General features: G+C 48.1%; 43 protein-coding genes and 2 tRNA genes. 44 read left to right on the top strand and 1 reads right to left on the bottom strand.

Annotated elements, in window-relative coordinates; genetic code table 11:
- The first annotated feature begins 128 nt into the window (after nucleotides 1-128).
- Genes KNQ07_RS14755 through rsmI form a run of 9 tightly spaced genes read left to right on the top strand, consistent with a single transcriptional unit; the run spans nucleotide 129 to nucleotide 6577 of the window.
- A complete protein-coding gene (locus KNQ07_RS14755) occupies nucleotides 129-1538 on the top strand; it encodes an aminotransferase class I/II-fold pyridoxal phosphate-dependent enzyme (protein ID WP_214767563.1) in 1410 nt (469 codons plus the stop codon).
- Nucleotides 1535-2173 carry a dTMP kinase gene (gene tmk, locus KNQ07_RS14750; protein WP_012368936.1) on the top strand — a complete coding sequence of 213 codons (639 nt, stop codon included), beginning with the start codon at nucleotides 1535-1537 and terminating at the stop codon, nucleotides 2171-2173. Before KNQ07_RS14755 ends, tmk begins: the two co-directional genes overlap by 4 nt.
- Complete coding sequence (locus tag KNQ07_RS14745; RefSeq protein ID WP_012368937.1) at nucleotides 2170-2499, top strand: cyclic-di-AMP receptor; 330 nt, start codon at nucleotides 2170-2172, stop codon at nucleotides 2497-2499. Before tmk ends, KNQ07_RS14745 begins: the two co-directional genes overlap by 4 nt.
- Nucleotides 2499-3491, top strand: a complete 993-nt coding sequence (locus tag KNQ07_RS14740; RefSeq protein WP_012368938.1) for a DNA polymerase III subunit delta' — start codon at nucleotides 2499-2501, stop codon at nucleotides 3489-3491. Before KNQ07_RS14745 ends, KNQ07_RS14740 begins: the two co-directional genes overlap by 1 nt.
- A 6-nt stretch (nucleotides 3492-3497) precedes the next feature.
- Nucleotides 3498-4328, top strand: coding sequence for a PSP1 domain-containing protein (locus KNQ07_RS14735; protein ID WP_012368939.1), 831 nt, complete (start codon nucleotides 3498-3500; stop codon nucleotides 4326-4328).
- Nucleotides 4329-4336: 8 nt separating this feature from the next.
- Entirely contained in the window at nucleotides 4337-4687 is a 351-nt protein-coding gene (yabA, locus tag KNQ07_RS14730; RefSeq protein ID WP_114597427.1) for a DNA replication initiation control protein YabA, read from the top strand.
- Nucleotides 4688-4736: 49 nt separating this feature from the next.
- Nucleotides 4737-5474, top strand: a complete 738-nt coding sequence (locus KNQ07_RS14725; RefSeq protein WP_012368941.1) for a tRNA1(Val) (adenine(37)-N6)-methyltransferase — start codon at nucleotides 4737-4739, stop codon at nucleotides 5472-5474.
- A complete protein-coding gene (locus tag KNQ07_RS14720) occupies nucleotides 5467-5745 on the top strand; it encodes a GIY-YIG nuclease family protein (protein ID WP_214767560.1) in 279 nt (92 codons plus the stop codon). Before KNQ07_RS14725 ends, KNQ07_RS14720 begins: the two co-directional genes overlap by 8 nt.
- Complete coding sequence (gene rsmI / locus KNQ07_RS14715) at nucleotides 5723-6577, top strand: 16S rRNA (cytidine(1402)-2'-O)-methyltransferase (protein WP_214767557.1); 855 nt, start codon at nucleotides 5723-5725, stop codon at nucleotides 6575-6577. Before KNQ07_RS14720 ends, rsmI begins: the two co-directional genes overlap by 23 nt.
- 37 nt (nucleotides 6578-6614) lie before the next feature.
- Here rsmI and KNQ07_RS14710 read toward each other — a convergent pair whose 3' ends face one another.
- Nucleotides 6615-6911: a transition state genes transcriptional regulator AbrB gene (locus KNQ07_RS14710; protein WP_012368944.1), complete on the bottom strand. Its 297-nt coding sequence runs from the start codon at nucleotides 6909-6911 to the stop codon at nucleotides 6615-6617.
- A 340-nt stretch (nucleotides 6912-7251) separates the two neighbouring features.
- Here KNQ07_RS14710 and metG point away from each other — a divergent pair, with 340 nt between their 5' ends.
- The 35 genes from metG to lysS all read left to right on the top strand — a co-directional run bounded on the left by metG (nucleotide 7252) and on the right by lysS (nucleotide 41422).
- The gene (gene metG, locus KNQ07_RS14705; protein ID WP_214767554.1) at nucleotides 7252-9207 is read left to right on the top strand and encodes a methionine--tRNA ligase; all 1956 of its coding nucleotides are present in this window, start codon (nucleotides 7252-7254) and stop codon (nucleotides 9205-9207) included.
- A 59-nt stretch (nucleotides 9208-9266) separates the two neighbouring features.
- Complete coding sequence (locus KNQ07_RS14700) at nucleotides 9267-10034, top strand: TatD family hydrolase (RefSeq protein ID WP_214767551.1); 768 nt, start codon at nucleotides 9267-9269, stop codon at nucleotides 10032-10034.
- Complete coding sequence (locus tag KNQ07_RS16285; RefSeq protein WP_214767548.1) at nucleotides 10031-11320, top strand: 3D domain-containing protein; 1290 nt, start codon at nucleotides 10031-10033, stop codon at nucleotides 11318-11320. The genes KNQ07_RS14700 and KNQ07_RS16285 overlap by 4 nt, the downstream gene beginning before the upstream one ends.
- 66 nt (nucleotides 11321-11386) lie before the next feature.
- Nucleotides 11387-11947 carry a ribonuclease M5 gene (gene rnmV, locus KNQ07_RS14690; protein ID WP_214767545.1) on the top strand — a complete coding sequence of 187 codons (561 nt, stop codon included), beginning with the start codon at nucleotides 11387-11389 and terminating at the stop codon, nucleotides 11945-11947.
- The gene (gene rsmA, locus KNQ07_RS14685) at nucleotides 11944-12822 is read left to right on the top strand and encodes a 16S rRNA (adenine(1518)-N(6)/adenine(1519)-N(6))-dimethyltransferase RsmA (RefSeq protein WP_012368949.1); all 879 of its coding nucleotides are present in this window, start codon (nucleotides 11944-11946) and stop codon (nucleotides 12820-12822) included. The genes rnmV and rsmA overlap by 4 nt, the downstream gene beginning before the upstream one ends.
- Before the next feature lie 84 nt (nucleotides 12823-12906).
- On the top strand, nucleotides 12907-13146 hold the full coding sequence (locus KNQ07_RS14680) for a Veg family protein (RefSeq protein ID WP_012368950.1): 240 nt from the start codon (nucleotides 12907-12909) through the stop codon (nucleotides 13144-13146).
- 96 nt (nucleotides 13147-13242) lie between these two features.
- Nucleotides 13243-14103: a 4-(cytidine 5'-diphospho)-2-C-methyl-D-erythritol kinase gene (gene ispE / locus KNQ07_RS14675; protein WP_214767542.1), complete on the top strand. Its 861-nt coding sequence runs from the start codon at nucleotides 13243-13245 to the stop codon at nucleotides 14101-14103.
- A 69-nt stretch (nucleotides 14104-14172) separates the two neighbouring features.
- Entirely contained in the window at nucleotides 14173-15012 is an 840-nt protein-coding gene (gene purR, locus KNQ07_RS14670; protein ID WP_012368952.1) for a pur operon repressor, read from the top strand.
- A gap of 162 nt (nucleotides 15013-15174) precedes the next feature.
- A complete protein-coding gene (gene spoVG / locus KNQ07_RS14665) occupies nucleotides 15175-15486 on the top strand; it encodes a septation regulator SpoVG (RefSeq protein ID WP_012368953.1) in 312 nt (103 codons plus the stop codon).
- 167 nt (nucleotides 15487-15653) lie between these two features.
- Nucleotides 15654-17003: a bifunctional UDP-N-acetylglucosamine diphosphorylase/glucosamine-1-phosphate N-acetyltransferase GlmU gene (gene glmU, locus KNQ07_RS14660; protein WP_012368954.1), complete on the top strand. Its 1350-nt coding sequence runs from the start codon at nucleotides 15654-15656 to the stop codon at nucleotides 17001-17003.
- A 65-nt stretch (nucleotides 17004-17068) separates the two neighbouring features.
- On the top strand, nucleotides 17069-18025 hold the full coding sequence (locus tag KNQ07_RS14655; RefSeq protein WP_012368955.1) for a ribose-phosphate diphosphokinase: 957 nt from the start codon (nucleotides 17069-17071) through the stop codon (nucleotides 18023-18025).
- Nucleotides 18026-18132: 107 nt separating this feature from the next.
- On the top strand, nucleotides 18133-18690 hold the full coding sequence (pth, locus tag KNQ07_RS14650; RefSeq protein WP_012368956.1) for an aminoacyl-tRNA hydrolase: 558 nt from the start codon (nucleotides 18133-18135) through the stop codon (nucleotides 18688-18690).
- Nucleotides 18691-18744: 54 nt separating this feature from the next.
- Nucleotides 18745-22260: a transcription-repair coupling factor gene (gene mfd / locus KNQ07_RS14645; protein ID WP_214767540.1), complete on the top strand. Its 3516-nt coding sequence runs from the start codon at nucleotides 18745-18747 to the stop codon at nucleotides 22258-22260.
- The gene (locus KNQ07_RS14640; RefSeq protein ID WP_012368958.1) at nucleotides 22257-23807 is read left to right on the top strand and encodes a polysaccharide biosynthesis protein; all 1551 of its coding nucleotides are present in this window, start codon (nucleotides 22257-22259) and stop codon (nucleotides 23805-23807) included. Before mfd ends, KNQ07_RS14640 begins: the two co-directional genes overlap by 4 nt.
- Nucleotides 23804-25234 (top strand): bifunctional methyltransferase/pyrophosphohydrolase YabN, encoded by a 1431-nt coding sequence (yabN, locus tag KNQ07_RS14635; RefSeq protein ID WP_214767537.1) that lies wholly within the window; start codon nucleotides 23804-23806, stop codon nucleotides 25232-25234. The genes KNQ07_RS14640 and yabN overlap by 4 nt, the downstream gene beginning before the upstream one ends.
- Nucleotides 25231-25503 (top strand): RNA-binding S4 domain-containing protein, encoded by a 273-nt coding sequence (locus KNQ07_RS14630; RefSeq protein ID WP_012368960.1) that lies wholly within the window; start codon nucleotides 25231-25233, stop codon nucleotides 25501-25503. The genes yabN and KNQ07_RS14630 overlap by 4 nt, the downstream gene beginning before the upstream one ends.
- A gap of 65 nt (nucleotides 25504-25568) precedes the next feature.
- Nucleotides 25569-25949 (top strand): FtsB family cell division protein, encoded by a 381-nt coding sequence (locus KNQ07_RS14625; RefSeq protein ID WP_012368961.1) that lies wholly within the window; start codon nucleotides 25569-25571, stop codon nucleotides 25947-25949.
- Between the two features lie 82 nt (nucleotides 25950-26031).
- The gene (locus tag KNQ07_RS14620) at nucleotides 26032-26562 is read left to right on the top strand and encodes a S1 domain-containing RNA-binding protein (protein WP_012368962.1); all 531 of its coding nucleotides are present in this window, start codon (nucleotides 26032-26034) and stop codon (nucleotides 26560-26562) included.
- A gap of 153 nt (nucleotides 26563-26715) precedes the next feature.
- Nucleotides 26716-26792: transfer RNA gene (locus tag KNQ07_RS14615), tRNA-Met, on the top strand.
- 9 nt (nucleotides 26793-26801) lie between these two features.
- Nucleotides 26802-26873 (top strand) — tRNA-Glu (locus tag KNQ07_RS14610).
- Nucleotides 26874-26954: 81 nt separating this feature from the next.
- A complete protein-coding gene (gene tilS / locus KNQ07_RS14605) occupies nucleotides 26955-28199 on the top strand; it encodes a tRNA lysidine(34) synthetase TilS (protein ID WP_214767534.1) in 1245 nt (414 codons plus the stop codon).
- Nucleotides 28200-28232: 33 nt separating this feature from the next.
- Nucleotides 28233-28778, top strand: a complete 546-nt coding sequence (gene hpt / locus KNQ07_RS14600; protein WP_012368964.1) for a hypoxanthine phosphoribosyltransferase — start codon at nucleotides 28233-28235, stop codon at nucleotides 28776-28778.
- Between the two features lie 120 nt (nucleotides 28779-28898).
- Entirely contained in the window at nucleotides 28899-30905 is a 2007-nt protein-coding gene (gene ftsH, locus KNQ07_RS14595) for an ATP-dependent zinc metalloprotease FtsH (RefSeq protein ID WP_214767531.1), read from the top strand.
- A 213-nt stretch (nucleotides 30906-31118) separates the two neighbouring features.
- A complete protein-coding gene (locus KNQ07_RS14590; RefSeq protein WP_026826988.1) occupies nucleotides 31119-31880 on the top strand; it encodes a type III pantothenate kinase in 762 nt (253 codons plus the stop codon).
- A 10-nt stretch (nucleotides 31881-31890) separates the two neighbouring features.
- Nucleotides 31891-32817, top strand: coding sequence for an Hsp33 family molecular chaperone HslO (hslO, locus tag KNQ07_RS14585; protein WP_012368967.1), 927 nt, complete (start codon nucleotides 31891-31893; stop codon nucleotides 32815-32817).
- A 12-nt stretch (nucleotides 32818-32829) separates the two neighbouring features.
- Complete coding sequence (locus tag KNQ07_RS14580) at nucleotides 32830-33141, top strand: SurA N-terminal domain-containing protein (RefSeq protein ID WP_012368968.1); 312 nt, start codon at nucleotides 32830-32832, stop codon at nucleotides 33139-33141.
- 79 nt (nucleotides 33142-33220) lie between these two features.
- Nucleotides 33221-34168, top strand: coding sequence for a cysteine synthase A (gene cysK, locus KNQ07_RS14575; protein ID WP_214767528.1), 948 nt, complete (start codon nucleotides 33221-33223; stop codon nucleotides 34166-34168).
- A gap of 137 nt (nucleotides 34169-34305) precedes the next feature.
- Nucleotides 34306-35694 carry an anthranilate synthase component I family protein gene (locus KNQ07_RS16360; protein ID WP_012368970.1) on the top strand — a complete coding sequence of 463 codons (1389 nt, stop codon included), beginning with the start codon at nucleotides 34306-34308 and terminating at the stop codon, nucleotides 35692-35694.
- Nucleotides 35691-36272 carry an anthranilate synthase component II gene (locus KNQ07_RS14565; RefSeq protein ID WP_012368971.1) on the top strand — a complete coding sequence of 194 codons (582 nt, stop codon included), beginning with the start codon at nucleotides 35691-35693 and terminating at the stop codon, nucleotides 36270-36272. Before KNQ07_RS16360 ends, KNQ07_RS14565 begins: the two co-directional genes overlap by 4 nt.
- Nucleotides 36256-37095: an aminotransferase class IV gene (locus tag KNQ07_RS14560; protein WP_012368972.1), complete on the top strand. Its 840-nt coding sequence runs from the start codon at nucleotides 36256-36258 to the stop codon at nucleotides 37093-37095. Before KNQ07_RS14565 ends, KNQ07_RS14560 begins: the two co-directional genes overlap by 17 nt.
- Entirely contained in the window at nucleotides 37092-37883 is a 792-nt protein-coding gene (gene folP, locus KNQ07_RS14555; protein WP_012368973.1) for a dihydropteroate synthase, read from the top strand. Before KNQ07_RS14560 ends, folP begins: the two co-directional genes overlap by 4 nt.
- 2 nt (nucleotides 37884-37885) lie before the next feature.
- A complete protein-coding gene (gene folB, locus KNQ07_RS14550; protein ID WP_012368974.1) occupies nucleotides 37886-38257 on the top strand; it encodes a dihydroneopterin aldolase in 372 nt (123 codons plus the stop codon).
- Complete coding sequence (folK, locus tag KNQ07_RS14545) at nucleotides 38254-38745, top strand: 2-amino-4-hydroxy-6-hydroxymethyldihydropteridine diphosphokinase (protein WP_214767525.1); 492 nt, start codon at nucleotides 38254-38256, stop codon at nucleotides 38743-38745. Before folB ends, folK begins: the two co-directional genes overlap by 4 nt.
- A 33-nt stretch (nucleotides 38746-38778) precedes the next feature.
- Nucleotides 38779-39774 (top strand): tRNA dihydrouridine synthase DusB, encoded by a 996-nt coding sequence (gene dusB, locus KNQ07_RS14540; protein ID WP_041261775.1) that lies wholly within the window; start codon nucleotides 38779-38781, stop codon nucleotides 39772-39774.
- Between the two features lie 166 nt (nucleotides 39775-39940).
- On the top strand, nucleotides 39941-41422 hold the full coding sequence (gene lysS, locus KNQ07_RS14535) for a lysine--tRNA ligase (protein WP_147269823.1): 1482 nt from the start codon (nucleotides 39941-39943) through the stop codon (nucleotides 41420-41422).
- Nucleotides 41423-41799: the final 377 nt, after the last annotated feature.

Here is a 41799-nt window from a genome sequence, read left to right as displayed (position 1 = left end):
GAAAGTAGTTGGGGGCTTCCCCCTGTGAGGATAGGACGTTGCCAGGCCAGTAAGAGACCGATCTGCATTTTGCAGGTCGGTCTTTTTGTAGTTTAGATTGGAAAGGACTGTAGGAGATGAAAGGTCGTATGCCGATTATTGAAGCACTTTGTGCTCATGTAGAAAGAAAAGCTACTTCCTGGCATGTTCCAGGACATAAAAATGGAACATTGTTCGAAGGATTACCGTCTTTTTTCGAATGGGATAAAACAGAATTGCGAGGGTTGGATGATTTTCATCATCCGGAAGAGGCCATTTATGAAGCAAAACTCTTATTACGTCAAGTCTATGAAGCACGTGACAGTCATTTCTTGATTAATGGATCGACAGTTGGTAATTGGGCAATGTTAGCTGCGGTCTCACAGCGGGGAGACCGGATATACGTTCAGCGTAATTCCCATAAATCAGTTTTTAATGCGTTGGAATGGCTTGGGTTATCTCCGATTTTATTGGAACCGGAAATAGATCCCTCCACAGGTATCAGCGGAAATGTTTCACGTGAAACATTGGAGGAAGCGTTAACGACTTTTCCGGGAGGCGTTGCGGTCTTTTTAACTTCGCCGACCTATTACGGTGAAACGGCTCGAATCGAGGAGTTGCTTCCATTCACGACAGCATCGGGTATACCATTGTTGATTGACGAAGCCCATGGTGCTCATTTCGGGGAAGCTTTTGGCGTTCGTTCAGCGTTTGAACTGGGAGCCACTGCTGTTGTTCAATCGGCGCACAAGACGTTACCTGCTCTGACAATGGGAGCCTGGATCCATGAACGCTTTACGGATGACGAACGGAGACGGTTAACAAGGGCTCTTCAGGCCTTTCAAACGTCCAGCCCGTCGTATCTGTTGATGGCTTCACTCGATTTTGCTCGTGAGTATCGTGAAAAATGGACGGTTTCCAATATGAAGTCTGTCCGGACCAGTCACGAACACCTTCATCAACAAATCAATCAATTAACAGATATAACGGCGTTTACGTTCGATGATTGGTCACGGATGATTTTGTCCTGTGAGGAATATTCCGGAAGTCAGTTAATCGAGGCGTTGGCGGATCAAGGACTGGATGCTGAGTTTGCTCTCGGACCCCATGTAGTTTGTATATTACCGCTACGAAGTATCGAGCCATTTGAACAGGATACCTGGATTAATCAGATCCAATTAGCAATCGAAACCTTAAAAGCGGAAGGAATTCCGGATAAAAGGTATATGGAACAACCGTTTATGGGTAAAATAAAGGTATCGTCCCTGGCTTGTCCACTCGATCAATTGGAAGACGCTGAGGCGGTCGAACAAACTTTTGAACAGTCAGTCGGATTGGTTTCACTTGAAACAATCATTCCCTATCCGCCCGGGATACCACTAATCCTACGGGGAGAACGGATAACAGCAGAACATATTACAATGATTGAACATTATATAAACACATCAATTCATCTGCAGGGCGGTGAGTTTCTCCATCAGGGGAAATTACGTGTGATACAGGAAGGAATTAGAGAATGACAGGAACATTTATTACAGTCGAAGGACCGGATGGTGCCGGAAAAACGACCCAGTTGCAATTACTTGCAGATCGATTGACGGCTGAAGGGTATGAGATCGTGATGACACGCGAGCCGGGTGGAACACGAATCGGAAATGAAATTCGGTCATTGATTTTAAATCCTGATTTTCAAGAGATGGATGAGATGACTGAAATCCTTTTGTATGCAGCTTCACGGGCACAACATGTCAATGAATTGATTCGTCCGGCTCTTGCTGCTGGAAAAATTGTTTTATGCGATCGGTTCATCGATGCATCGATTGCTTATCAAGGGTATGGACTGGGTTATACAATTGAACAGGTCCGTTCCATTAATCAGCAGGCAACAAACCATTTAACACCGGATCGAACGTATCTGTTTGATTTGACGGTGTCGGAATCGAAGCAACGAATGATGGACCGAGGGGCACTGGACCGAATCGAGCAACGCGATGATGCGTTCCGTCAACGGGTATACGATGGTTTTATGACGTTAGCGGTACAAGAACCGGAGCGTATTCAGTTGGTCGATGCCAATCAATCGATTGAAAGTTTACAAACGGAATTATGTAAGGATGTTTTGACGTATTTAAAAAAAAGGGAGAGATTATCATGAAAATGGTCATTACGATTGTTCAAGATAAAGATAGCCTACGTTTAGCAGAAGCATTGGTCGAACACGATTTTCGGGCAACAAAACTCGCTACGACAGGCGGTTTTCTCAAAGAAGGAAATACCACGTTCATGATTGGTGTCCAAAGTGAACGCTTGGATGATTTGATGCGTTTGATCAAAAAGAACTGTTCAAGTCGGGAACAAATGGTTTCACCGATTTCACCAATGGGTGGTCATGCCGATTCATATATTCCTTATCCGGTTGAAGTACAGGTTGGCGGAGCAACGGTGTTCGTCTTGCCAATCGAAGGGTTTCATCAATTCTAATGCAGACATTTCATGAACTAGAACAAACTCAATCGGTCATTGCGACGATTTTGCGCAACTCGTTACAAACGAATCGTATCAACCACGCTTATATCTTTACGGGAGACTATGAGCCGCTTCTTTTAGAGGCGGCTCAATTGTTCGCCAAAAGCCTGTTTTGTGAACGTCGTGATCAAATCGAACCATGTCAAACGTGCCGGAGCTGCCGTCGGATGGACAGCGGAAACTTGGTCGACTATTATCAAATCGAACCGGACGGTGCGACGATAAAAAAAGAACAGATTCAGGAATTGATGCATGATTTATCCTTACGGGGTCTTGAAGGTGACCGCCAAATCTATGTGGTGACGCAGTCGCATAAAATGACACCCCAGGCGGCAAACAGCCTGCTGAAGTTCTTTGAAGAACCGGGAGCGGGAAAAGTAGCCATTTTGATTACGAATCAACCGCAATTGCTGTTGCCGACGATTCGTTCGCGAGGTCAATTATTAAGTTTTCGTCCAGCGGATCGCCTGTTGATTGGACAAGTCCTGTCCGAAAAAACGGGACGGGATAACGAATTGACTCAGCTGGCGGCCCGAGTCTATCCTAAAATAGAAGATGCAGAACAGGCATTAGTCGAAGACTGGTTTGTAAATGCGCGAGTGTCAGTGTTACAATTGATGGAGGAATTAGCGAATCGTCCGGCGGATTTACCGTTGTTTGTCCAGGAGAAATGGATGAGTCAATTTAAAAATCGGCAAGATGCACGAATTGGTCTGGAACTGGTGACATGTTTCTTTGAAGATGTACTGCATCTTAAATTGAATCCGTCATGGGAAACGATCACATATGCAAACAGCCGGCCATTACTGGAACAGATGGGTGGGAAAAGTCAGACGACGATCACACGGTGGCTGCAGGCAGTACTCGCAGCCGTTAAACGGATCGAAGCAAATGTTAATCCTCAATTAACAGTTGAGCGTCTCATGTTTGACTTACAGAAAGGGTAGAGCGATATGCTAGAAGTAGTAGGCGTTCGCTTTAAAGAAGCGGGCAAAATTTATTATTTTGCACCTGGACAAGAGTCATTATCACGAGGACAATCCGTCATCGTCGAGACAGTACGGGGCATTGAATACGGCGAAGTGGTGATTGCCGATAAACAAATGGACGAAGAAGATGTGGTCTTGCCATTGAAATCCATCCTTCGGGTCGCAGATGATAAAGATGCGATGATCGTTCGTGAAAATAAAATGGCAGCGTTTGATGCGCATGCTGTTTGTGTGGAAAAAATTCGTGAGCACAAACTCGATATGAAATTAGTCGATGTCGAATATACATTTGATCGCAATAAAGTCATTTTTTACTTCACGGCAGAAGGTCGTGTCGATTTCCGGGAACTCGTCAAAGATTTGGCGGCTGTTTTCCGGACACGCATTGAATTACGACAAATCGGTGTCCGTGATGAAGCGAAGTTACTGGGAGGAATCGGTCCATGTGGTCGTGTTCTCTGTTGCTCTTCGTTTTTAGGTGAATTTGAACCGGTCTCGATCAAGATGGCGAAAGATCAAAACCTATCCTTGAACCCGACGAAGATTTCTGGTGTCTGCGGTCGTTTGATGTGTTGCTTAAAATATGAAAATGACACGTATGAAGAAATGCGACGGGATTTGCCGGATTACGGAAAACGTTTGACTGTTCCGGAAGGCGAAGGACGGGTAGTCGGTCTGAATATTCTTGACCAAATCGTTCAAATTGAATTAAAAGACCGTTCGCGGGTCCTGACTTACTCGATGGAGGAACTACTTTCTGTCGGTGCCGTAAAACAAAAACGACCAAAAGAATGACGGGGTGCATGCGCGTGGAGAGAGTCGATAAAAAAGAAATCATTACGCGTGTTGATGCGATCGAGCAACAGATTCACTTGCTGACTGAGCATCTGAGCGTATTGAAAGATCAGCTTGCTTACATGATGGAGGAGAACCAACATCTGTATCTTGAGAATCATCACCTCCGTGAGAAGGTAGAGCGCGATGAACAACAACCGATTACAGAAGAAGCACAGGCGGAAGCCGGTACAGGTGCTGGCTATGATAATCTGGGACGGTTGTATCAAGAAGGATTCCATATTTGTAACCTGCATTATGGTCAAGTCCGTAAAGACGGAGATTGTCTGTTCTGCTTGTCCATGTTAACGAAACATTGAGAGGCTGACTTCCTAGGAGTCAGTCTTTTTTTCAGAAAGGAAGAACGTTATGCCTGAACTATTATCAGATGAGCGACTGGATCATCTGCTTGGAAAAGAAGGACGAATCATTCAAAGTCCAACCGTGTTTTCATACTCTCTGGATGCTGCCTTGCTGGCACAGTTCGCCTGGGTGCCGATCCAACAGGGGAAGTTGGTGGATCTATGCGCCGGTAATGGAGCGATTCCCCTGTTTTTGTCTTACCGGACGAAAGGGACGATCACAGGACTTGAAATTCAGCCCCGTCTCGTTGATATGGCCGAGCGCAGTATTCAGATGAATGAAAAACAAGACCAATTGCAGATGGTCGAAGGTGACGTCAAGGAAGCCGGGAAACAATTGGGATATGGTCTTTATGACGCTGTCACATGTAATCCACCATACTTCCTGGCAAACGAATCGTCGAACCGAAATGCAAGTGAACATTATACGATTGCCCGTCATGAAGTATTATGTACACTCGAGGATTGTATCCGGTCGGCTGCAGATCTGCTGAAGCAAGGCGGAAAAACGGCATTCGTCCATCGTCCGGAGCGCCTGCTCGACATCGTGACATTGATGCGGCAGTACCGGCTTGAACCGAAGCGGATGCAACTCATCTACCCGAAAGAAGGCAAAGAGGCCAACATGTTGTTGATTGAAGGGATTAAAGATGCCAAGCCGGGTCTTAAGGTATTAGCCCCCTTCATCGTCTACGAACAAGACGACACATATACGTTACAGATGCGGAATCAGTTTAATGTCTGAGCATGCCGTCTACATTGTCCGTTGCCGGGACGGCAGTCTCTATACAGGATATGCGATTGATGTCGAAAAACGGTTGGCGACACACAATGCCGGACAAGGTGCCAAGTATACCCGGGCCAGACTGCCGGTCGTGCTCGAGTATACTGAAACATTTCCAACGAAATCGGAAGCCTTAAAGCGTGAGTATGCCATCAAACAATTGACACGTATAAAAAAAGAACGACTTATTCAAGGAGGGAGGTCATCTCATGAAAGCAACAAGCAGTTTTAAAGGACAAACGACCGGATTATACATCGTTCCGACACCAATCGGAAATCTTGAAGACATGACATACCGGGCTGTTCGTATCTTACAGGAGTCCGATCTCGTCGCGGCGGAAGATACGCGACAAACAATGAAGTTATTTAATCATTTTAAAATCGAGACGAAACTTGTCAGCTATCACGAACATAATAAGCAGGTCAGCGGAGCACGTCTGCTAGCTGATCTGCATGCGGGAAAACAGATTGCCTTGGTCTCGGACGCCGGTATGCCGGGAATCTCTGATCCAGGCAGTGATTTAATTCGGGAAGCGATTGCCGAAGACATTCCGGTCATCGTCTTACCGGGGGCAAATGCCGCGCTGACGGCACTTGTTGCCTCGGGTCTTGCGACAGAACGCTTTTTGTACTACGGTTTTTTGCCGCGTAAGAAAAAAGAACGTCGTGAGGCGCTTGAAACCGTCCGGTACGAAAAAGGAAGCCTGATCTTCTACGAGGCACCGCATCGTCTAAAAGAGATGTTAGGTGCGTTACGGGATGTGCTCGGTGACCGTCAATTGACGTTAGCCCGTGAACTGACTAAACGGTATGAAGAGTATATCCGGGGTTCTGTGACAGAAGCGCTCGAGTGGGCGGAAGAAGAGGTCCGGGGCGAGTTTGTCGTCATCGTCGAAGGATCGACCGAAGAACGGCCGGCGGAAGAAGAACAGGAAGCGGATCCGTTGCAACAAATTGAAAGGTATATCGAACAAGGCGAAAAACCGAATGCTGCCTTAAAACGGGTGGCGAAGGAACGGGGACTCGATCGCCAGGAACTGTATTTGCGTTATCATGAATCCTAAAAAAAGAAGCGACTCCGTTTGGAATCGCTTCTTTTGCTTATTCGTTTCCTGCGTAATGACGGTCGAGGAAATCTTTTAACTCAACGAGGACACGTTGTGCGCCGTCTGGAGAGAGAATCAATTTACCATCAGCTAGTTTGAAGTTATCTTCTGATACTTCACCTGTTACTTGGCAAGTCATGTTTGGTTTGTATTTTTTAAGGATGATTTGCTCGTTGTCGACATAAATCTCAAGAGCATCCTTCTCTGCGATTTGAAGCGTACGACGAAGTTCGATTGGAATAACGACCCGGCCGAGCTCATCTACTTTACGTACAATACCTGTTGATTTCATTTTGTTGTTCCTCCTCTGATGTCTAGGTTCTCTTTATTTTTGGAAAATCGTCAAAATTCGACATCACTTCTATAGAATGTAGAATACTAAACTTTCCAAAAGTAGTCAACCAATCTGAATAGCTTGAAATCAAAATGTCATTTATTTCTCAAAAAAGCCACATTTGAAACGATTTACTAATAGATTTTCCCTTTTTAAAGGAAATCAAACTATTTAGTGTGTTTTTTTGGTATTCGATGTCTGATGTCAAAAAATGTTTGCATTCGACAAAAAACGTGTTTCGACACAGACGACAGAACAGCGTATAATAATGAAATGAAATACAGAACGGAGGAATATCATGGCAAAAACATTTTATATCACTACACCGATTTATTATCCTAGCGCCAAGCTACATATCGGTCATGCCTATACGACAGTCGCAGGGGACGCGATGGCGCGTTACAAACGACTTCAGGGATTTGATGTCCGTTACTTAACGGGAACAGATGAGCACGGACAAAAAATTCAGGAAAAAGCGAAGGAAGCCGGTGTGTCCGAGCAGGAATTCGTCGATGGTGTCGTCGAACAAATCAAAGTATTGTGGGACCGTCTTGATATTTCCTACGATGATTACATCCGGACGACAGAACCGCGTCATAAAGAAGTCGTCGAACGTGTATTTGAAACGTTGCTTGAAAAAGGCGACATCTACCTCGGAGAGTACGAAGGTTGGTATTCCGTTCCGGATGAAACGTATTATACCGAATCACAGCTGGTTGACGGTAAGAGTCCGGACAGCGGTCATCCGGTCGAACTCGTTCGGGAAGAGTGTTATTTCTTCCGGATCAGTCAATACGCAGATCGCTTAGTCGAATATTATGAAGCGAATCCATCGTTCATTTTACCGGAGTCACGGAAACACGAGATGATCAACAACTTCATCAAACCGGGTTTACAGGACCTTGCTGTTTCACGGACGACATTTGATTGGGGCGTCAAAGTTCCATCGAATCCGAAACACGTCGTTTATGTATGGGTCGATGCGTTAACGAACTACATCTCGTCACTCGGATACGGAACGGATGACCAAGGAAACTTTGATAAGTACTGGCCGGCTGATGTCCATCTCGTCGGAAAAGAAATCGTTCGTTTCCATACCATCGTTTGGCCGGCTCTTTTGATGGCGCTTGACTTACCGCTTCCGAAACAAGTCTTTGCACACGGCTGGTTGTTGATGAAAGACGGTAAAATGTCGAAATCCAAAGGAAACGTCGTCGATCCGGTTCCGATGATTGATCGGTACGGACTCGATGCATTACGTTATTACCTCCTTCGGGAAGTACCGTTCGGATCAGATGGCATGTTCACACCGGAAGCATTCGTCGAACGGATGAACTTTGATCTCGCGAACGACCTTGGAAACTTACTCAACCGGACGATTGCGATGATCACGAAGTATTTCGACGGCGTCATTCCGACATATGCCGGAAATGTGACACCGTTTGACGAGACATTGTCGACACTGGCAAAAGAAACAGTCGAGAAGGTCGAAGCTGCGATGGAACACATGGAGTTTTCGGTTGCCTTGTCACACATTTGGCAACTGATCAGCCGTGCCAATAAATATATCGATGAAACACAACCGTGGGTGCTCGCAAAAGACGAGTCGAAAACGGATGAACTGGCATCATCGATGGTTCACCTGGTCGGTGCGTTACGTCACGTCGCCATCATGTTGCAACCGTTCATGACACGTTCGCCAAAAGAGATGTTCCGTCAACTCGGACTGGAAGGACAACCGATGGACTGGACGGCTCTTGAACAGTTCGCGGCTATTGAAGAAGGAACAAAGGTCGGTGCTGCCGAACCGATTTTCCCGCGTCGTGACATGAAAGAAGAAGTCGAAGCGATCGTTGAGATGATGAAACAAGCCTCTGCCGCACGTGTCGAAGAAGAGACGGAAGTTGAGGAAGAAGACACTGATGCTCGGCCGGAAACGACGATTGATGTCTTTGACCAAATCGAGTTACGTGTCGGAGAAGTCGTCACAGCTGAAAAAATCAAGAAAGCAAAAAAACTGCTGAAGCTGACCGTCGACATGGGGAAAGAGACACGACAAATCGTTTCGGGAATCGCGGAATGGTATGAGCCGGAAGATTTAGTCGGCCGTAAAGTCATCGTCGTCGCCAATTTAAAACCGGTCACATTACGGGGAGAATTGTCGCAAGGAATGGTGCTCGCTGCTGAGAAATCAGGTAAACTTGAATTAGCTACCGTACCATCAACGATGGCGAACGGAGCAAGCGTAAAATAATCCGGATGCCTGTGGACTTGATGTCACAGGCATTTTTTTGAAAGAAGGAGTCGAATAGTATGTTGATTGATACACACACACATTTAAACTCGGATCAGTTTGACGGAGATGTCGAGGAGACGATTGAGCGGGCAAGGGCAAACGGGGTTTCTCCGATGATCGTCGTTGGCTTTGATCACAAGACGATTGACCGGGCAATGGAACTCGTCGAACAGTATGACGACCTGTATGCTGTCATCGGATGGCATCCGGTCGATTCAATCGATTTCGACGATGCCGCCTATGAAAAAGTGGAACGATTGATGGATCATCCGAAAGTCGTTGCCCTCGGAGAAATCGGACTGGATTACCACTGGGATACGTCGCCGAAAGACGTTCAGGACGCAGCGTTTCGAAAACAGATTCGCTTGGCGAAGCAAAAAAATAAACCGATCGTTATTCATAATCGGGAAGCGACGGAAGATACGCTCCGCATTTTGGAAGAAGAAGATGCAAAAGAAGTCGGTGGGATTTTGCACAGCTACAGCATGAGTGCAGAACTGCTACCGCGTTGCTTAGCCATGAATTTCTACATTTCCCTCGGAGGACCGGTGACATTTAAAAATGCGAAGATGCCTAAACGCGTCGCACAGGAAGTACCGCTTGATCGTTTATTGGTCGAGACGGACTGTCCGTACCTGACACCGACTCCGTATCGCGGAAAACGGAATGAGCCGGCATATGTCCGATTCGTTGCGGAAGAAATCGCCCAATTGCGGGGAATGATGTACGCGGATATCGAACAAGCGACGACTGAGAACGCCAAGCGCGTCTTCCGCCTTCCATGATTCGATCGATCACCTATATGACCATCGGCTGCACCTTATTGTTGATTGCCAGTCTGCTTTATATGATGATGGACCATCCGCGTGACGTTACGATTCTTGTGGATGGCCGGCAAACGAAAATCGAGACGGTGGAGACATCCGTTTTCGGTGTCTTGAAAGAAGCCGGCATCTCGGTTCGCTCACAAGATGTCATCGAGCCGGCTTTAAGTGCCAATCTTCCGAAAAATGATTTAATCGTCATTCAACCGGCTAAAGAAATTACATTAATCATGGGGTACGGTGAAGCACGGACAATCCGGACGCAAGCACGTAGTGTCGAGGATCTGTTAAAAGAACAGGGAATCAGCCAGATGCTTGAGACGGATGATGTGTATCCTTTGAAAGAAGCTGTTTTGACGAGCGGCATGACAGTCCGGTACCGGGAGGCGTTTCCGATCGAGCTGATTGTCGAAGGAAAAGCGCGTGAAGTCTATACGTATCAAACGACGGTGCGGGAACTGTTGTCGATGCAGGGCGTTAAGCTTCAGACAGAAGACAAGGTCATGCCCGGTCTGGATACGGTCGTCGCAAAGGACATGCTCGTTACGGTCAATACGACACGGCGTGCCGTGCTGACGGAACAACAGCTGTTACCGTTTGAAGTCGAGACTGTCGAAGACGACACCTTACCGGCGGGCGAACAATTGGTGACGAAATCCGGTCGCCCGGGCATCCGGACCCAAAAATATCAATTGACCCTTGCGGACGGATTGAGTAAAGAAAAGAAACTGATTGCTAATGAAGTGACGAGTGAACCGGTTAAACAAGTCGTCAAGATCGGAACGAAACCCGTTGAATCGGTTGAGGCCGCGACGACACCGGCACCGACGTTTGATCAGGAAAAAGCGACGGTACCGTTAGCAGAAGAACCTAAGGCGGCAACTGATTTAGATTTTAGCAAAGCAAAAACCCTGATGGTTGAAGCAACGGCTTATACAAATGATCCGGCTTCCAATGGAAGTCAATTGTATGATGGACGGGCACTGACGGCGACCGGTTATGACGTGACGGATACGATCACGTATCAAGGACTGCCGATCATCGCTGTTGATCCGAAAGTCATTCCCCTCGGAACAAAGGTATATGTCGAAGGGGTCGGACTGGCGATTGCCCTTGATACCGGCGGTGCGATTAAAGGAAATAAAATTGATGTGCTTGTTGAAGGAGAGTCGACCGCCAAAACATTTGGCCGGAAGACGATCCAGATCTGGGTCATCCCGAACGAGACGACGGAAGCGGGCACTTGACGCTTCCTTGTTTTTTTTGTGGAAACAGGTACAATTACGGAAGTGTTTGAAAAAGGTGGAGAAGATATGATGCGGAAACGCTTAAAAGAAGTCATCGTCGTCGAAGGACGCGATGATACGACACGCTTACAGGAAGTATTTGATGTCGATACAATTGAAACGAACGGTTCTGCGGTCAATGAGCAGACCCTGCAGCGAATTGCCAAAGCGCTTGAACGGCGCGGTGTCATCGTGTTTACCGATCCGGACTTCCCGGGCGACCGGATTCGGGCCCGGATTAACGAGCGGGTACCGGGATGTAAACAGGCTTACCTGCCACGGGCAGATGCCAAGGATAAACGCGGGAAAATCGGTGTCGAACATGCGTCACCGGAAGCGATTGAACGGGCGCTTGGTGCCGTATATGAGACGGAAGAGCAGCATGATGCGGAAGTGACGCGGGAGATGATTCTCGCAGCGGACTTGATCGGGGGACCAGCGGCCTCAAAACGCCGGAAACGGCTCGGACAGCTGCTCGCCATCGGTGAACCAAATGCCAAACAACTCGTCAAACGTGTCGCGTCGATCCGGATCACGAAACAAGAATGGGAAGACGCTTTGAAACAGATAGAGGAGGAACAGGATTGAAAGACATCGCAACACTACACCGGACAAAGGAAATCTTGGCGAAGCACGGATTTTCATTCAAAAAGTCCTTGGGACAAAACTTTTTAATCGATTTAAACGTACTCGGAAACATCGTCGGTGCCGCTAATCTGACACCGGACAGCGGTGTGCTTGAGATTGGTCCCGGTATCGGATCGTTGACGGAACAATCAGCAAAACAGGCGAAAAAAGTCGTGGCGCTCGAAATCGACCAGCGGCTCCTGCCGATTTTGGAAGATTCGCTTGCTCCGTATCCGCACGTGAAAGTCATTCACGGGGATGCGCTCGAACTGGATCTTGAAACGATCGTCGATGAAGAGTTTACGCAACAAGGGATTACGGACCTCGCTGTCGTCGCAAACCTGCCTTATTACGTGACGACGCCGATTATCATGCGGATTCTCGAAGCGCGGACACCGTTCCGGACCCTGATCATGATGATTCAAAAAGAAGTGGCGGAACGAATCGGGGCACAGCCGGGAACGAAAGCATACGGTTCCTTGTCGATCGCCATTCAATACTACGCAGAAGCAGAAGTTTGTTTTACGGTTCCGAAACAGGTCTTCATTCCTGCGCCGAACGTCGATTCGGCTGTCATCCGTTTAAACATTCGTAAAGAACCGGCCGTCAAGACACTTGATGAGAAACTCTTCTTCGAAGTAACACGCGCCAGTTTCGCACAACGCCGGAAAACGATTCTGAATAACTTATCCAGCCATTTTGGAAAAGCAGAAAAGGAAGCGGTCGAAGCGGCTTTACATGAAGCCGGCATTGATCCACGCCGCCGTGGCGAGACGCTCAGCCTGCAGGAATTTGCACAACTTGCCGACGCACTTTTGCCGATTAAAAAACGTTGACGGTAGACAAAAGAACAGATATAATATTTCCTCTTCCTAATATTTACTTCATATGCTATAATAAATATTAGTGAGGTGAAGCGTATGCCAAAGACGTTGAACGAAATCAGACATGTATTTGAAACACATGTAGGTGAAAGACTGACGCTAAAAGCAAGCGGCGGTCGTAAAAAGGTCGTAACCCGAATCGGAACGCTCGTTGAGACGTATCCATCGGTGTTTGTAGTCAAGCTAGACGCAGAGCGTCACAATGTCGAGCGAGTTTCTTACAGCTATGCCGACGTTTTAACCGACTCCGTACAAATCGAATTCGCGAATTCGTAAACTTACCTTCCGAAGTGGACAGAAATGTTCGCTTCTTTTTTTGTGCAAAGGTTGATACAATTCGTACAGGAAACGTACTAGAGGAGGAACGGCACGATGACGATTATTGTAAAAGCTCCAGCGAAAATCAATTTAGTATTGGATGCGACGGCGAAACGTCCGGATGGTTATCATGATGTACATATGGTGATGACGACGGTGGATTTGGCAGATCGTCTCGAATTGACGGAATTAGCGTCCGGCGAGATTCGGATGAATGCCCAACATGCTTACGTACCAAATGATGAACGCAACTTAGCGTATAAAGCAGCAGCAGTCCTGAAAGAACGATTCAACGTCAAGAGCGGGGTTGAAATCTATTTGGAGAAACAAATTCCGGTCGCAGCAGGTCTTGCGGGCGGTTCGAGTGACGCAGCCGCAACACTGCGTGGACTGAATGAACTATGGAAGCTCAACCTGACGCTTGAACAGTTGGCGGAAATCGGATCAGAAGTCGGATCGGATGTCCCGTTTTGTGTCATGGGTGGCACCGCGATTGCCACGGGGCGCGGGGAAAAGCTCGAGAAATTAGTCTCTCCTCCGCCTTGTTGGGTTGTACTGGCGAAACCGACCATCGGTGTCTCGACAGCAGATGTGTACGGAGCGCTTGATTTGGAAACAGCGGAACGTCCGGATGTCGGAGCAATGATCGATGCGGTCAAGAACCAAGATTTCACGGCCATTTGTGAATCGCTCGGCAATGTCCTTGAATCCGTGACATTACCGATGCATCCGGAAGTCGAACAAATCAAAGCGTTCATGACAAGTTGTGGAGCAGAAGGTGTCTTGATGAGCGGCAGCGGTCCGACCGTTTTTGCTTTGACGGAACACGAAAACCGGGCGCAGCGTCTCTATAACGGATTACGAGGATTTTGTAATGAAGTCTACGTCGTTCGTCTTTTAGGGGAAAACCATTGATAGTTTCCGTATGAAAATGATATATTCACTATTGAATATTCGGAATTACGGAGAGGTGGAACGATTTAGATGAAAATTCGGAGAAGTGGTCGGCTGGTAGATATGACACGTTACCTGCTGGATCATCCGCATCATCTGGTCTCATTGACGATTTTCGCAGAACGGTACAGCTCTGCGAAATCTTCGATCAGTGAAGATTTAGATATTGTCAGTGAAATGTTGGAGCATGAAGGAACCGGACGACTCGTCACTGTCCCGGGAGCCGCGGGAGGCGTCATGTTCATTCCGACCTGGAGCAGTGAAAAGGCGTTGCCGTTCATTGATGAATTATGTGAACGTGTCGCACGCCCCGATCGTCTGTTGCCGGGAGGCTACTTGTATCTGACGGACTTGCTCGGAGATCCGCGGATGGTGAAACAGATGGGACAAGTGTTTGCTTCTGTCTTCAGCCAGAAAAAAGTCGACGTCGTCATGACGATTGCGACCAAAGGAATCCCGCTTGCTTATGCCGTTGCCGAACAATTGGGTGTACCGTTCGTCATCGTCCGCTCAGACAGCCGGGTGACGGAAGGTTCGACCGTCAGCATCAACTATGTTTCCGGCTCATCGAAAGCAATCCGGACGATGGCTCTTGCGAGACGCAGTTTACCGCGAGGTGCGAACGTCCTGCTGATTGACGATTTCATGAAAGCTGGCGGAACGATCCGGGGGATGATGAGTCTGCTCAGTGAGTTCGAAGCGAACGTGGCAGGTGTCGGTGTGTTGATCGAAGCAGAAGGTGCCGAGAAGAAGATGGTCAATGAGTACGTCAGTCTGATGAAGCTTTCGGATGTTGATGTCGATCTTGGACAGATTCAAGTGAAACGGGGAAATGTCGACCAGTATTTCACAGATGGAGAAAACACCTGAATTTGACACAGATTTTTTTTGTAACTATACTGTAATTATCAAACTTTTGGAAATTATGCGTGAAATGATTGGCAAAAGCTAAACCTTTGAATGTTTTAAGCCGTAAGTAGAAGTAGACAACGAAGAGTTGTGACAACGGTTATAAAAAGGGGTGCGGACAAAATGAATGTCACCGACGTTAAGATTCGTCGCGTCGTAGCAGAGGGTCGAATGAAAGCACTGGCCTCGATTACGCTCGACCACGAATTCGTGGTACATGATTTACGCGTGATCGAAGGAAACAGCGGTCTTTTCGTCGCGATGCCAAGCAAGCGGACACAGGAAGGCATCTTTCGTGATGTCGCCCATCCAATCAATGCATTAATGCGAAAAAAAGTCGAAGATTCAGTATTAGAAGCATATGCGATTCGTGAAGAAAACGGTGAGGCGTCAGAACTTGAACTGGCGGCGCTTGAAGCAACCGATCCTTCCTAACGCGATTGACAGGTCTCCGCCAATGGGAGAACCTGTCTTTTTTTATGTGTTTTGTCGATTTCCGGTCTGTCCTGTCATTGATTCGTTGCGCCATTTTCGTTATAGTGGGAACGAGTGGACTATTTCAGAACGAAATCAACACTAATTTACATGGAGGAGCGACAAGGATGAATCATTTCGCGGTAATTCTAGCAGCGGGTAAAGGCACTCGGATGAAATCAAAGCTCTACAAAGTACTTCACCCAGTAGCTGGGAAACCTATGGTACAACATGTCGTTGATCAGTTGACGACACTTGGTGTCACACGTCAAGTCGTCATCGTCGGTCACGGTGCAGAGTCTGTAAAAGAAGTGCTCGGCACATCGGTGGAATATGCACTTCAAAGTGAGCAGCTTGGCACGGGTCACGCTGTTCAAATGGCAGAACCTGTTCTTGGACAGGAAAAAGGTTCGACACTGGTCGTTTGTGGAGATACACCTCTTTTGACAAGTGAAACGTTACAGTCGCTCTTGCAACACCATGCAGAAACAGGTGCGAAAGTGACTGTTTTGACGGCACATGCGGACGATGCAACAGGATACGGACGAATTGTCCGCGGCGAAGACGGAAACGTCTCGAAAATCGTCGAGCACAAAGATGCGAACGCAGAAGAACTTCTCATTAAAGAAATCAATACCGGAACGTACGTATTTGATAATGAGATGTTATTCGAAGCACTTAAGCAGGTCAAAAACGATAATGTCCAAGGTGAATATTATTTGCCGGATGTCATCGAAATCGCTAAAGCAGACGGAGAAACGATTGCAGCCTATGCGGCATCGACGTTTGAAGAAACGATTGGTGTCAACGATCGGGTGGCTCTTGCGCAAGCGGAAACGTCAATGCGTAAACGGACAAACGAACATTGGATGCGTCAAGGCGTCACGTTCATCGATCCGGCGTCGACGTACATCGGACCGGATGTCGTCATCGGTTCCGACACAGTCTTGTACCCGGGCACACAGTTGCTCGGTAACACAACAATTGGCTCGGAATGCATCATCGGACCGAATTCGGATATCCGTAACAGTGAAGTCGCTGATCAAGCGGTCGTGCGTCAATCGGTCGTGACGGACAGCAAAATCGGACCAGCAGCACAGGTCGGTCCATTTGCCCATTTACGTCAACAAGCAGTTCTCGGTGCCAACACACGAATCGGTAACTTCGTTGAAGTGAAGAAATCGACTTTTGGTGAAGGCAGTAAATCTGCTCACTTGAGTTACGTCGGTGACGCGACGATCGGCACAAACGTCAACTTAGGTTGCGGATCGATCACCGTGAACTATGATGGAACAAATAAATTCCAAACGGTCATTGAAGACGATGCGTTCATCGGATGTAACGTCAATTTGATCGCGCCGGTCACGGTTGGTAAAAATGCGCTAGTCGCAGCAGGATCAACTGTTACGGACGATGTTCCGGAAAACGGTCTCGCTATCGCACGGGAACGCCAAACAACTAAACCAGATTACCGTTAATTTTTATTCGTTCATTATCCGTCGCTCTACTCGTCTAAACCCAAACAAATGGAGGCCACCTAACCATGTCTACTGTCTTAGAACATGAAATTCGTATTTTCGCACTTAACTCGAACAAACCACTGGCAGAGGAAATCGCTAAAGTCATCGGAATTCCTGTCAGCGAAAGTTCAGTCAAACACTTCAGTGACGGCGAAATTTCAATGAACATCGAAGAAAGCGTCCGTGGGGATGATATTTACATCATTCAATCGACAAGCCAACCGGTCAACGAAAACCTGATGGAACTTCTCATCATGATCGACGCTTTGAAACGTGCTTCGGCCCGGACGATCAACGTCGTTATCCCGTACTACGGATATGCACGTCAAGATCGCAAAGCCCGTTCACGTGAGCCGATCACAGCGAAGCTTGTAGCGAACCTGCTTGAAGTAGCCGGTGCGACACGCGTCGTGACGATGGATCTTCATGCTGCTCAAATCCAAGGATTCTTCGATATTCCAGTAGATCAATTAATGGGTGTTCCCTTGCTTGCTTCTTACTTCGAGAAGAAGAACATCGACCCGAACGAACTCGTCATCGTTTCTCCAGACCATGGCGGCGTAACACGGGCACGTAAATTAGCTGAACAATTAAAAGCACCAATCGCGATCATCGATAAGCGTCGTCCGAAACCGAACGTCGCCGAAGTCATGAACATCGTCGGCCAAGTCGATGGTAAAATTGCGATCATCATCGATGACATCATCGATACAGCGGGTACAATCACGCTTGCTGCCAATGCCTTGATCGAAAACGGAGCGAAGCAAGTGTACGCTTGCTGTACGCACCCAGTTCTCTCCGGTCCAGCCATGGAACGTATCGAAAACTCGGCAATCGAAGAGCTCGTCGTTCTCAACACAATCGATTTGACGCAACGTGAATGTGCAAGCAAAATCAAACAAATCTCGGTTGCACGCTTGTTGGCAGAAGCCATCATCCGTGTCCATGAACAAAAATCAATCAGCCCGCTCTTCAGCTGATTACAAACAGATATGAACGCCAAGGTCCGGTTTTTAAAAATCGGACCCTTGTGCGTTGCTTTTTTCGTCAGCGGGATCCAGATTGGAAAAGTAGAGGAGGTGCCGATATGAAATGTATCGTCGGTTTAGGAAATCCAGGTGCAAAATATACGAATACACGGCATAACATCGGTTTTTTGGCTATTGATGCCCTCGCCAAGGAACATGGCATAAAATTAACAGAGTCTAAGTTTAAAGCCGTCTTCGGAACGGGAATGATTAAAGGGGAACGGGTCGTTCTCGTTAAACCATTGACGTATATGAATTTATCGGGAGAAGCTGTCCGTCCGTTGCTCGATTTCTACAAAATCGCAGTCGAAGATGTCCTTGTCATTTATGATGATCTTGATTTGCCGCTTGAGAAGATGCGCCTGCGTTCAAAAGGGAGTGCCGGTGGTCACAACGGAGTCAAATCGTTGATTCAACATTTAGGAACACAAGACATCAAACGATTGAAACTCGGAGTCGGCCGTCCGCCGGCCCCGATTCAAGTCATCGACTGGGTCTTGATGCCATTTGCCAAATCAGAACAGACGACGTTGCAACATGTGTTGTCTGATTCCGTTAATATCGCAACTGATTTCATCGATACACCGTTTTTAGCTTTGATGAATCGCTATAACTGAACAAAACGCTTTGGGTGACCAAAGCGTTTTTGCTGTCGTCCTAGGAGGGAAAGTATGAAACAACTACAAAATCTGTTACTCGGTATTCCGGAGATCAAAACCGTCCGGGAACGGTTCCGCGACGGGGTCAATGCCCAACTGATCACGGGCCTGATGAATAGCGGGAAAGCGTTATTCATCGCTGGCATTTACCAAGAGACGAAAAAACGATTCGTCATCGTGACTCATAACATGTTCCAGGCTCAAAAATTATATGATGATTTAATTGAACTTGTTCCCGAGCAGGACGTGATGTTGTATCCGGTCGACGAAACGCTTGCTGCTGAATTATCATACGGCGCAAGCCCCGAACTTCGGGCAACCCGGATCGAGACCCGACATCGTCTGTTGACGACGGACGACGGTATTTTAATCATCCCGCTTGTCGGTCTGAGACGATACGTTCCGACAGCATCTGACTTTTTAAATCATACGAAACGGATCAAACCGGGGGATGTCTTATCGATTCCGGACTTCATTCAGGAATTGATCGATGCCGGATACGAACGGACAGCGACGGTGACGACGCCCGGAGAGTTCGCGGTCCGTGGAAGCATCATCGATCTATATCCGTTGACTGTCGAACGTCCTTATCGGCTCGACTTATTTGATGAAGAAGTCGATTCGATTTATACATTTGATGCTGAGACTCAACGTTCACTTGGTGTCATCGCAGAAGCGTTAGTGCCTCCGGCGACGGAACATTTTGCAACACGCGAAGGATTGAAGACGGCGGGTGACAAGTTACGCCGTCTGTATGATGCGACGAAGGAACGGGTTCAAAGTACGGAAGTATTGGCTGCCCTTGAAGAAGGAATTGCCTATGACGTCGAAGTGCTTGAAGGCGGGGACCGTCCGAAACAACTCGCGAAGTATGCGCCGCTTTTATATGAAACGACGTTGCTTGACGATATTAAGGATGCTGTTTTGATTGTGGATGAAGTGGCCCGGATTGAAGAAGCGGCCGAAGTGCAGGATACAGAAGAAGCGGAATGGATGGCTTCGTTGATCGAACGGGGACAAAGTGTCAGTGACTATACGTTATCGGTTCCGATGCTGAATGTGTTCAAGCAACGGCAATTGCTTTATTTATCGTTGCTTCCGACACGGCGTAGCGGTGTGCCGGAAAGTGCGGCGATTCATTTCAGTATTAAGCCGATCGCTCCGTTCCATGGACAGATGGAACGATTGAAACAGGAAGTCGACCGGTATGGTCGGGCGGATATGTGGATGGTCTTTCTGGCAAGCAACCGGGAACGGGCGGAACGCATGCGGCAGACGTTATCCGATTACGGGGTCGAAGCGTCTCTGCATACGACGGAAGATGTAATCCGTCGCGGACATCCGTCCATCTTAATCGGCGGTATTCATGGCGGATTTGAGATGACAAACGCCCGTCTTGTCGTCATCACGGAAGAAGAAGTCTTTAAACAGCCGGCACGACGACGGAAACAAACGACGAAACTGACGAATGCCGAACGAATCAAAAGTTATCAGGAACTGAAGACCGGTGATTACGTCGTCCATATCCATCACGGAATCGGTCGTTATCACGGCATCAAGACGATTGATGTCGCCGGCAATCACCAAGACTACCTGCATTTGATTTATGCCGGGGAGGATTCCCTGTATGTCCCGGTCGATCAAATCGACTTAATCCAGAAGTATGTCGGGGCGGAAGGGAAAGAGCCGAAGATTTACAAACTGGGTGGGATGGAATGGAAGAAGGTCAAGGCGAAGGTTCAAAAATCCGTCGAGGATATCGCGGATGAACTGATTAAGCTGTACGCGGCACGTGAAGCGGCCGTCGGCTTTGCCTTCCCCGAGGATGATGACAGTACACAGGCTTTTGAAGCATCCTTCCCTTACGAGGAAACCGTCGACCAACTCCGGTCGATCGAAGAAATCAAAAAAGACATGGAGCGCCCGCGTCCGATGGATCGTCTGTTATGCGGGGATGTCGGTTACGGGAAAACGGAAGTTGCCATTCGGGCTGCCTTTAAAGCAGTCATGGCAGGCAAACAGGTCGCACTGCTCGTTCCGACGACGGTTCTCGCCCAACAGCATTATGAAACGATGCTCGAACGCTTCAGTGACTGGCCGATTAACGTCTCCGTCATGAGTCGTTTCCGCTCGGCAGCGGAACTGAAAGCCACGAAAAAGGGCTTGAAGGAAGGAACAATTGATGTCGTCGTCGGCACCCATCGTGTCCTGTCCAAAGATGTCCAGTTTGCCGACGTCGGGTTGCTGATTATTGATGAAGAACAACGTTTTGGTGTTAAGCATAAAGAACGGTTGAAGCAGTTGAAGACGAATGTCGATGTGCTGACACTGACGGCGACCCCGATTCCACGGACGCTGCATATGTCGATGATCGGGATCCGTGATTTATCAGTCCTCGAGACACCGCCGGAAAATCGTTATCCGGTCCAGACGTATGTCATGGAGTATGACGGAATCGTCATGCGCGAAGCACTCGAACGTGAACTTGGACGGGGTGGACAAGCCTTCTTTCTCTATAACCGTGTCGAAGGAATCGAACGGAAAGCGGAAGAAATCCGGGCTCTCGTTCCGGAAGCACGTGTTGTCACTGCCCACGGGCGGATGACGGAAACAGAACTTGAAAGTCAGTTGATTGCTTTCTTCGAAGGGGATGCGGACGTCCTGGTCAGTACGACAATCATTGAGACGGGAATTGACATTCCGAACGTCAATACGTTGATTGTCAACGATGCCGATCAGATGGGTCTGTCGCAGTTGTATCAATTACGCGGTCGGGTGGGCCGGTCGAGTCGTGTCGCCTATTCCTACTTCACGTACCGTCCGCAAAAACGATTGACGGAAGTCGCGGAGAGCCGTCTGCAAGCGATCAAGGAATTCACGGAACTCGGAAGCGGATTTAAGATTGCGATGCGCGATTTATCCATTCGCGGTGCCGGAAACTTACTCGGCTCACAACAATCCGGTTTCATCGATTCTGTCGGATTTGATTTGTACTCACAAATGCTGTCGGAAGCGGTCGAAGAACGGAAAGAACGGATGAAGGGCAGAAAAAAAGTTCAGAAATTCGTTCCGGACTTCACGTTCAGCCTCGATGCCTATATTCCAAGCCACTATATGGCGGACTCGGAACTCAAAATCGAGTTCTACAAACGTTTGAAGTATGTCGATACACCGGAAAGCCTGGAATCACTGGAAACGGAAATGTTGGAGCGTTTCGGAGAATTCTCGACTGAAGTCGCACGGTTGATTCAATTGACACGAATGCGAATCTTTGCCGAACGGGCACGGGTCGAACGGGTCAAACAAACAGATCCGAAAATCGAAATCGTCTTGTCTGAACAGACGACACAAACGTTGGATGTAGCGGATTTCGTGAAATGGACCGTTCCGATCGGACGCGGTCTTGGTATGGGGCAGGAAGAAGGAAAGCTGGTATTGACACTAAACCGCGGCAAACAAACCGTACAACAGATGACAGAGCAGGCCGAACGGTTACTGGCTGAGATTGACCGCCGGATCGTACAATGAGTCAACGAAGGACGATTGCGCAGGGGGCAGCCCTGCTCGCCATTTCGAGCTATGTCTCGAAATTGTTGAGTTTCTTTTACCGGATTCCGTATCAAAATATGGCGGGGGACTTCGGTTTATACGTCTATCAAACCGTTTATCCGGTCTTTGCCATCGCGGCGGCACTCGGTATTTACGCTTTACCGGTCGTCGTAGCCAAGTTGACGTTGCATCATCCGGAAGAAAAACGCGAAGTCTTATGGTCGATTTTCTTTGTCCTGCTCGCGATGTCGCTGACATTAGGGACGATTGGCTGGTGGGTTGCTCCTGAAGTCGCTGCCTTGTTCGGTGACGAACAACTTGTTCAACCGCTCCGTGCCGTCACGTTTACCTTCTATCTGTTACCGGTCATTGCTGTATTGCGCGGAATGTTTCAAGCGGATCTTGAAATGCGTCCGACGGCGTTCTCGCAAATCACGGAAAACGCCGTTCGGGTCTGTTTATTGCTGATCGTGACGTACTACGGTGTGCAAGCCGGAGCGAATCCTTATCAAGTCGGCGCAAACGCGCATATGACAGCACTCGGCGGAAGCATTGCGTCGCTCGCCCTGTTGTTACGCTTTGCGAAAGGAAAAATCGGTCGTCCTGTCATCTCAGGTCGTCATCTCCGGCGTGTCGGACGTGTTTTGTTGACGAGTGGTCTCGCAGTCAGTATCGCATCGCTCGCTTTGCTGCTGATGCAACTGATTGACGGACTGACCTTCGTCAACTTACTCGGAGACTCAATGGAGACGAAGATTGAAAAAGGGATTTTTGACCGAGGATACCCTCTGTTGCAGTTTGCGATTTTGTTCGCGACCTCGATCAGTTTGGCGAGCGTTCCGACGTTATTGATGGAATACCGGAAACGTAATGACACAGCGACAAAGTTGCATCTTGAGACCCTGTTGCGGTCCGGACTCTTGATAGCAGCTGCGGCAACCGTCGGACTCGTTGGGGTCATGCGTCCGTTAAACATCGCCTTGTATCAGGATGATAACGGGACAGCCGCACTCAGCTGGTTGGCGGCAACGGCTTTCACGGCCTCCCTGTCCATGATCATCGTATCGTGCCTGCAATCCGTCGATGCGGAAAAATATGCGTTCGTCGGCGTGGTCGCGGGTCTGTTAATCAAACTCGGTCTCAATATTTACTTGATTCCCCTGTATGGCATGGTCGGTGCCGGTATGGCGACGTTCGGTGGGTTTGCGGTTATGGCGGCAGCCCAGCTGTTGTTGCTCAATCGAAAGTTTGGCCGGGTGACGGCAGGACGTCCTTTTTACGTTCGTCTTTTGAAGGCCGTCATTCCGATGGCTCTGTTTTTATACATCATCGAACAACTGTTTCGCCTGTCCGGCTGGGAAAACCGGATCGGAGCAACACTCGAGGTGGGTTTACTCGTCTTGGGTGGAGCAGGTGTTTTCTGTCTGTTTGCCTTACGGATGGGTGTATTGACGGAACGGGAATGGGCATTGTTGCCGTTTGGGGAAAAATTATATCGAATGCATCAGCATAGGAGGATCATATGACACATCAGATTACAGTCGTCGGCCTCGGTGTCGGGGAACTCGAACAGTTACCGTACGGGATCTATAAACGACTGAAAGAAACAAAACAACCGATTTACCTGCGAACGGCAGATCATCCTGTCGTTTCAGAATTGATGGCAGAGGGAATGAAATTTACATCGTTTGATTCCGTGTACGAAAAACATGATCAGTTTGAAGGCGTCTACCGTGAAATTGTGGCGACGTTACTTGAACAAGCTGAAAAGGAACCGATCATCTATGCGGTTCCGGGTCATCCGCTCGTCGCGGAGAGTACGGTCCAACAGTTACTCGCGCAAACGGAACATCTGGACATCATCGGCGGTCAAAGTTTCCTTGACCCGATGTTTGCCGCAGTCGGCGTTGATCCGATTGAAGGATTTCAATTACTCGATGCGACAGCCTTTGATATCGATGAAGCGCAGATCCGCCAGCATCTGCTGATCGGACAAGTCTATGATCAATTGGTCGCAGGTGATTTAAAGGTAATGCTGATGGAGCGTTATCCCGACGAACATAATGTGACACTGGTAACGGCAGCAGGGACAAGTCGGCAACACGTAACGACGGTTCCGCTTCATGAACTGGATCACATCACGACACTCAGTAACCTGACAACGGTTTATGTACCGCCTGTCACCGATCAAACGGTCTTGAATCGTGACTTCACGACACTTAAGCACATCATTGCCCGGTTGCGGGGAGAAGGCGGCTGTCCTTGGGACCAGGAGCAGACGCACGAATCGCTCAAAAAACATTTAATCGAAGAATCTTACGAATTACTGGAAGCAATCGACCTTCAGGACGATAACTTAATGATAGAAGAATTAGGGGATGTCTTGCTCCAAGTCATGCTCCATGCTCAAATCGGTCTCGATGAAGGATATTTTGATGTCCGGGACGTTATCGGCAGTGTCAGCGATAAGATGATCCGCCGACACCCGCATGTCTTTGGAGATGTAGAAGTCGACTCGGCTGCGGACGTCGTCAACAACTGGCAGGAAATCAAGGCCCAGGAAAAATCGGACCGGACTTATCTGTTGGATGGTGTCACTAAGGGAGCACCCGCCTTGTTGCGCGCAGAACAGATTCAAAAAAAGGTCGCCCGGGTCGGATTCGAATGGGAGACGGTTGCCGGTGCACTGGATAAAGTCCAAGAAGAGATTCAAGAATTAAAAGAGGCTCCGGCAGAGGAGCAGTTGGGTGAATTCGGCGACATTCTGTTCTCACTCGCTCTCGTCGGCAAGTATATGGAGTTATCGGCAGAAGATGCGTTACAACAAACGAATGACAAATTCATCCGCCGTTTTACACGGATGGAACAATTGGCTGATCGTCCGTTGACAGAATTATCGCTTACGGAACAGGATGCCTTATGGAATCAATCAAAGCAGGAGGAACAGTCATGAGACTCGATAAATTTTTAAAAGTATCTCGTTTAATCAAACGCCGGACCCTGGCGAAAGAGGTTGCCGACCAAGGCCGTATCAAAATCAACGGACTTGTCGCAAAAGCAAGCAGTACGGTTGCAGTCGGGGATGAAATGACAATCCGCTTCGGAAATAAGATTGTCACGGTTCAAATCGACAGCATCAAAGAACATGCGAAAAAAGAAGAAGCGTCGGATATGTATCAAATCATTCGTGAAGAAAAAGTGAATTCCGAAGAATCGATGTAATTTGGTTGAAAAAGGAAGTATACTAGAGAGTGTCAGAGATGACCACTCGGATAAGGAGGGATGATATGCCAGCACCATTGGAATCAGGGCGTGATACTCCGCCCAAGATCAAACCGCTGAATGACCGGAAAAAACAGTTGAGTCAAAATGCAATCGAAAACCGTTTACGTCTGAAGAGGCGCTTCTTAGTCTGTATGTCGATCTTTCTTATTGTCCTGTCCCTGATGGGGTGGTCATATATCGAGAAAAAACAACTGATCGCTGAACAGAAGCAGTCGTTTCAGGTAGCGAACCAAGAACAGGCGAAGGCAGAAAAAGAAACGGTTCGTCTGAAAGAAGAGATTGAACGATTGAATGATAAGAAGTATGTTGCGAACTTAGCGAGAAGTGAACTACTGTACTCGAAAAAAGGCGAAACAATTTTCTATTTTTCACCGGAAGATTAAACGAAGGTTCTCGATTGATTGAAAAAATGTAGAATCACTCGTATAATAAGAAAGAATCAACTAAAAAGGAGCAATACAATTTATGTCGATTGAAGTAGGCAGCAAAGTACAAGGGAAAGTTACAGGCATCACCAATTTCGGCGCGTTCGTAGAATTACCGACGGGTAAGACAGGTCTTGTTCACATCAGTGAAGTAGCAGATTCTTACGTTAAAGATATCAATGATGTCTTGACAGTCGGACAAGAAATCACGGTTAAAGTGTTGAGTGTAGAGAACGACGGTAAAATCGGTCTTTCGATTAAGAAAGCAGTCGATCGTCCAGAAGGCGAACGTCCTCGTCCTCCAGCTCGTCAATTTGATCGCGGACCACGTCCGGCAGGTCAAGACCGTGGACCACGTTCGTTCGATAACAAAGGACCACGTGGCGGAAGTGGCGGCGGTGGAAACCGTGGTGGCTTTAACAAAGGTGGCCGTGGCGCACCAGCTCCACGCAAAGAGCAAACGTTCGATACGTTGATGACTAGTTTCCTCAAAGATAGTGAAGATCGTCTTGCGACATTGAAACGACAAACCGATTCAAAACGTGGCGGACGCGGTGCTAAACGTCAATAACTTGCTGACCTGTTCTTTATAAGAATAGAGATGGAATGACGCCGTTCATTCCATCTTTTATTTTTTTAAAATTATTTTTATAAAAAGCGTTGACAATTATTTGACTCCACCGTATTATAGAAAATGTGCTTAAGACGCACGCGTTCAAAATATGGCGGTGTAGCTCAGCTGGCTAGAGCGTACGGTTCATACCCGTGAGGTCGTGGGTTCGACTCCCTCCGCCGCTACCATATTTTTTTGGCCCGTTGGTCAAGCGGTTAAGACACCGCCCTTTCACGGCGGTAACACGGGTTCGATTCCCGTACGGGTCATTCTGTAAAAAAGCTATCTCTATTTTATATAGAGGTAGCTTTTTTCGTTTAAGTGATTTTATTCATTAAGGGGGACCGGGCATGGAATTCGAGATTCATCTTCCGAAAGAACCTTTATTGGTTGCTGTTTCCGGCGGTTGTGATTCAATGGTACTGGCGCACCTTTTATATGAAGCGAATCATGATCTCATGATTGTTCATGTTCATCATGGTCTGCGTAAAGAATCGGATGAAGAAGCGGAAGCTGTCCGCGCTTGGGCGGAGGCGAGACGAGTAGGCATTCGGATGACCCGTCTCGAGTGGGAAGGTCAAGCACCGAGCCAAGCAGCTTGCCGGACGAGACGGTATGCCTTTTTTCAAGAGGTCATGGCGGAGACAGGACGCCGGCACCTCGTCCTGGCGCATCACCGGGACGATCAGCTGGAGACGTTGTTGATTCAGTTGATCCGGGGAGAAGCCAGCGTCGACGGCATTCCCCGAATCCGTTCTTTTGCGACAGGACAGATCCATCGGCCGTTATTGACGTATTCGAAACAACAATTGTATGACTATGCCAAAGCCCGTCAAGTCGTCTGGCATGAAGACGGGACGAATGCCGGCACCAAATATTTGCGGAATCAGATGCGGCACGGGCTCCTGCCGTTACTCGCAGAACTCCGTCCGGGCTATGAAGAAGCAACGGTTCAGGCGGCGATGGTTCGTCACGAGCAAAAACAGGAACATTTGAAGTATGTCACGTCGTACGTTAAGGAACAGATGACGGATCGCGGACTGCCCCTGGAGGCGATTCAAAAATTGCCTACCGACTTCAGGCGGCTCGTTCTGCGGACCTTGTTGCCGGACCACGATTTCACTTCCGAAGACTACAATCGATTTTTGACATTGTTACGAGTAGATATGCCGTCCGGTGAAGTGTATTATGGAAACTGGAGGATTCAGCGTACATATGGTTATGTGACATGTGTCCGTTGTCCGGAAAAGAACCTGCTTCCGGAAGCACTGGAAGTGGGAATCGATTTGGGCACTTATCATTATGGTGAACAAACGATTACGTTCTCTCGCACGACAACCGGCATCCCGTTTTCGGCCGTCCAGTTTCCGCTGACGATCCGGAGCGTCTTGCCGGGTGATCGGATTCGACTGGCGGTCGGTACGAAAAAAGTGAGTCGTATTCTCGTGGATGCGAAGGTTCCGCGGGCATCGCGGGCAGAAATTCCGGTTGTCGTGGATGCGGCAGGACAAGTTCTGGCGGTCATTGGACATCGAATTGCAATATTCGGGTCATTTGAACTCTTCGCAGAATCGTGTTTAATGATAGAATGGTAATGTAGTGTTTAAAATGGAGGAGGAATACCCAGCATGACGTTAATGAATGATATGGAAAAAGTACTGATTTCAGAAGAAGAGATCCAACATAAAGTCGGTGAACTCGCCGGTGAACTGACAGCAGATTACGGAGATCGTTTCCCACTCCTCGTATGTGTCCTGAAAGGCGCTATGCCGTTCATGTCAGATCTCGTCAAAAAGATGGACATGCATCTTGAAATGGACTTCATGGATGTCTCGACATACCACGGCGGGACAACATCAACAGGTGAAGTCAAGATTGAAAAGGATTTAAACACCTCTGTAGAAGGACGTGACATCCTGATTGTCGAAGATATTATCGACAGCGGATTAACGTTAGGCTACCTCGTGGACCTCTTTAAATACCGGAAAGCGAAATCTGTGAAAATCGTGACATTGCTTGATAAGCCAAGCGGTCGTAAAAACGATTTACATGCCGATTACAGCGGTTTTGTCATTCCACATGAGTTCGTTGTTGGTTATGGTCTGGACTATGAAGAAAAATATCGTAACCTTCCTTATGTTGGTGTCTTGAAACCAGCAGTCTACGGTGGCTAATTATTTTTAATCTTGACTGTCACATGATAAGATGAAACCAATTACAAAGCGCGCTTTGCCGCGTTAGGATTCGTATCGATTGAAGAAAATCAATCAATTGATGCGGAGAGGAGGCCTACGATGAACCGAGCAGTGAAGAATACCCTTGTGTTTGGGGTCATTTTTCTAGCTTTGATCTTGTTTCTGCAATACTTGCAGAGTCCAGTGAACAAAAGCAAAGAAATCAATTACACACAGTTTGTCGAGTCAGTTGAAAAAGGTGATGTGAAGACGGCGACGTTCCAATATGAGGGACAGACGTACAACGTCACAGGTGAATTACGTGAAAAAGATACGACATATGAAACGGTCGTACCGGCTGTTGATACAGAGTTGACGGATTTGTACACGCAATTGCGCAGTCAAAACGTCAAGATGGACTTTAAAGCAGCAGAAACAAACGGTGGTTGGATTGCGCTATTGACGACAATCGTGCCATTCATCATCATCTTCATCCTATTCTTCTTCTTGATTAATCAAGCACAAGGTGGCGGCGGCGGCGGTCGTGTCATGAACTTCGGTAAATCGAAGGCGCGCCTGTACGATACAGAAAAGAAAAAGATTACATTTGACGACGTGGCAGGAGCAGACGAGGAGAAACAAGAACTCGTCGAAGTCGTTGAATTCTTGAAAGATCCACGCAAGTTTGCCCGTCTCGGTGCCCGTATTCCAAAAGGTGTCCTCCTTGTAGGTCCTCCAGGTACAGGTAAAACGTTGTTGGCACGTGCCGCAGCTGGTGAAGCCGGCGTCCCGTTCTTCTCGATTTCAGGTTCTGACTTCGTTGAGATGTTTGTCGGGGTCGGAGCATCCCGTGTCCGTGACTTGTTTGAAAATGCGAAGAAAAACGCACCATGTATCATCTTCATCGATGAAATCGACGCCGTCGGTCGCCAACGTGGCGCCGGTCTCGGTGGTGGACATGATGAGCGCGAACAAACATTGAACCAACTTCTCGTTGAGATGGATGGATTCAGTGAAAACGAAGGGATCATCATGATTGCCGCAACGAACCGTGCGGACATCCTGGACCCTGCGTTACTTCGTCCAGGTCGTTTTGACCGTCAAATTACGGTTGAGCGTCCGGATGTCGTCGGACGTGAAGCGGTCCTTAAAGTACACGCACGCAACAAGCCGCTCGATACAACGGTTGATTTAAAAGCCATTGCGCAACGTACACCGGGATTCTCGGGTGCGGATCTTGAAAACCTCTTGAACGAAGCAGCACTTATCGCAGCCCGTACGGACCGCGACAAGATTTCAATCGTTGACTTGGAAGAAGCGATCGACCGTGTCATCGCAGGACCTGCGAAGAAGAGTCGGATCATTTCACCAAAAGAGAAAAAAATCGTGGCGTGGCATGAAGCCGGTCATACCATCATCGGTGTAACACTCGATGATGCGGATGAAGTCCATAAAGTAACAATCGTTCCCCGCGGAAATGCTGGCGGTTACGTCATCATGCTTCCAAAAGAGGACCGTTACTTCATGACAAAACCGGAACTTGAAGACAAAATCACCGGATTACTCGGTGGTCGTGTCGCGGAAGATATCGTCTTCGGTGAAGTTTCTACCGGAGCAAGCAATGACTTCCAACGTGCGACTGGTCTTGCACGTAAGATGGTCATGGAGTTCGGAATGAGTGAAAAACTCGGACCGCTTCAGTTTGGTTCCGGTCAAGGCGGAAATGTCTTCTTAGGACGTGACTTCCAAAACGAACAGAACTATTCAGATGCGATTGCCCATGAAATCGATACGGAAATTCAAGCGATCATCAACAAGTGTTACCAAAAAGCGAAGACGATCTTAACGGAGAAACGCGATCAGCTTGATTTGATTGCAACGACGTTACTTGAAGTCGAAACACTTGATCAAAAACAAATTCACCATCTCTTAGAGACAGGCGAATACAAAAAGCATGAGCCTGCCGCTATTACAGAACCAAAAGCAGAAGAGAAAACGCCGGAATCGACGACACCTGTCATCGATCAACCGACAGAATCTCCGACGCAACGCGGCTCTGTCATCGATGAAGGGCAAAATGTCGATACGGAAAATCCAGATCAACCACGTCGGGATGATCAAATCTGATTTTTGATTTCTTCCTGTCTGTTTGACAGAAAAGACAGCAGAAATGAGACGGATGATTCGTTCGCGTGAGAGGTCAGCATTCCTAACTGGAGTGCTGATCTCTTTTTTTAGTGGTACCGATTCGCAGCACGCACTTCGATAGGTGATGACCAATCTGCATGGTATAATCACAGCGTATAATTCAGTTATCGTCAGAGAAAAGTGGGGAATCAGATGATTTTAGTAATCGATGTAGGAAATACGAATATCGTCCTTGGGGTATATGATGAACAAACCCTTGTGCAACATTGGCGGATTGCTACGGACCGGACCCGGACAACCGATGAATATGGCATGCTGGTGAAAGCACTGTTTCGTGATGCAGAGTTAAACGTGGAAGACATTGAGGGAATCGTGTTATCATCTGTCGTACCCCCTGTCGTGTTTCCGCTCGAAAACATGTGCGTCCGTTATTTCAACCGGCGTCCATTCGTAATCGGACCCGGAATCAAGACAGGACTTGACTTGAAAGTCGATAATCCAAGAGAAGTTGGAGCCGACCGGATCGTTAATGCCGTCGCAGCGACGGTCAAATACGATGGTCCTTTGATCATCGTCGATTTTGGAACGGCAACGACCTATTGTTATATCGATGCACAAAAACGCTATTACGGTGGAATCATTTCACCGGGTGTCATGGTGTCGACAGAAGCACTTTATAATAAGGCGGCGAAATTACCGCGGATTGAGATTGCCAAACCGCAGTCGACGATCGGCCGCAATACGGTACATGCGATGCAGTCTGGAACGTATTTCGGATACGTCGCGCAAGTCGATGGACTCGTCCATCGGATGAAAGAGGAAATGGGAGAAGCGACTGTCATTGCGACAGGTGGACTTGCCCGACTAATCAGTGAGGAATCTGCAACGATTAAAATCGTCGATCCATTTTTGACGCTTGACGGGTTGCGGATTATCTACGAACGAAATAAGTGAGGGAAAAATAATGAAACGTGAAGAATTATTGGCACAACTAAAAGATGACTACTTGGTCAGAGCACTAGGATTTAACGGTGAAGTCCGTGCTTTTGCAATCCGTTCGACAAAAACGGTATATGAAGCACAACTCCGTCATCAGACGACACCTGTCGTCACGGCGGCACTCGGTCGGACATTGACGATCGGCGCCATGATGGGAACGATGCAAAAAGGGGATACCCGCGTCACATTAAAAGTCGAAGGTGATGGTCCAATCGGAAAAATCATCGTTGATGCCGATGCAAAAGGACAAGTTCGCGGATACGTCAGCCATCCGCGTGTCGAGATGGATACGTACGTCAATGGTGACGGTCTGACGAAATTAAAAGTCGGCGACGCTGTTGGTCGCGGAAATATCTCGGTTATCAAAGACTTAGGTCTCCGTGATTTCGTCGGTGGACAGTCGCCGATTCAAACCGGTGAAATCAGCGAAGACTTTACGTATTACTTCGCCGTCTCCGAGCAAAGTCCGTCGGTCGTCGGAGCAGGTGTCCTCGTGTATCCGGAAGATGAATCAGTCATTGCAGCAGGCGGTCTGATTGTTCAATTGATGCCGGGTGCATCGGAAGAAACGATTGCGGCACTCGAACAACGTGTGGCAGCACTCAAACCGATCTCGATTTTGGTCGGTGAAGAAAAAACACCGGAAGAAATGTTGAGCCTGGTTCTCGGTGAATCATTTGAGATCCTTGATACGATTCCGGTTGCTTTCAACTGTACGTGCGAGCGTGAAAAATTAGCAACGGCTATCGTGGCACTCGGGCCGGATGAGATCCAAGCGATGATTGACGAAGATGGCGGCGCGGAAGCGGTTTGTCACTTCTGTTCGGAACATTACCAATACGATGTCGAAGAATTACAATCGCTTCGTGAAAAATCACTCGAAAGAGCATAAGAGGGTCTGAAGATGGGAACTGTAAACTCTAAGTACTTGTGGATGTTGATTTTTATTTTGTTGCTGACGAATTTTATGACGGGTGCCTATGCATTCATGGGCGAATTGCCGAAAGTCGATTCACCGAAGATCGTTCAGGACAGTATCGGCGGACCGCTTGAGGATGTCGTCGCGACGGTCGGAGATGAAGAGATTACACGTGCCGATCTGTATCAGACTATGCGTAAGGGTCATGAAAAAGAAACCCTTGACCGTCTGATTCGGGAAGCAGTCGAAAAACAGTCGGAAAACGGATCAAAGCCGACAGTAAAGCGCTTTGATTGACAATGTTCATCCAGTCCGTGGATAATTGATCTATCGGATTACTTGGAATTAAAGCTTTTCATTATGAGGAGGAATGGTCATGCGCATTGCGAATTCAGTATTGGATTTAGTCGGCCGCACGCCGATTGTTAAATTAAATCATTTGACAGGACCGGAAGATGCGGACGTGTATTTGAAATTGGAATATATGAATCCGGGGTCAAGCGTCAAAGACCGGATCGCTTTAGCGATGATCGAATCGGCAGAATCAGCGGGTCATTTAAAAGCAGGCGATACCATCATTGAGCCGACAAGTGGAAACACGGGAATCGGACTCGCAATGGTCGCTGCTGCTAAAGGATACCGTTCCATTCTTGTCATGCCGGAAACGATGAGCATGGAACGTCGAACTCTTCTTCGTGCGTACGGTGCGGAGTTGATTTTAACACCCGGCCCGGAAGGAATGAAGGGTGCGATTGCTCGAGCGACGGCAGAAGCGGAAGAACATGGTTATTTCATGCCGCAACAGTTCAATAATGAATCAAACCCTGTTGTTCATGAAAAGACGACTGGACCAGAAATCGTTGAAGCATTTGAAGGAATGACACTCGATGCGTTCATCGCCGGAATCGGTACGGGCGGTACGATCACAGGGGCGGGAAAAGTATTGCGCGAGGCTTTCCCGGGCATCGAAATCATTGCGGTTGAACCAACCGATTCTCCTGTTCTTTCAGGCGGAAAACCGGGTCCTCATAAACTGCAGGGAATCGGAGCCGGATTCGTTCCGTCGATTCTTGATACGCAGATTTACGACAGCGTCGAGCAGGTGACGACGGAAGAAGCGTTTGATCATGCCCGTCGTGCGGCGAAATCGAACGGAGTTCTCGGAGGTATTTCTTCCGGTGCTGCGATTGCGGCTGCTTTAAAAACAGCGAAGCGTCTCGGCAAAGGAAAAACGGTTCTGGCGATCATCCCGTCAAACGGAGAACGTTATCTCAGTACGCCACTGTATCAAGTGGAAGAAGAGACGGACAGTTCGAAACTGTAAACTTTTGAAGCAAGAGGTTCATTCCGATTTAAAGGAATGGACCTCTTTTTATATGTAATCGGCAAGTGACTTATGCCCGCCTGTCTGATTTTTTGCGTATAATGAGAGCAGAATAGTTCGGAAGTGGAGGAACGCTAGTGCGACAGACAGTATACGAATCATTTACATGGACAAAGGAACAGTTTTATAACCGGTACGTTGAACGGACAGCCGGACAGACAGGTCATATCTGGCTTGAGAGTGGACGAATCGGATCCTATACGATGGCAGGCGTCCGGCCGGTCGGTCACATCCGGACAAAAAACGGTAGAACGATCATTCAAGAAGCCGGACAAGAAAAACAATATACCGATGCTCCATTTACATTGCTCGAAGAGATTCGTGCGCGCTATGCATCGGCTCGTCCGGAAGGGATGCCGCCATTTTTTGGAGGATTAGCCGGATATGTCAGTTACGATGCCGTTCGTTATCTTGAACGGTTGCCGGAACAGGCAGAGGATGATTTGGCAACAGCCGATCTTTCGCTTTACTGGTATGATGAGGTCGCCGTATTTGATCATCAGACAGAACGATTGTTTATAGCTGTCACACGGGAAACGGAGGCGGAAGCGACGCTTGCTTTGGCGGCAGAAGTTTCATCGTGGCGTCAGTCGAGTCCGGCTCCGATGTTCGCAGCACCGGAAGAAAAAACGGCTGAACGGGGACGTTCATTCGAAAGGTCCGCCTTCATGCAGGCAGCTGACCGGATCAAACAATATATTGAAGCGGGAGATGTCTTTCAAGTGAACCTTGCCGTCCGCCAACAGGAACCGTTGCGGACAACACCCGCTCATATTTATGATGTATTGCGAACGATCAACCCGTCTCCGTATATGGGTTACTTTGCAGATAAAGAATTGGTACTCGTTTCAGCATCGCCGGAGTTACTAGTCGAAAAAATCGGTCTGTCACTCGCGACCCGTCCGATTGCCGGAACCCGGCCGCGCGGACAAAATGAGGAAGAAGACCTGGCGTTAGCGAAAACGTTACTCGACAATGAGAAGGAACGGGCGGAGCATGTCATGCTCGTCGATCTCGAGCGAAACGATTTAGGGCGTGTCAGCCGCTACGGTTCCGTCCATGTTGACGAATTGATGGTCATCGAAAAATACTCCCACGTCCAGCACATCGTCTCAAACGTCCGGGGAGAGATTGCCGCAGATGAAACCGGCAGCAGTGTCCTGGCTGCGATGTTCCCGGGAGGTACGATTACGGGAGCACCTAAAATCCGGACGATGGAGATCATTGAAGAGCTTGAGCCTGTTCGCCGCGGCATCTATACAGGAGCCCTCGGTTTTATCAGCTGGGCGGACGATGTAATTTTCAATATCTTGATTCGGACGCTTGTCGCGAAAGATGGTATGGCCTATATTCAGGCAGGTGCTGGCATCGTAACCGACTCCGACTCGGAAAGTGAATATGAAGAGTCGCTCAGTAAAGCAAAAGCACTCTGGGTCGCAAAAGAAATGGCGGAGGGAACGACATGATTGTATTAATCGATAACTATGATTCATTTACGTATAACGTGGTTCAATATTTCGGCGAACTCGGACAAGACATCCGGGTGTTTCGGAATGATGCCATCACGATTGAAGAAATCGAACAACTGGCACCGGATCATTTAGTCATTTCACCGGGACCGTGTACACCGAATGAAGCAGGCATCAGTCTCGAGGCAATCCGTTATTTCGCAGGTCGGATTCCGATTCTTGGGATCTGTCTCGGTCATCAGGCGATTGGCCAAGTCTTCGGAGGAAAAGTCGTCCGTGCCAAAACGCTGATGCATGGAAAAGTCTCCTTGTTGACGCATGACGGGTCGGGTATGTTCAGCGGAATCGAACAACAGACACCCGTGACACGGTATCATTCGTTGGTCGTCGAACGGGAGAGTTTTCCGGATATCTTGACGATGACGGCAGAAGCAGACGGCGAAGTCATGGCTTTGCGTCATAAGGAATGGCCGATCGTCGGTGTCCAGTTCCATCCGGAAGCGATTTTGACGCGGGACGGGAAACAGATGTTAAAAAACTTTTTGGAGTTGACACACTATGTATCTTTGGCATGATGGGAACGTGAAACGGGAAGAAGAAATCCGGATTTCACCGTTTGATCATGGTTATCTCTATGGAATGGGTGTATTTGAAACGTTTCGTACTTACGAGGGACATCCTTTTTTATTTGATGACCATATCGAACGGCTCCAGATGAGTTGTGCAGCAATCGGTATTCAATTGCCGTACGGGCGTGAACAGTTACTCCGGGCAGTAGAGGATCTTTATCGTGTGTATGAAGAACAGGATCTGTATATCCGGTTGAACGTTTCTGGTGGAGCACGGGACATCGGACTGTCGAGTGAACCGTATGCGGAACCGACTGTCCTGTTGTACGCAAAACCAATCGGACAGAGACAGCCGGCAGAACGGGCACTCGAGACGGTGCGTCTTGCCCGCAGTACGCCGGAAACCAGCTATCGGCTCAAGTCGCATCACTATATGAACAATCTTGTGGCGAAACGTCATTTGTTTAATCAAGAAGCAGAAGGGCTGTTTCTGACGAAAGAAGGCTTTATCTGTGAAGGATTGACGTCCAATATTTTTTGGCGGTACGGCAACCAATGGTATACACCGCCGCTTGAGACAGGGGCGCTGAACGGGATTACCCGTCAATTCATCATGGAACAGGTCCCGGTGGAAGAGCGGCTTGCGCTGTTGCCGCAATTAATAGAGGCGGATGAAATCCTTTGTACGAACTCCATTCAGGAAGTCATTGCCGTTTCGTCACTGGATGGGCGGACTTTTCCGGGTTTGACGGGTCAAGGTTATCAATCCATTCGGACGTTGTTTGATCAAGTGGTCCAAACGAAATGGTCAAGGAGGAAACAAGGATGACGAAAATCATGGGCATTTTAAACGTGACACCGGATTCGTTTTCCGATGGTGGAAACTATGTCGATCTCGAACAGGCGGTCCGGCATGCGAAGCAACTCGTAGCGGACGGAGCAGATGCAATCGATGTAGGAGGAGAATCAACAAGACCGGGGGCAGTGTTCGTATCCGCGGCAGAAGAAATCGAGCGGGTCGTTCCCGTCATCCGTCGGTTGAAGCGGGAACTGGATGTTTTAGTATCGATTGATACGTATAAACCGGATGTCGCGGAAGCGGCTGTTCGTGCAGGTGCCGACATTATTAACGATGTCTGGGGATCAAAGTGGGGTGACTGTTCAATGGTTAACGTTGCGGCACACTACGATGTCCCGATTATTTTGATGCATAACCGTTTAGAACCGCACGGGCCAGATATGCTGGCGGAGGTCCGGGCTGATCTCGAAGATTCGATTCGTTTAGCGAAGCAGGCCGGCGTTTCCGAAAATCAGATTTGGCTTGATCCCGGGATTGGCTTCATGAAAACCCATCAGGAAAACTTATTTTTGATGCGCCACTTGTCGATTACGACCGATTTCGGTTATCCGGTCCTGCTCGGGACGTCGCGCAAGTCGATGATTGGTTTGACGCTCGGATTACCGGCAGACCAACGCGTCGAAGGAACAATCGCGACAGTATGTTACGGTATCCAACAAGGATGTGAATGGATGCGAGTGCACGATGTCAAAGCAGTTAAGCGAGCCGCTGTCATGATGGATGCGATGTTGGAAACGGAATTAACGGGAGGGGAATGAAGATGGATCGAATCGAAGTGACAGGGATGCGTTTTTACGGATACCATGGTGTGTTTGCGGAAGAGACGAAGCTCGGTCAGCGCTTCAATGTGGATTTATCAATTGGCCTTGATTTGTTGCGTGCCGGTCAAACCGATGATTTACGGGAAAGCGTGAATTATGCTGAATTATACGAAGTGACAAAGCAGGTTGTCGAAGGAACGCCGTTGCAATTGGTCGAAGCCTTGGCGAATCGGATTGCGGAACAGGTTTTGGCACTCGATAACCGGATTCTTGAAACGACCGTCAAAGTCATCAAACCGGATCCGCCGATTGCCGGACATTATGAACATGTCGCGGTTGAAATCCACCGGAAGCGGGCGGATTACTTATGAATCGTGCCTACATCGCGTTAGGATCAAATATTGGAGATAAGGCGGGTCATCTCCGGGCGGCGATTGAGGCCATGCGTTCGCTTGCGACGACGCATGCTTTACGTCCTTCTTCTGTTTACGAAACAGCTCCTGTCGGGTACGTGGATCAGGATCTTTTTTACAACATGGTCGTAGAGCTCGATACGACAGAACCGGCAGATCGTTTATTACAAGCGTTACAACGGATCGAACAACAGGAGGGACGGAAACGGTTGTTTAAAAACGGACCACGGACACTTGATTTGGACATCATTTTGTATAATGATGAAACAATTCAAGCAGATGGGCTGACCGTCCCGCATCCCAGAATGCAGGACCGTGCGTTTGTACTGGCGCCGTTGCGTGAATTGATTCCTTCTTACGTCGTACCCGGTTTGAAGCAAACGGTCGAGGAGTTATATCGGGCATTGCCGGAAGCGGAGCGCACCGACGTACGACGGATTGAGTAAGTGTTGTTTCAGGAAGAGGAAGGGAAGAGAATGATGACAGGTTTTAAAATAGGTGACGTCGAACTGAATAACCGTGTCATTTTAGCACCGATGGCGGGTGTCTGTAATCCTGCGTTTCGTTTGATCGCAAAAGAATTCGGGGCAGGTCTCGTCTGTGCAGAAATGGTCAGTGATAAGGGAATCCTCTACGAAAACGAACGGACAATGCAAATGCTGTATGTGGACGATCGGGAAAAACCGCTCAGTTTGCAGATTTACGGCGGATCAAAAGAAACGTTGGTTCAAGCGGCTCAATATGTCGATGCGAATACGAATGCAGACATCATCGACATCAATATGGGGTGTCCTGTTCCAAAAGTGACGAAGTGTGACGCGGGTGCCAAGTGGTTGCTTGATCCGGATAAAGTCTATGAGATGGTTCATGCCGTATCACAAGCGGTGGATAAACCCGTTACGGTGAAGATGCGAACCGGCTGGGACAGCCACCATATTTATTGTGTTGATAATGTCCGCGCTGCGGAAGCGGGAGGGGCGAAGGCGGTCGCTATTCACGGCCGGACCCGGTCGCAGAAGTATGAAGGCGTCGCCGATTGGAATATCATCGGTGAAGCAAAACGGGCCGTGACTATTCCGATCATCGGAAACGGTGATGTTCAAACCCCGCAAGACGCGAAACGGATGATTGATGAAATCGGGGTGGACGGTGTCATGATCGGTCGAGCGGCACTCGGAAATCCGTGGATGTTGTATCAGACGATTCAATATTTGGAATCGGGTACCCTGTCGGTCGAGCCGACGCCACGTGAGAAAATTGATATTTGCCTGTTACATGCCGAACGTCTTGTCGCACTTAAAGGAGAAGACCTCGCGGTACGGGAAATGCGGACTCATGTCGCCTGGTATTTAAAAGGATTAAGCGGCAACGGGCATGTGCGCAAAGCCTTATTCGATACGAATACCCACACGGGACTGCAAAAGTTGCTGCATGAGTATGTTGAAACATTGGAAATGAATGCCGTACATGCGTGACAGGTAAAGTATAGTCGGACTTACCGGTTTTATGGTACGCTAATGCCATTGAAGATGAGCGAATCGGTTTTGCTAGGAGCTGTCGGTCATACCGGCAGCTTTTTCATCGAAGAAGTAAAAACCATCGTGAACCATTATAAAAGGAGTGAAGACAGTGAGTCAGGACATGGAAATGAACGATCAAATGCAGGTGCGTCTCGGTAAGATGAACGCCATGCGTGAACAAGGACTCGATCCGTTTGGTGCCCGTTTCGAACGTACAACAGATACGACGAGTATTCGTGCCGCTTACGGCGAACATGAAAAAGAAGAATTGGCAGAGCTGAAGCCGGACGTCTCAATCGCGGGTCGCGTCATGACGACACGCCGTAAAGGGAAAGTTGGCTTTACAAACGTCCAGGACGTCAATGGTCAAATCCAACTGTATGTACGTAAAGACGATGTTGGCGAAGAAGCGTACGAAATCTATAAAACATGTGACTTAGGTGATATCGTCGGAATCAGCGGTTACGTGTTCAAAACGAATGTCGGGGAACTGTCTGTTCACGTCACGTCGTTTACATTACTGACGAAAGCATTGCGTCCGCTTCCGGATAAATATCACGGATTAAAAGACGTCGAACAACGCTACCGTCAGCGTTACCTGGATTTGATCACGAATACAGAATCACGGGAAACATTTATTGCACGCAGTAAAGTCATTCGCGGCATTCGTCAGTATCTCGACAGCCTCGGATATTTGGAAGTCGAAACACCGATGTTGCATACGATTGCAGGTGGCGCTTCGGCACGTCCGTTTATCACGCATCATAACGCACTGGATATGACGCTTTACATGCGGATCGCGATTGAGTTACATCTCAAACGTTTGATTGTCGGTGGACTTGAAAAAGTTTACGAAATCGGCCGCGTCTTCCGGAATGAAGGAATCTCGACACGTCATAACCCTGAGTTTACAATGATTGAGTTATATGAAGCCTATGCAGACTATAACGACATCATGAATCTGACGGAAAACTTGATTGCCCACGTCGCTCAAGAAGTACTTGGCACAACACAAGTCACTTACGGTGAAGATGTGATTGATCTGTCTGTCGGATGGAAACGGGCACACATGGCGGATCTCGTTAAAGAAGCAACGGGTGTTGATTTCTTTGAAGAGATTTCAAAAGAACGTGCACATGAACTCGCACATGAACATGGCGTTGAAGTACAAGCCCATATGACAACAGGACATATTCTCAATGAATTCTTCGAGCAGAAAATCGAAGAGTCGTTGGTTCAACCGACATTCGTCTATGGTCATCCGGTTGAAATTTCACCGCTTGCGAAGAAGAATCCGGAAGATCCTCGCTTTACGGATCGATTTGAATTGTTCATCGTTCGCCGGGAACATGCCAATGCCTTTACGGAATTGAACGATCCAATCGACCAACGTGAACGTTTCGAAGCCCAGCTTGTCGAAAAAGAAGCAGGGAATGATGAAGCGCATGAAATGGACAATGATTTCATTGAAGCGCTTGAGTACGGTATGCCGCCGACAGGAGGTCTTGGTATCGGAATCGACCGTCTTGTCATGTTGTTGACAAACGCTCCTTCGATTCGTGATGTCTTGCTCTTCCCGACAATGCGTCACCAGCAAAACTAATTAAGATCAGACTCTCCGCTTTCTTTATAGAAGGAAGTGGAGAGTTTTCTTCATTGGTGGCCACTAGAATTCCCGGTGGAAAAGCATGAGTATTCTTAAGCTGAAACGGGAATAATAACTTTTTAAATGTTTTTCTGATAAAACACTTGTACAAATAAAAACTCCATGGTATATTACTTCTTGTGCCGCAAATGGTTGTGACACACCGAAAAAAATATCGAAAAAAGTTGTTGACAATTGTGTTGATAACTTGGTAAGATATTAAAGTCGCTGAAAACGACATGACGAACTTTGAAAACTGAACGATGAGGCAAAAAACGTATCTTCGGATACAAACAATGAATGAAGCGCAAGCTTCGTCAACGTGACTTTGGTCA

The sequence above is a fragment of the Exiguobacterium sp. s145 genome, from assembly GCF_018618835.1.
In the GTDB taxonomy this organism is placed as follows: Bacteria; Bacillota; Bacilli; order Exiguobacteriales; family Exiguobacteriaceae; genus Exiguobacterium_A; species Exiguobacterium_A artemiae.
This window is presented reverse-complemented; position numbering and strand designations above follow the sequence as displayed.

Coding starts and splice junctions, on each gene's coding strand:
- KNQ07_RS14755 (WP_214767563.1), top strand. CDS start 129: ATGCCGATTATTGAAGCACTTTGTGCTCATGTAGAAAGAAAAGCTACT.
- tmk (WP_012368936.1), top strand. CDS start 1,535: ATGACAGGAACATTTATTACAGTCGAAGGACCGGATGGTGCCGGAAAA.
- KNQ07_RS14745 (WP_012368937.1), top strand. CDS start 2,170: ATGAAAATGGTCATTACGATTGTTCAAGATAAAGATAGCCTACGTTTA.
- KNQ07_RS14740 (WP_012368938.1), top strand. CDS start 2,499: ATGCAGACATTTCATGAACTAGAACAAACTCAATCGGTCATTGCGACG.
- KNQ07_RS14735 (WP_012368939.1), top strand. CDS start 3,498: ATGCTAGAAGTAGTAGGCGTTCGCTTTAAAGAAGCGGGCAAAATTTAT.
- yabA (WP_114597427.1), top strand. CDS start 4,337: ATGCGCGTGGAGAGAGTCGATAAAAAAGAAATCATTACGCGTGTTGAT.
- KNQ07_RS14725 (WP_012368941.1), top strand. CDS start 4,737: ATGCCTGAACTATTATCAGATGAGCGACTGGATCATCTGCTTGGAAAA.
- KNQ07_RS14720 (WP_214767560.1), top strand. CDS start 5,467: ATGTCTGAGCATGCCGTCTACATTGTCCGTTGCCGGGACGGCAGTCTC.
- rsmI (WP_214767557.1), top strand. CDS start 5,723: ATGAAAGCAACAAGCAGTTTTAAAGGACAAACGACCGGATTATACATC.
- KNQ07_RS14710 (WP_012368944.1), bottom strand. CDS start 6,911: ATGAAATCAACAGGTATTGTACGTAAAGTAGATGAGCTCGGCCGGGTC.
- metG (WP_214767554.1), top strand. CDS start 7,252: ATGGCAAAAACATTTTATATCACTACACCGATTTATTATCCTAGCGCC.
- KNQ07_RS14700 (WP_214767551.1), top strand. CDS start 9,267: ATGTTGATTGATACACACACACATTTAAACTCGGATCAGTTTGACGGA.
- KNQ07_RS16285 (WP_214767548.1), top strand. CDS start 10,031: ATGATTCGATCGATCACCTATATGACCATCGGCTGCACCTTATTGTTG.
- rnmV (WP_214767545.1), top strand. CDS start 11,387: ATGATGCGGAAACGCTTAAAAGAAGTCATCGTCGTCGAAGGACGCGAT.
- KNQ07_RS14680 (WP_012368950.1), top strand. CDS start 12,907: ATGCCAAAGACGTTGAACGAAATCAGACATGTATTTGAAACACATGTA.
- ispE (WP_214767542.1), top strand. CDS start 13,243: ATGACGATTATTGTAAAAGCTCCAGCGAAAATCAATTTAGTATTGGAT.
- purR (WP_012368952.1), top strand. CDS start 14,173: ATGAAAATTCGGAGAAGTGGTCGGCTGGTAGATATGACACGTTACCTG.
- spoVG (WP_012368953.1), top strand. CDS start 15,175: ATGAATGTCACCGACGTTAAGATTCGTCGCGTCGTAGCAGAGGGTCGA.
- glmU (WP_012368954.1), top strand. CDS start 15,654: ATGAATCATTTCGCGGTAATTCTAGCAGCGGGTAAAGGCACTCGGATG.
- KNQ07_RS14655 (WP_012368955.1), top strand. CDS start 17,069: ATGTCTACTGTCTTAGAACATGAAATTCGTATTTTCGCACTTAACTCG.
- pth (WP_012368956.1), top strand. CDS start 18,133: ATGAAATGTATCGTCGGTTTAGGAAATCCAGGTGCAAAATATACGAAT.
- mfd (WP_214767540.1), top strand. CDS start 18,745: ATGAAACAACTACAAAATCTGTTACTCGGTATTCCGGAGATCAAAACC.
- KNQ07_RS14640 (WP_012368958.1), top strand. CDS start 22,257: ATGAGTCAACGAAGGACGATTGCGCAGGGGGCAGCCCTGCTCGCCATT.
- yabN (WP_214767537.1), top strand. CDS start 23,804: ATGACACATCAGATTACAGTCGTCGGCCTCGGTGTCGGGGAACTCGAA.
- KNQ07_RS14630 (WP_012368960.1), top strand. CDS start 25,231: ATGAGACTCGATAAATTTTTAAAAGTATCTCGTTTAATCAAACGCCGG.
- KNQ07_RS14625 (WP_012368961.1), top strand. CDS start 25,569: ATGCCAGCACCATTGGAATCAGGGCGTGATACTCCGCCCAAGATCAAA.
- KNQ07_RS14620 (WP_012368962.1), top strand. CDS start 26,032: ATGTCGATTGAAGTAGGCAGCAAAGTACAAGGGAAAGTTACAGGCATC.
- tilS (WP_214767534.1), top strand. CDS start 26,955: ATGGAATTCGAGATTCATCTTCCGAAAGAACCTTTATTGGTTGCTGTT.
- hpt (WP_012368964.1), top strand. CDS start 28,233: ATGACGTTAATGAATGATATGGAAAAAGTACTGATTTCAGAAGAAGAG.
- ftsH (WP_214767531.1), top strand. CDS start 28,899: ATGAACCGAGCAGTGAAGAATACCCTTGTGTTTGGGGTCATTTTTCTA.
- KNQ07_RS14590 (WP_026826988.1), top strand. CDS start 31,119: ATGATTTTAGTAATCGATGTAGGAAATACGAATATCGTCCTTGGGGTA.
- hslO (WP_012368967.1), top strand. CDS start 31,891: ATGAAACGTGAAGAATTATTGGCACAACTAAAAGATGACTACTTGGTC.
- KNQ07_RS14580 (WP_012368968.1), top strand. CDS start 32,830: ATGGGAACTGTAAACTCTAAGTACTTGTGGATGTTGATTTTTATTTTG.
- cysK (WP_214767528.1), top strand. CDS start 33,221: ATGCGCATTGCGAATTCAGTATTGGATTTAGTCGGCCGCACGCCGATT.
- KNQ07_RS14565 (WP_012368971.1), top strand. CDS start 35,691: ATGATTGTATTAATCGATAACTATGATTCATTTACGTATAACGTGGTT.
- KNQ07_RS14560 (WP_012368972.1), top strand. CDS start 36,256: ATGTATCTTTGGCATGATGGGAACGTGAAACGGGAAGAAGAAATCCGG.
- folP (WP_012368973.1), top strand. CDS start 37,092: ATGACGAAAATCATGGGCATTTTAAACGTGACACCGGATTCGTTTTCC.
- folB (WP_012368974.1), top strand. CDS start 37,886: ATGGATCGAATCGAAGTGACAGGGATGCGTTTTTACGGATACCATGGT.
- folK (WP_214767525.1), top strand. CDS start 38,254: ATGAATCGTGCCTACATCGCGTTAGGATCAAATATTGGAGATAAGGCG.
- dusB (WP_041261775.1), top strand. CDS start 38,779: ATGACAGGTTTTAAAATAGGTGACGTCGAACTGAATAACCGTGTCATT.
- lysS (WP_147269823.1), top strand. CDS start 39,941: ATGGAAATGAACGATCAAATGCAGGTGCGTCTCGGTAAGATGAACGCC.